We start from the raw sequence: 57,239 nt of genomic DNA on the forward strand, positions 1-57,239 counted from the left end.
GGCGGGGGTCGCGGCGCCCGTGCCGGCGGCGTCGGCCGCGAGGGCGCGCCCCAGGCCGAGGCTGAGCCCGCCGGCGCCGAGCACGAACCGTGGGCGGTGCGTGCCGGCGTCCGCGGCTCGCCCGGCCGACGACGAGCCCACGATGGCGGCCCCGACCAGGTCGAGGTGGGCGTCCGTGAACGCGTCGAGTACCACGGCGGCCGCTGCGGTGGTGGTGCCCGCCGCCTCGATGGCGCTAGCGAGCGCCGTGACCGGATCCGTCGCATGGGGCGCGTGCGCGTTCGCCACGGCGGGTGACCCGGCGCCGGGGGCGACCGGCCCGCCCGACCCGCCCTGCGCCGTCGGGCCGTAACTGCGCCAGTCCACCGCGGCGATCGGCAGGGCCGTCTGCGCGCCGAGGTGGCGCACCAGGTCCGACTCGGTGCTGGGGGTGACCGGGTGCGCGCTCATCGTGGGCTGGCGGTCGAGGCGGAACACCCGGTCGCCGTCGCGGGCGAAGTGGTGCCCGAAGAACGTGTACCGGCCGAAGTCGGGCTGGGCGAACAGCACCGGGACGGCGCGGTCGCCGAAGACCTCGCGACCCAGCTCGAGGACGCGGCCGAGGCTGCCAGTCACGGGGGAGGAGTCCGCCGTCGAACAGGCCTTGTACTGCACGATCGGGGCGCCGCGGCCGGCGAACCAGCGCAGTGCGGGGCCGACCTCGGCGGCGAGCGCCTCAGTGGGCAGGGACCGAGCGACGCCGGCGATCCCGATCACGTCGTGGCCGCCCTCGAGCCGCTCGGCGGCGGCCACGGACGTGGCGAGCACCCCGGTCAGCCCCGCCGCCCGCAGCTGCAGCAGCGCGTCCACCGATCCGGTGAAGTCGTCGCCGTAGAAGCCGAACCTCATCGGGGCGGCCCGAACGCGGCTAGGGCCGCGGAAAGCTCCGGCACCGACTCCGCGCGCCGCTCGAGGGTCTCGCCGGCGAGCGCGGCGGACCACGCCTCGCGCATCGCGCGCACCCCGGCCGCCGAGCCGCCCGGGTGGCCGTGGATGCCGCCTCCGGCGAGGACCAGCAGCCGGTCGGTGCCGACCCGGTCGTACGTGCGGGTGGCCAGGGCGGCGGTCTGTCCCGAGGAGAGCACCGGCACCGCCTCGTACCCGCCGAGCAGCGGGGTGCGGACGGCGGCGATCGAGGCGAGCACCTGCTCGTCGCTCTCGTAGAACTTGTTGCTCAGCCCGTTCGTGTGGACGTGGTCCGACCCGGCCAGGCGGGAGAGCTTCTGGAACACCATGAAGTCGATGCCCAGCTGCGGCGACCGCGAGTAGGCGCCGAACATGGTGCGGTGCCCGTGGATCGGGAGCTCGGAGTGGGCCCGGAGGTACTGCAGGCCGGCCAGACCGACGGTGTTCACGCAGACCATCACGCAGGTGCCACCGGCGGCCTTGACGAGGTCGTGGTTCGCGGCCAGCCGGTCGATGTCGTCGGTGATGTTGAACGCGTACATCGGCATCCGGCCGTTGCGGTCCGCGGCCCGGTGCAGGGCGTCCGTGACCACCCGCACCCGCTCCGCCAGCGGCAGGTGCGTGGCGTTGCCCTGGAGCTCGTCGTCCTTGATGAAGTCGATGCCCGCGTCCGCGAGCTCGGTGACCAGCTCGGCGAGCTGCTGGGCGCTCAGCCCGATGCTCGGCTTGACGATGGTGCCCAGCAGCGGGCCGCGGTCACGACCGGCCAGGCGCACGGTGCCCTCCCAGCCGAAGGCCGGTCCCGGGTACCGCTGGGCGAACGCGGCGGGCAGGTCCAGGTCCACCAGGCGCAGCGCGCCGGCCTCCCGGATCTCGAACAGGTTCCCGGCGACGGCGGCGAGCAGGTTCGGGATCGAGGGCCCGAAGTTGTCCAGGGGGAACTCGATGCTCACCCGCGCCCGCTTCGCCCGGCTCCAGTCCCCGGAGGCGCCCGGCAGCGGTGGGCGCCCGCTCGGCGGCAGTTCCTCGATCCCGACCACCCGGGCCGCGAACCGGCGCTTGAGGTCCTCGGTCTCGCGGGCCACGGCGACGAACGTGCCGCTGGACTGCTCGCTCGCCATCACGGCGGCGGTCCGATCCAGGGGCAGTGCGGTCTCGATCTCGTAGACCGCGGTGACGACGCTCATCCATGCTCCTTCGCGGCCGGCACGTGCCCCGGACTCGGCCTTCGCTCAAGCCTATGCAAGAATGACTGGACGTGCAAGCAGGTCAGCGCGGATCCCAGCCGCCGAGGAGATGTGCCGGGGTGCGGAACGGCGCCGCCTCGTCCGGATCGAGTGTGCGGGCCACGGCCGACCGGCCGTCGACGTCGAGCGGGAGTCCGTCGAGCGTGCGGCTGCCGTGCTCGGCCAGGCGCAGCCGCCTCGTGTCCCATCGCCCGGTCGCGTCCGTGAGGACCCAGCCCTGCGGGGCGATGTGGGCGTCCATGCTGGCGTCGACGAACACCACCTGGCTCGGCGCGAACCGGGACAGCTCGACCCGGCTCAGATAGCAGCTGCCGTCCGGAACCGCTGGCGCCCTGGTCAGCCGGACGTTGACGAACGCCGCTCCCGGGCCGTCGTCGACGTTGCGGATCTGGGTGTAGTAGCCGGGGCCGAGGGCCTTGAGCTCGGTGTCCTCCACGACGATGCCGCCGGTGCCCCAGACGAAGTCCACGTCACCCTCGATGTAACTGTCGACGACGTAGCCGGCGCCCTGCAGGCGCAGCGTGTCCTGATGGCTGAGCAGCGAGACCCGGCGCAGCGTGATCCGCCTCCCGTTGCCGCGGAACGCCTCGGCCTGGCCGCCGCCGGCGGGGGTGCTGTTGTGGATCGTGAGGTTCTCCACGGTCACGTCGTCGGCATCGACCCCGACGACGGCCCGCCAGCAGTTGAACCGGTCGGAGCCCGGCAGCACGCGTTTCGGGCAGCAGCTGATCTCGATCGGCAGCCCGCGCATCGCCGCGTCGCCGTTGAGGCGGTCGTTGTTCGGATAGGTGATCACGGTCCCGTTCCGGTCGCCGCCGCGCAGCGTGAGCCGCGGCTTGGTCGGCGGCACGTAGACGATCTCGCGGTAGGTCCCGGGTGCGATCCTGATCGTGACGTCGCGGTCGTTGCCCTCCGGCACGTGGTCGACGGCCCCCTGCACGGTGCAGAAGTCCTTGCCCCCGCTCGCGTCGACTTCCACCTGCGCCGTCCCGCGAGCGGGCGCCCGCTTGGTGTGCAGCCGCCAGCCGTCCTCGGCGCGGATGCCGCCGTGCCCCTGGACGAACCCGGCGTCCATCGTGACCACGAAGTCCGCGTCCTCCTCGAGGCCGCGGTGCAGGGTGAGGAGCACCTGCGTGCCCTCGGCGACGGCGGGAAGGTAGTGCCACAGGTGCAGCTCGCCGTGGTCGGTGCGGGCCGAGCCGATCGGACGGCGCGCGCCCTCCGGATCGGCGAGGTCGATCGTGTCCACCACCGTGCCGTCCGTGCGGTGCACCTGAAGCCGGCCCCGTCGCCCGAGCGTCACCGGCCGGTCGAAGCTCAGGCGCAGCGGGGTGTCCACGCAGACCCCGGCTCCGCTCGGAGACACCCGGACGCCACCGCAGGTCCGCTCGTCGTCACGAGCGGTGACCTCACGTGGGCTCAGCTCACGATGGCTCATCGTCGCGACGTTCGCGAGGTTCGGGCGACGACGAGCACGGGCACACTATACGCAGTTCGCGCTAGGCTGGCTGCGCAGATCGCGCAAATGGCTGAAGGGGACGGACATGATCGACTTCGACCCGCCGCTCTCGGGCGTCGTCGCCGCACGCTCGGCCGAGGTTCTGAGCCGGGTATCGGAGCCGGTGTTCGCCGACCGGGTCCTGGACGTCACCACGTTCGGGGCGGTCGGTGATGGCGTGAGCGACGCCGCGCCGGCGATCGCCGCGGCGGTGTCGGCCTGTTCGGCGGCCGGCGGTGGCCGCGTGCTCGTGCCGGCCGGGCGGTTCCGTACCGGGGCCGTGCATCTGCTCGACGACGTGGAACTGCACCTGGCGTCCGGGGCGGTGCTGGCGTTCAGCCAGGACCCCGACGACTTCCTGCCGCCGGTCCGGACCCGCTACGAGGGCGTGGACTGCTTCAACTACTCGCCGCTCATCTACGCGATCGGTCGCCGGAACATCGCCGTGACCGGGGACGGCGTGATCGACGGTGGTGCCGACTCCCAGCACTGGTGGAACTGGGTCAAGGCGCCGGCGCCCGAGGAGGGGCCGGCGAAGCAGCGGCTCCTGGCCGCGGCGGCCGCCCGGGTGGCGGTCTCCGACCGGGTCTTCGGCGCGGGGGACAACCTGCGTCCGAACCTGCTCCAGTTCGTCGACTGCCGCAACGTCCTCATCTCCGGGGTCACGTTCCGCCGTTCGCCGATGTGGACCATCCACCCCCTCCGGTGCACCAACGTCACGATCCGCGGCGTCCTGGTGGACAGCCGCGGGCCGAACAACGACGGGTGCAACCCGGAGTCCTCGCGGGACGTGCTGATCGAGGACTGCACGTTCGACACCGGCGACGACTGCATCGCGATCAAGGCGGGCAAGGGCCCGGACGGGTGGCACCCGGGTGAGGCGACGGCGGGCGTGGTGATCCGGGACTGCCGGATGCGGGCCGGGCACGGCGGGATCACGGTGGGCAGCGAGACCAGTGGCGGCGTCTCGGACGTGGTGGCCTATCGCTGCCGGATGTCCAGCCCGGAGCTGGGTCGGGCCCTGCGGATCAAGTCCAACCCCGAGCGCGGCGGCTACATCCGGGACATCCTGTTCGCCGACATCGAGGTCGGCGAGGTCCGCCAGGCCGTGCTCGAGGTCGCCCTGGACTACGGCCGGGTGACCGCGGGGCCGCACCCACCGGACGTCCGGGGCATCGAGGTGCTCCGGGTCAGCGCGGAGTCCGCCGGGTGCGCGGTGCGGCTGATCGGGCTGCCGGATGCTCCGATCCGCCGGCTACGCCTGCGGGACTGCTCGTTCGGACGGCTCGCCGGGCCGGACGTCGTGCGCCACGTGGTCGACTCCGACCTCGGCCCCGGCCGCGGTGAACCGGAGCAGTTGCCACAGCGGTAGCGCGATCACCCAGGACGGGTTCCAGGTGTTGCTGTGCCCACGGTCCTGCCAGTTCGTGACGAAGAACGCCTCGGCCTGCTCGCCGACCACGTCGAAGCCCCACTCGCCGGGGGTGGTGCACACCCCCTGCCCCATCGTGGCCATGATGGTGCGGGCCCACCGCTGCAGCCAGGCGTCGCCGGTCAGCCGGCCCAGGCGCCACAGATCGAAACTGGGGAAGAAGACGTCGAGGTGGTGGTTCTGCACGCTGACGCCGGGCCAGCCGATCGCGTTGAAGCCGGCCTCCCGCAGCGGTGCGCCACGATCGAACCGTGGGTTCCAGTGGTAGACCCAGGTCAGCAGCCACTCGGCCACCACTCGAGCACGCTCCAGGTACGTCCCGTCACCGGTCTGGTCGTAGAGCGTCATCAGGAGTTCGAAGTAGCTCATGCCGCCCTCCTTGTCCTCGCAGGCGGCGTCGAGGGTGGAGTGCGCGAACGGCCGGTCGAACGTCGCGGCGTGCAGCTCGTGGTAGCCGTCGGCCAGGGTGATCGCCCGGCCGAGCAGGTCCGGGCGCGCGCACACCTCGGCCGCCCTGGCCACCGCCCGGACCGCCGGGATCCCCGCCGACCAGGCCGGATCCGTGACCGGGTGGCCGTCGGCGGTCCAGCCGATCGGCACCAGCCCCGACGGCGCCGTCGCCGTCGTGATGAACTCGGCGGCCTCCTGCAGCGCCGTCGACCAGGCGGGCGGCACCGGTACCTGTCGGTCGCGCAGCAGGGTGATCAGGTCGGCCAGGTCGCAGATGGTCTCACCGTGCGCCCGGGCGGACACAAGCTCACGTCCCCGGCGACGCAGCCCCTGCCAGCGCCGGTCGTCGTGGACGTAGGAGTTGTAGCGCAGTCCCGGCACCGAGGTGCCCGACCCGCCCAGGTAGAACTCGCTGGCGGCACGTGCCCGCGCGACCCGGTCCGGCTCGCTGTTCTCGAGGCCGACCCAGGCGTCGCACCACGCCAGCCGCAGGCACTGCCCGGTCCAGCCGTAGAGGAAGTCGACGGCCGCGCGCCCGGGCCGCGCACGTGGCTCACCCCAGGCGGGGAACTTGAGGTACCCGGTCACCGGGCCGTCAGTGAAGGCACGGGCATCGAGCGCGGCGACCCGCAGGTCGAGGTGCCGGCGATCGTCGAGTGGTCCGGCGAACTCGCGCTCGCCGCCGTCGAACAGGTCCCGGCCGAGGCGCACCAGCTCGCGGAACCCCTGACCGGGGGCGGCCCGGCCGCGGGCGAGCAGGAACCGCTGGCGCACTGAGCCCCCCGGCGGCAGATCGCGATAGCCGTCGGCGGTCGCCGCGGTGCGGGCCTTGTGCACATACGTGACGTCCGGTTCGCCGTCGAACAGCGTGACACCGCTGAGCCCGAGCGCGCGGGTGCCGTCGACGGTGTCGCTGGCGACAGCGCCGAGTGAGCCGTACCGCACCCGCCCGCTCGCGTCCTCGTCCGGATCCGGCAGCGAGACCAGCGTCAGGGTCGCGCCCTGCGCGTCCTGCAGACAGACCGCCGGCACCGGCAGACGGTGCACCTCGGTGACGAACCCGCCCCGGCCCACGTGCGGAACCACCCGGTCGGGATCGGCCGACGGGTTGTCGTGATAGATCACCTGGGGCATCGTCACCCGGGCGGTCCCGGGTCCCGGTACCCGCAGCCCGACCACCACGTCGGCGATGAGGTCCCCGGTGTCGTTGCTCCAGGTCAGCTCGAGCGCGAGCCCCCGCTCGTCCAGCCGGGCGACGACCACGACCCGCACCGGTCCCACCAACCCCGACACCCGGACGATGTCATCGCCGGGGGACGGCTCGGCGCCGGTCAGCCCGGGGGTGCGCTCACGCCACGGCCGGCCCGTCGAGACGACCAGCATCTCGCTGAGCAGGTCCGGCCACGACGGGAGTTCGTGGGCCACGGCGTCCGGTGCTCCGATGACGAACCGGGCCAGGTCGAGCCCGGTCAGCACCGGCTCGCCCCGGCCGCCGGCGAGGCCATCACACCGCGTCCTCGGTGGTGTCCAGCGCCAGTCCGTCGTCCAGGTCCCCGGCGATCCAGTCGGGGTCCAGCCGGACGTGCTTGATCGTCTTGCGCAGGTAGGAGAAGGCGACGTTGAGGGTGCCGTCGGACGCCTGGATCATGGCCGGGTAGGAGTAGCCCACCGGGGCGTCCTTGTACTCGAGATCGGCCACCTGGAGGTTGCGCCGTCGCGGCCAGGTCCGCCCACCGTCCTCGGAGAGCGCGAGCGTGAGCGGTGTGCGGACCGCCTTCTTCCGCCAGCCGTCACCGGACGGCACGAACCGGAACTGGTCGCGCTCCATGGTCGCGTCGTTGAACACCGCGGCGAGTCGGCCGTCGGCCAGGGCGAGGTGCTGCAGCGCGGAGTTGTTGTTCGGGAGGGCCGTGCGGACCGGCGGCGTCCACGTGCGACCGAGGTCGGCGGACTCCGAGGCGTAGGCCCGGTCGGCGGCACGGGAGCGGAACAGGCCGAGGAGGCTGCCGTCGGCCCGGGGGGCGATGCTCATCTGGACCCGGTGCCGGCTCCCTGGCACCTCGACCACCTCCCAGGTGTGTCCCTCGTCGGTGCTGCGGGCGACCACGCTGTACTCGCCGTCGGCGTCGACCTGGTAGGCCGGCAGCAGCCAGGTTCCGTCGGCCAGGAAGAGCGGTGGGTTGCGCAGGAAGAAGCCGGGTCCGGCGAACAGCGTCCGCGGCTCGGACCAGCTCTGCCCGTCGTCGTCGGAGGTGCGCAGCAGGACGTGGGCGTCGGTGCGGTCGTGGGGCGTGTTGGAGGTGTGCAGCAGCCAGATCCGTCCACCCGGTGCGCGGAACAGGACCGGGTTCTGCTCGGACCGGTCCGGGTCCGCGGCGATCAGGCGCGGTCGGGACCACTCGGTGGCGCCGGCGGGCAGCCGGGCGAGCACCACGTTGGTCTCACGGTCGCCCTCCTGCGGGCCGTTGAACCAGGCGCAGAGCAGGTCGCCCCCGGTCGTCTCGGTCAGCGTCGCGGCGTGGCTGTCCACGGGGTGCACCACAGGCAGGAAAGCCTCGGTCAGCTGCGGGTCGGCGGCGGACGGCGTGAGTCGCCCGGTCAGTCGCGGGTCCATGTCGGCGTCCTTCGGGTGATCAGTGGGCGGGGACGGTTCGGCGGCGGTCCTCATGCCACACCGAGCTCCTCGATCCCACGCAGGCCCAGCTCCTCGCTGAAGTGGCACGCCACCCGCCGCCCGGGCGAGACCTCACGCAGCGCCGGCACGCTGGTCGCGCACAGCTCCTGCGCGTAGGCGCACCGCGTGCGGAACGGGCAGCCCGAAGGGACGTCGGAGGGGTCGGCCACCTCGCCCTGGAGCACGATCCGTTCGCGACGCTTGGCGGCGTTCGGGTCGGGGTTGGGAACCGCGGACAGCAGGGCCTCGGTGTAGGGGTGCTGGGGCCGGCGGTACAGGTCGGCGGTCGGACCGGTCTCCACCACGTGACCCACGTACATCACCACGACCTCGTCGGCCATGTACTCGACCATGCCGAGGTCGTGGGAGATGAACAGGTAGGTCAGGTCCTCGTCCGCCTGGAGATCCTTCATCAGGTTGAGGATCTGCGCGCGGACGGAGACGTCGAGGGCGCTCACCGCCTCGTCGGCGACCACCAGCCGCGGGTCCAGGGCCAGGGCACGGGCCAGCCCCACCCGCTGCCGCTCGCCACCGCTGAACGCGTTCGGGTACCGGCGCAGGTACTCGGGTCGCAGGCCCACCCGGGCCAGCAGCGCGGCCACCCGGTCCTCGACCTCCGACTCCTTGACGACCTTGTTCACCCGCAGCGGCTCGCCGACGATGTCCGCCAGCGTCATCCGCGGGTTCAGCGAGGAGAACGGGTCCTGGAAGACCATCCGGATGTCCTGGCGGTACGGCTTCAGCTGGCGTTCGGTGAGCGGTGCCAGGTCGACGACCTCGCCGTCCGTCCTCCGGTACAGGATCTCGCCGGAGGTGGGCTCCTGGGCGCGGAGGATGCAGCGGCCCAGGGTGCTCTTGCCGCATCCGGACTCACCGACCAGCCCCACGGTCTGACCCTGCCTGATCTGCAGGTCGACGTGGTCCACCGCCTTGACCTGACCGACCGTGCGACCCCACAGCCCCTTCGTGATCGGGAAGTACTTGCTCAGTTGCCGGGTCTCGAGAAGCACGTCGGAGGTGTCCGTCCGGACGACCTCACTGTCGACGACGTCGGTGTCCTGGCTCATTTGTCCTCCTCGTACAGCACGCAGCGAACCTCGTGGCCCTGGTCGTCGCGGATCAACGGTGGTGGCGCGGTGTCGCACCGGCCCGGCTGGAACGAGTCGCAACGGTCGTGGAACGGGCAGCCGCTGGGACGGGCGAACGGGTGGGGCACCATGCCGCGCACGGGCGCGAGCCGGATGTCCCTGCCCTGCCCCAGCTTCGGGATCGAGCGCAGCAGTGCCCGGGTGTACGGGTGCCGGGGACTGCGGAAGATCTCGGCGAGATCGCCGCGCTCGACCACGTTGCCCAGGTACATCACGGCCACCGAGTCGGCGAGCTGGGCGGCCACCCCGAGGTCATGGGTGATCAGCATGATCGCCATGCCGCGCTCGTCACGAAGGGAGGCCAGCAGTTCCAGGATCTGCGCCTGGGTGGTCACGTCGAGGGCGGTCGTCGGTTCGTCGGCGATGAGGAGTTCAGGGTCGCAGGACAGGGCCATCGCGATCATCACGCGCTGGCGCATGCCCCCGCTGAGTTCGAACGGGTAGGCGTCCACCCGCTTCTCGGGTGCGGCGATCCCCACCCGGCGCAGCAGGTCGATCGCTCTCTCCCGGGCGACGTCCTTGGGCATCGGCGCGTGGAGCTGGATCGCCTCGGTGATCTGGTCGCCCACCCGGTGCACGGCGGACAGGGACGTCATCGGCTCCTGGAACACCATGGCGATGCGCTTGCCGCGGACCGCCCGGATGATCGCCGGGTCGGCACCGATCAGGCCGACCATGCCCTCCGGAGCGACGGTCGTCTCGGCGGGCGTCTCGCGGCGCCGCCGCCGGCGGCGGGACCGCCCTCGCGCACGTTCGACCTCGGTCGAGGCCGGGCGGGGCACCCACACCTGACCGCCGACGATGCGGCCGGGGCGATCCACCAACTGCAGGATCGAGCGGGCCATCACGCTCTTGCCGCAGCCGGACTCGCCGACCACGGCCAGGGTCTCGCCGCGACGGATCGTCAGGTCGACGCCGTCGACGGCCGTGACGACGCCGTCCTCGAGCTGGAACTCGGTGCGCAGACCGGTCAGCTGGAGCACCGGCGGTGCGTCGGGATCCAGCCGGCGGCTGGTGGTCTGGTCACTTGTAGGGGTCTGCAGCATCACGCAATCCATCTCCGACGAAGTTCATGGCCAGCACAGTGATGAAGATCGCCAGGCCCGGAAGCAGGAGCCACGGCGCCGTCTCGATCGTTCGGATGTTCTGGGCGTCCTGGAGGAGCACACCCCAGCTGACCGCAGGTGCTTGGAGGCCGAGCCCGAGGAAGCTCAGGGAGGTCTCGGCGAGGATCATCCCGGGGACGGCCATGGTGAGTGACGCGATCACGTGGCTGGAGAACGACGGCACCATGTGGCGGAAGATGATCCGGGGTCTGCTGCACCCATCGAGGGTCGCGGCGGTGATGAAGTCCTCGGTCCGTAGCGAGAGGAACTTCCCTCTGACCTGTCTGGCCATGCCGGTCCAGCCGATCACCGACAAGATGGCGGTGATCGCGAAGTATCGTGCGAGTGGACCCCAGGACGCGGGTATCGCCGCCGAGAGGGCGAGCCACAGCGGCAGCGTGGGGATCGCCATCAGGAACTCGATGATCCGCTGGATCAGGGTGTCCGGCTTCCCGCCGTAGTAGCCCGAGATGCCGCCGAGGGCGATGCCGAGCACCAGGCTGATCGCGACTCCGACCAGCCCGATCGACAGCGACACCCGCGACCCGTAGAGGATCCGGCTCAGCGAGTCCCGCCCGGCCCGGTCCGCACCCCAGAGGTAGAACGGTCGGTCGGGGTCCTCGGGGCCGATGAGGTGGACGTCCATCGGGAAGAGGCCCCACATCTCGTAGGGCTCGCCGCTGACGAAGAACCCGACCGGGATGTAGCTGTCGGTGTCGATCTCGAACTCGTTGGCGAACGTCTCCGGGTTCTGCGTCACGGTGAAGTCGTGGACGTAGAGGCCGAGGCCCTCGCTGGGGTGGTAGATGTGCAGCGCCTGTGGTGGCGCGTAGGCGTAGTCGGGGTCCTGGGCCGTGGCGGTCGAGGGTGCCAGGACCTCCGCGAAGGCCATGATCAGGTAGATGGCCAGGACCACCCAGAGCGCGACGAAGGCGACCTTGTGCCGACGGAAGCGTCGCCAGACCAGTCGCCACTGCGACGCGGTGCCGCCCTGAGCCAGCGCGGCCCGGGCGAGTTCGGGTGTCGGGCCGGACTCGTCGTCGCCCCCGGGAGACGGGAGGGGAATCTCCATCCCCTCCTGGCTCATGGTGGCGCCCTCGAGCTCCAGCTCCGACGCGTCCCAGACGTCCGTGGACGTGCCCGAGGCGCCGGTGTCCCGACGTTCTGTCCTCTCCGTCATGTTCAGCTCTCCTGGTAGCGGCGTCGGATTCGGGGGTCCCACCAGGCGAGCGCGAGGTCGCTCAGGAGGGTTCCCACCACGGTCAGGGCACTGAGGATCAGGATGAAGCTGCCGACCAGGTACATGTCCTGGCTGAGTACGCCGCCGAACAGCAGCGGTCCTGTGGTGGGGAGGCTGAGGACGATCGAGATGATCGTCTCGCCGCTGATGAGTCCGGGAAGGAGCCAGCCGACCGTGCTGAAGAAGGGGCTCAGCGACATCCGGACCGGGTACTTGACCAGGAGCTTCCACTCGGAGAGGCCCTTGGCGCGGGCCGTGATGACGTACGGCTTGTAGAGCTCGTCGAGGAGGTTCGCGCGGGTGACCCGGATCAGGCCCGCGGTGCCGGAGATGCCGATGATCAGGATCGGAAGCCAGAGGTGGGAGGCGAGGTCGAGGACCTTGCCGAGATTCCACGCGGCATCGACATACTCCGGCGAGAACAGACCACCGGCGCTCTGGTCGAAGTATCTGACGCCGAGCCAGAGGAAGACGAGTGCCAGGAGGAACTCCGGGATCGCCATGCCGACGAAGCCGAAGAACGTCGCGATGTAGTCGCCGGGGGAGTACTGCTTGACGGCGGAGTAGATGCCCACCGGGAAGGCGACGGCCCAGACGAACAACAGGGTGCTGACCGAAAGGAAGAACGACAGCGCCACGCGATCCCAGATCAACGTCGAGACCGGCCGGTTGTACGCGAACGACTGGCCGAAGTCGCCGTGGAAGACGATGTTGCTGATCCAGTTCCAGTACTGCACGAGGAACGGGTCGTCGAGGCCGTAGCGAACCCGCAGAGCGGCCATCTGCTCGGGGGTGATGACCTGGCCGCGGGACTCCGCCTGCGCCACCAGCGTGGACACGTAGTCGCCGGGCGGCAGTTGAATGATCCAGAAGGTCACGAACGAGATCGCGACCAGCGTGATCACCATCAGGCCGATGCGCCTGAGTGTGTACTTACCCATACCGAGCTCCCCTTCAGTCCGTCTGGTCGCCGTCGGAGCGGGCTCGTCCGGCCGTGACGGTGGGTCCGGCCCCGCTGGGGGCGGGTCGTGGCGGTCGAGGCGATCCCGTCGTCGGGAGGGTCGGTGGTCGCGTGTCGTTGCGGCCGGACGGACAGCGCTTCATCGGGCTCCTTGCATATCTACCCACACGCTCGTGAACATGCGGCTTCGGTGATGCTAACCGGTCATCGGGGCGATGCGCAACGCCTGGAGGCGACAAAATCGTCAAACGGCATGTTGATGGCATCCGCCAGGAGACTCGTGTTCCGCGCGAAATGCTCGTCGCCACGGCCGCGTCGATGACCAGCATGGCATACCGCTGGCATGACGGTTGCGGGAACCTTGGCGGGGTCCCGCAGGCGCCCCTTCCAGCGGGTCAGCCGGTCCGGGTCCGGCGCCGGCGATCGTCAGGCGTCGACGGGCATCCAGATCCGCATGGCCTGCCGGTCCCGGTTCGCCCACTGGAAGTAGGGGACCGCCACGGCGCGGACCGGCCGGGTGGACCAGGAGCGCGCACCGGAGTAGTAGGGCAGACCCTCGGTGGGTGCGTCGACGAGCTGCCGTGCGGGGACGCTCAGCGTGGTGGTGCGGCCGACGCCGGGCAGGTCGGTATGGCTGTCGGCCGTGATCGCCTGGAGGTCGGGAACGAGCTGGAGCCGTTCGACGTCGACGTCGCTGTCCTGGTCGACCTGCTCGAAGCAGTACACCAGCGGACCCCGCTCCAGGGCGAGGCAGCCGCGCAGCGCATCGATGCGCGGGTGGGGGCTGGTGAGGCGGGGGGGCATGTCGAACCCGAGCCGGATCTCGTCGCCCGGTCGCCAGACGCGACGGATCCGGAGGTAGCCGGAGTGGTTCGTCGTCTCCACCGGTGCACCGTTCAGGCGGATCTCAGGATCGGCGGTCCAGGACGGGACGCGCAGGGACAGGGTCCACTCGGCGTCCGGCGTCGCTTCCACCCGCACGCTCGTGCCGCCGTCCCAGGGCAACGTGGTGGCCACCGCCAGGTCCACGTCGCCGGCGCGCAGGCCGGCGCCCAGGACGGCGTCGGCGTACTGGTGCACGGTGATGCCGTCGGGGTCGGAGGAGCCGAGGTAGTGCTGCAGCGATGCCATCAGCCTGGTCACGTTCGGCGGGCAGCAGGCCGACCAGAACCATCCGTCCCGCCAGCGTGGGTCGCCGATCGCCATGGCGTGGTCGGAGCGACGTTGCAGCGGATTCCCCTTGAAGAACTCGAGTCCGTCGAGCGAGACGGAGGCGGCGAACACGTTGTAGAGCGTGCGCTCGATCAGGTCGGCGTACCGTGCCTCGCCGGTGGCCAGCAGCAGCCGCCAGCTCCAGTGCACGCTGGCGACGGCCGCGCAGGTCTCGTTGTAGGACTGGTCCGGCGGCAGTTCGTACCCCTCCCCGAAGGCCTCCTTCAGCTGCCGTGACCCGTGGCCGCCGGTGAGCGCGGTGCGCGTGGCCACCATGTCCTCCCACCGGGCGACCGAGGCGTCCAGGAGCGAGCGGTCACCGGTCTCCAGGTAGACGTCGACGATCCCGGCCTCGAGATACATCGCACGGACGGCGTGGCCGGTCAGCACCGGCGCCTCCCGCACCCCGAACGCGTCCTGCTGGTAGAGCGGGCCGACGGCGTGCCGGCCGACCATGCCCTGCCCGCGGTCGTCGAGCAGTCGCTGCGCCAGCTCCAGGTACTCCGGTACCCCGAGGCAGCGGTACAGCTCCACGAGTGCCGTCTCCACGCCCGGGTGACCGTCCAGTTTCGGGAGCCGCTCGGTGAGGAAGACCTGGACGAGGTGGTCCGCCAGCCGGCGGGCGACCGGGACGAGGCGGTCGTCGCCGGTGCGGGCCAGCGCGGCCACCGCCTGGAACAGGTGTCCGGCGGTGTAGAGCTCGTGGCTGTTGTTGAGGTCCTGGTACCGCGCCTGCGGCCCGCGGACCTGGTAGGTGGAGTTCAGATAGCCGTCCTCGGCCTGGGCGGACGCGATCAGCCCCGATGCCGTGGTGACGAACTCCTCGAGCTCGGCGTCGTCGCCGCCGTCGACGAGTTCGTACGCGACCGTCTCGAGCATCTTGTAGACGTCCGAGTCCATGTAGACCGGCCCCTGGTGGTCGGCGTCGAGCGCCTCACCGGCGGCCAGCCGCAGGTTGGTGAAGTTGCCGGCCTCGTCGAGCTTGCCGATGCCGAGCGGGATGCTGGCCGAGCGGTTGACCTGCTGCCAGTGCCGCCACAGCCCGCCGGTGAGGGCGGCGCTGCGGACCGGCCGCTGCACGGCCACCGCCTGCGGCGTCGGGACGATCGGTCCGCGGGCGGACGTCGTGGTGTTGATGGTCGTCATCATGGCTCCTCGGGGTGGGGATCAGGATCGGCGGTCCAACTCGTGGGCGAGCATGGCGACCGCGTAGTCCGAGACCTTGTGCTCGCCGTGGGTGGGGTCGTCGATGACCTCCCAGTCCCCGCCCAGGGCGCCGGCGCGGTCGCGTACGGGCTGGGCGTAGCTGCGGTGACCGACCCCGGGGAAGCAGGACGGGTCGAACCGGTTCAGGATCTGCAGCTGACGTCGACCGGCGCCGGCCGCGCCGAGGAGGTAGAGGTCGAGATAGCCGGCGATGTCGTACAGGCCGGGAAGGCTCTCCCGTCGCTGCTCCCAGTCGCCGAAGTTCGGGTGTTCGGCCGGATGGGGGCGCAGATAGAACGGCCACGTCCCGGCCACCTGGATGCTCAGCGTGACCCGGGGATCGATGGCCGCGTGCAGCACCGTGGTCCACGCGCCGCCCGAGAAACCGAAGGTCACGACGTCGGTCAGCGGCGCCGCCCGCGCGACGTGGTTGAGCAGCGCGAGCACGGGCTCGAGGAAGAACGTGGCGGTGCAGAAGTCCGGGCGTTCGTAGGCGCCGAACCGCTCGTGGCTGGCCGGGTCGGCCGGTGGCGGGGCGTCGGACGTGGGCAGGTCCATCACCGGTGCGTTCCACCCCTGCAGCGGCATGTCGACCGCCGCCACCCGGTAGCCGCGGTCGAGGAGCGTCTGCATCGCCGCGAGCCGCGGCCGGTGGTAGACGGGCTTGCCGGCGTTCCCGTGACCGGCGAGGAAGAAGCCCAGCCGGCCCGGCTCGGGGCGGCGCGGGTGGACCAGATAACTGGTCGACGCCAGCCCGTGCGACATCGATGACGTGGCCCGGTCCACGCCGCCGTGGTCGAGCGGGTCCAGGTCGGCGATGGTGACGCCGGAGTTGATCGAGGGGGTGGCCGAGGGCAGGCCGGCTCCCTTCCACAGGTGGTCGATCAACCGTCGACGGCGGTCGGCCACGTCCTCGGTCGAGCGGACGGTGAGCAGTCGGTCGACATCGACCCCGACGGCCTCCGCGGGCATCGTTCGCCAGCCCGGGCCGCGGCTCGCCTCGATCGTGGCGTCCACCACCGGACGTGGCCGGGTCGCGGTCACCGGGCGAAGCCACCGCCCACGGTGGGCTGCGGGCGGGACAGGAAGACGATCGTCTGGTCACGGACCCGGAGGATGTGTGACTCGAGGGCCGCGCGGGCGCCGGGTCCGTCGCCGGCGTCGAGTGCCTCGACGATCTCGCGGTGCTCGACCACGGCGGCGTCCAGCCGGTCCCGGTTCATCGGCGCCTCCATCCCGGCGCGGGTGACGTGGATGCTCAGGTGCAGGTCGTCGTGCAGGGCGAGCAGCTTCGGGAAGCCGGACATCTCCACGAGCGTGCGGTGGAAGCGGCTGTCGTTCTCGCGGAAGGCGATGTACTGCGCCGGATCCTGGAGCGCGGCTTCGGCGAGCCGGCCCGCCTCGGCCACCAGATCGTGCAGGATCTGCGGGGCGGCCGGCCCCTCCTGCTCGGTGTACCGGCGCAGGCTGTGCGACTCGATCATCACGCGGAGCTCGAACAACTCGTACAAGGAGGAGAGTGAGGGGACGGCCACGGTGAAACCCGCGGTGGCGTCGTAGGCGAGCAGGCCGCGTTCGTGCAGCCGGCCGACCGCGCTGCGCACCGGTGTGCGGCTCATCCCGAGTTTCCGGGCGAACTCCCGGATCGGGACCGTCTGCCCCGGCTGCGGGTGCTCCTCGGTCAGCCAGGTGACCAGCGCGTCGTGCGCGCGGTTCTCCAGGGTCTTCTCGCTGACCTGCTCCGGGGGTCGCGTCCCTGCCATCGACGTTGCCACGTAGATCCTCCCATCCGCACCGCGGAGCGATGCGCTCGAGCCCGCTGCTCGTTGCGGTCCGCCCATGGTATGCCATTTGCGCCGTCCGTTCGGGCTCGTTCCTGCCGCGAGGGTCCTCGATCGCGGCCGACGGCATGGTCCGGCCTTGACAACATGCAGGTCGTCCCCGAAGGATGACGTACATGCCACTGGCATTCACACCTTCCGAAGAAGCGTCCCCCCACCGACTGCACGGCGTGCTCCCGCCGGTCGTGCTCCCGATGACCCCGGACGGCGAGGTCGACTCGGCCTCGTTGGAGTCACACGTCAACCACCTGGTGGTCGCCGGTGTGCACGGGCTCTGGGCGAACGGCACCACCGGCGAGTTCTACTCCCTGGACGGGGAGGGCCGCGCCGAGGTGGTGCGGCTGTGCGTCAAGGCCGCCGCGGGACGGGTGCCGGTGGTGGCACACGTGGGTGACACCTCCACGAGTCTCGCGGTGCGGCATGCCCGCGAGGCGCTCGCCGCCGGGGCCGCGTTGGTCTCGGTCCTGCCGCCCTATTTCGTGGGATTCGGTCAGGACGAGCTGAAGGCCCACTATCGGGCCCTGGCGCACGCGATCGACGGCCCGGTCGTGGCCTACCACCTGCCCCAGTTCATCCCGGCCACCCTCTCGATCGGCTCGATCGTCGAGCTCGTCGCCGAGGGGGTGCTGTGCGGTGCGAAGGACAGCAGTTCGGACATGGTGTGGCTGCGTCGGCTGCAGCGCCGTCTGCGGGAGGCCGGCACCCCGCTTCCCTGCCTCACCGGTGGGTCCTCCGTCGCCGATCTCGGCTACCTGCTCGGCGCCGTCGGTTCGGTCGCCTCGACCGGCAACCTCACCCCACGCCACCTGGTGCGCCAGTACGCGGCGGCGCGAGCCGGCGACTGGGACCTGGTCCTGGCCCTCCAGGACCAGAGCGAGGAACTGATCGAACTGCTGGCTCCCCCGGGGACCGTCGCGGCACCGGGACTGACCACGACCGTGTACAAGTACCTGCTCAGCGCCCTCGGCCGGATCGAGTCCGAGCACAGCGCGGCACCCCAGTCCCAACTGACGGCTCAGGATCGCCGGCACCTGGACGAACGCGTGCTGCCAGTCATCGACCGCCTGGAGGGTCCCGGCGACCGCGCCTGAACCGGCTCCAGTCAACTGGCATACCATCCCCGATGAAGAGGAGAACAATGATGTTGCCAAGCACCACACCGCAATCCCCCGCCCGGGACCGCCTCTGGTCGTCGGTGGTCAGTCGCCGTTCGGTCCTCCTGACCGGCGGTGGTCTGGCGGCCACCACCGCGCTGGCCGGCTGTTCCTTCTTCGACACCGACCCCGCCCAGAGTGGCGGCAACGGTGCGAGTGGCCCCAAGGGCAAGGAGGCGCCCTCGCTGGCGGCCCAGGTCGAGGCCGGAGAACTCCCACCGGTCGAGGAGCGGCTGCCGAGCACGCCCCTGGTGGTCGAGCCGCTGAACCAGGTCGGTCAGTACGGCGGGACCTGGCGCTCGGCGATGATCACCGAGGAGGACCGGACCTGGCTGGAACAGTCCATCGGGTACGAGCCGCTCGTGCGATGGATCCCGGGATGGACCGACCAGCCGGGGACCAGCGAGATCATCGCGAACCTGTGCGAGAGCTACGAGGAGCTCGACGAGGGTCGGGTCTTCCAGTTCACGCTGCGCGAGGGGATGCGGTGGTCGGACGGTGAGCCGCTCACCGACGAGGACTTCAGGTTCGCCTACGAGGACGTGAACGTCTACCCGGCCCTGCACCCCGGTGGCCTCTACTCGCTCTGGACGAACGTGAACGACCCCGAGAAGCCCGGCACGTTCGAGAGCGACGGCACCGTGATCCGGTACGTCTTCGACGACCCCAAGCCGGGATTCCTCGAGGAACTGGCCTCCGGCACCATGATGGTGCTGCCCCGGCACTACTTCGAGCAGTTCCACGAGAAGTACAACGAGGAGATCGCCGACCTGGTCGCCGAGGCGAGCCTGGACGACTGGGTGCAGCTGTGGGAGTCCAGGCTCGAGCCGTTCTCGAACGTGGACGCGCCGAGCCTGCACCCGTGGCGGCTGACCGCGGCGCTGGGCGACGGCAGCTACGTCACGGCCGAACGCAACCCGTACTACTGGAAGGTCGACCCGGACGGCAGCCAGCTGCCCTACATCGACGAGATCCGCTGCGAGATCCTGCAGGACATCGAGGTCGAGCTGCTGAAGATCACCAATGGTGAGCTGGACATGCAGATGCGCAACTTCGACACGATCCGGAACCTCCCGGTGGTCTCGGAGAACCAGGAGAGTGGCGACTACCGGATGTTCAGTGTCTCGCCGCAGGGCCCGAACGCGATGGTCATGGGCTTCAACCAGACCCTCGAGGACGAGCGGAAGCGGAAGATCTACTCGAACAAGGACTTCCGGGTCGGTCTCTCCCACGCGATCAACCGGCAGCGGATCATCGACACCATCTACGCCGGCCAGACGATGCCCTGGCAGTGCGCTCCGGTCGAGGGGCATCCCGCCTACGACGAGGAGTTCGGCACCCAGTTCACCGAGTACTCGGTGGACCTGGCGAACGAGGCCCTCGACCGGGCCGGCTACACCGAGCGGGACGGCAGCGGCATCCGGCTCGCCGAGGGGGCGCCGATCAGCATGACCGTGCTGGTGCCCTCGTCGATGCCCGACCATCTGGACGCCTTCGAGCTGATCAAGCAGGACTGGGAGGCGGTCGGCGTGGAGGCCAACGTCACCCCGTTGGCCGAGACGCTCTATTGGGAGCGCGTGGAAGCGAACCAGGCCGAGGTGTCCACGTGGACCGCCGGCGGGTTCGAGATCCGCGCGACCCAGGGGTCGAACCACTACTTCGTGCCCTCGAACCCGCGGGGCTCGTCCCGCTACGGCCACACCTGGGCGCTCTGGTACCGGGGGGAGTCCGACGTCGAGCCACCCGCGGTGATCCAGGAGCAACTCGCTCTGTTCGACGAGATGCGGAGCACGTACGACGCGGACGACGCGGTCGAGCTGGCCCGGCAGGTCCTGGAGATCGCGAAGGACCAGTTCTTCTACATCGGAATCTGCACCCAGCCGGACGGCTACGGGATCGTGCGGAACAACCTGGAGACCAACGTGCCGGACGAGATCCCGGGTGACGTCGGATTCCAGCCGCCTGGCCCGACCAACCCGGAGCAGTACTTCTTCACGGCCTGAGCGGTCCGGCTCACGGAGCCGGAACTGCCCGGTCATGCCCGACGGCGTCACGCGGCTCGATCCGCGCGGCGCCGTCGGCGTCGGTACCGGTGGGCGCCCGGCCGCGGGCGGTCGGCCGAACGGTCCGGCCGCCCGCGGCCCGGCGAGGGTCGGCATGTGCCGGCATGTGCCGGCATGTGCCGGCATGGCGGTCAGGCGGGACGGCTCGGTGCGTGACCGGCCAGCGCCGCCGCCTGCCGTAGTGCTTCGGCCATGCTGGCCGTGGTGACCCGGCCGGTACCGGCGATATCGAACGCGGTGCCGTGGTCCACCGACGTCCGGATCACCGGCAGGCCCACCGTGATGTTCACGCCGTCGTCGATGCCGAGCACCTTCACCGGACCGTGGCCCTGGTCGTGGTACATGGCCACGATGAGGTCGAAGTCGCCGCGGCCGGCCAGGAAGAACGCCGTGTCGGCCGGCAGCGGCCCATGCACGTCGTGGCCCAGGGCGACCAGTTCGTCGATGGCCGGCTGGATCTTCTCGGCCTCCTCCCCGTAGCCGAACAACCCGTCCTCGCCGGCGTGCGGATTGATCGCGCACACCCCGACGCGGGGTCGGGTCAGACCGGCGCGTTCGAGCGCCTCGATGCCGCGCTCGACCGTCCGGCGCACCAACGGCGGATCGATCCGAGCGATCGCATCGATGAGGCCCAGGTGCGTCGTCACGTGGATGACCCGGAGCCGCGGGGTGCTCAGCATCATGGACACCTCGGGCACCCCGGTCAGGTGCGCGAGGAGTTCGGTGTGCCCGGGGAAGCGGTGGCCGGCGGCGTGCAGCGCGGCCTTGTTCAGCGGCGCGGTCGCGATGGCCGCCACGTCCTGGCTCACGGCGTAGCCGGCGGCCCGCTCGACGTAGGCGTACGCCGCATCACCGGCGATCGGGCTGACCTGGCCGAACGGAAGGTCCTCGGGCAGTTCGCCCACCTGGATCACGTCGACACGGGTCGTCGTGGGGTCGGCTTCGGCCGGCCGGTCGATCTCGTGCATGGTGGCCGGCACTCGCATGAGCGTCGCCGCCCGGGTCATTCGTGGCAGGTCGCCGATCAGCACGGGCCGGCACGCCGCGAGCACCTCCGGGTCGGTCAGGGCGGCGGCACAGACCTCGGGCCCGACGCCCGCCGGATCTCCCATCGTCACGGCGACGACGGGACGGGAGGGCGCGCGATCGGTGGGCTCCACGGTGGGTTCCTTCTCTGGTTCTGGGATCGGGATCGGGGTCGGGTGGTCGGGGTGGTCGGGGTGGTCAGGACCTGGCACGCGCCGAGGTGGCCCCGAGCAGGTCGAGGAGGTCGAGCAGGAGACGGGGCTCGCCGTAGCTGCCGGGTTTGGTCCAGACCGTGCGGCCGTCCGGCGCGCACAGGCGGGCGACCGCGGCGACGGTGGAGGGAAGGGTCCGGAGGTCGCGCAGGCCGAGCCGGTCCAGGACCAGCCGGGCGGTGTGGCCGCCGCTGAGCAGCAGGGCGACATCGGGCGCGGCACCGGCCAGCGTGGCCGCACAGGCGGCGGCCAAGGAGTCCATGCTCGCTCGATCCCGGGGCGCGGACGCCGCGGCGGTCGGGAGGGTGAGCGCGACGTGTCCTCCCCGCGCGAGCGTGGACCGAGCCCGGTGCACGGCCGAGTCGCGGCCGCCGCCGTCGGCCGGCACTGCGATCCGGATGGCCCGGTGCCGGGCCTCGAGGGCGTCGAACTGGGCGTGGCTGACCGGCTCGGTGGTGCCGAGCACGGCGAGGAGCGTGCGCACGGCGGCCGGCGCCCTCGTTCCGACCGCGTGCGTGGCCGTGCCGTCGCCCGGTGCGGCCGGGTCCGGGGTGCGCAGCAGGCCGGCGAGGAACGGTGCCGATCCGGCGAACGTCGCGTGCGGGATCCCGACGCAGGCGAGAGCGAGTCGCTCCAGGTCCGCCGGGGTTGCGACGTCCGCGGTGATCAGGAGCGGGCCGTCGGCCCGGGCAAGGGCGGGGAGCCGGCGGTAGTCGGCTCGGCCGAGGTGTCGGTGCGGCAGACCGGAGCCGAGCCGGGCGAGGTCGACCGACTCGGTGGAGCCGTCGACGTGCCACCCGTCCACGGTCACACGCCCGAGCCCTGGGTTGGCGGGGCACAGCACGACCGGACGCCCGGACCCCAGCAGCGCGTCGAGGTAGACCCGGACCGGGCCGCGCAGCCTCGAGTCCAGCTTCACGAACACGGTCGCGGTCGGATCGACCCCGGCCGCCAGTGCGGTCATGGCATGGAGCACGTCGGCGTCCGCGTCGTGGCGCAGGTCGAGATCCCAGACGGTGTCGACGTCCCCGGCCGTGCCGTTCGCTCCGTCGGTGTCGCCGGTCCTGACCGTCCCGACTGTGCCCGGCCCGGGCCGGCCGAGGCGAACGCGCACGTCCCGACCGCTCCAGTCCTGCCAGAGTCGTGCGAACTCCGCCGCGCCGGTGAGATCGTCGGCCCAGACGTGTGCGGGCCTCACGCCTCGGCCCGCTGTGCCACGGGCCGGATGACGACGTCCCGGCCGGTCCGGCGGAACGCGTCCAGGAACTCGGGATCCGCGCCGTCGTCGGTGACCAGCGTCCACGGTTCGTCGATCCGGGCCCAACTGTGGAACGGTGCGTGCCCGAGCTTCGCCGAGTGCGCGAGGACGTAGATCCGACGGGACCGGCGAGCCATCAGCTCCTTGAGGCGGGTCTGGTCCGGCTCCGCCTCGCAGAGGGACCCGTCGGCGCCGACCCCGTCGGTGCCGAGGAACAGCCGATCGAAGGTGAGCCGTTCCAGCGCCAGTTCCGTCAGCGGCCCGACGAACGCCGCCGAGAGGTCCCTGAGCCGGCCGCCGAGGCAGGTCAGCGCGAGCTCCGGTCGGGTCCGCAGCAGGCTGATCACCGGGACGCTCGCGGTGGTCACGGCGAGGCCCTCCAGGGCGGGCAGGCGGCGAGCCAGCAGGGCGACGGTGGAGCCGGCATCGAGCAGGATCGACTCGCCCGGACGGACCTGCTCCGCCGCCCAGCCGGCGATGGCGGCCTTGGCGTCGAAACTCTCGTGCTCGCGCTGGAGCAACGACGTCTCCACGTGCTCGCCGGGCGCGATGGCGCCGCCGTAGGTCCGGGCCAGCTGGCCGGACCGGCTCAGTTGCGCGAGGTCGCGGCGGATCGTGGAGGCGGTCACCCCGAACCGGGCCGCGAGGTCATCCACGCTCGCCAGACCCATCTCTGAGGCGCGCGCGACGATCTCGCCGCGGCGACGCTCCGCCTTGCTCACCATCATCATCGCCCTCCCGTCCGTCCTCCCATGCTACCCACGAGCGGCGCGTTTCGTGCTACGTTGACTGCGCGTTCTGCGCAATACATTCCCCCGAGGGAGAGCTGATGAACGACCTGAGGACCGAGTCGGGGCCGGTGCCGGTGCGCCTGATCCTGGGCACGATGTCGTTCGGGGACACCGTCGACGAGCCAACGGCCGCCCGGATCATCGAGACCGCGATCGAGGCCGGGATCGGCGAACTGGACACCGCGAACACCTACGCGGGCGGTGCGAGCGAGCAGATCGTCGGCCGGGCCCTGCGAGCCAATCCCGCCGACGGCGTGGTCGTCTCCTCCAAGGTCGGCATGCAGCCGCCCCGGGACGGCGCCGGGCCACTCGCCCACGAGGCGGTCGTGGCCGCAGCACGCACCAGCGTCGAGCGGCTGGGCCGGCCGCTGGACACGTTGTACCTGCACCAGCCGGACCGCAGCACCTCGCTGACGGAGACCATCGGTGGCGTGTCCGAGGTGCTCGAACTCGGGCTGGCCAGGCGCTTCGGCCTCTCGAACCACTCCGCGTGGGAGACGGTCGAGGTACAGGAACTGTGCCGCCGGCAGCGGGCCCCGGAGCCGCGGCGCGCACAGCAGCTCTACAACGCGCTCGCGCGGCGCCTCGAGGTCGAGTTCCTTCCCTTCGCGGTGGCTCGCGGCGTGGAGACGGTCATCTACAACCCGCTGGCCGGAGGGCTGCTCACCGGGCGCCACACGATCGCCGAGGAGCCGGGGCAGGGGCGGTTCGGATCCTCCGCCGTGGCGCAGATGTACCGCCGCCGGTACTGGACCCCGGAGCAGTTCCAGGCGCTCGATGCGCTCCGTGAGATCGCCGACAGCGCCGCGATCGGCCTCACCGAGCTCTCCCTGCGGTGGCTGCTCGGGGTGGGCGGGGTGGAGGCGATCCTCGTCGGGGGATCCTCCCCGGGCCAGATCCGCGCCAACGTCGCGGCGCTCGGCCACGGGCCGCTCGAGGCGGAACTGCGGCTGCGCGTCGACGCCGCCACCGCGCCGCTCCTGGCGAGCGCGCCGCACTACGCGCGCTGACCGCGCCGACTCGGGGTAGAAGTCACCTGCCGGAGCCTCAGTTCGGTCTCACCCGGCGCGTGGCTTGCCCATGGTTTCGAGATCGAGGTCACCAGTGAACCTGATGGGGGATGCGGCCGCGGCATCGACGGCGCCCGTCCCGAGCCTGACCTCGATCGCAGCCCACCCGCCGTCGGTGAGTTCAATGATCGCGTCGACTTCGCGGCCGTTGGAGTCGCGGAAGTGTGTCACTCGACCGCTGCTTGCCTGTGCGTACACCCGGAGATCGCGGATGGCGAGGGACTCGAACAGGAATCCGAGGGTGTTGAGGTCTTCCCTCAGCGAGTCGGGGGTGGCGTCCAGTGCCGCTGCCGCCAGCGACGGATCGGCCAAGTGCCGTTTGGGCGCCTTGCGCCGGCGCGCCGAGGAGCGGAGCGACGCCGACCACGCGGGTTGGTCCTCCGTGATCATCAGCCGCTCGAGAGCGCCGAGGTGCCCCATGGTCGTCTCGCGGGTCGTGGTGAGGTCGCTGCCCGCAACATCTCTGGTCAGTGCGGTGACGGAGACTCGGACGCCACGTTCCGAGCGAGCGAACGCAGCAATCGCCGGACCTTGACAGGGTCGCGGCTGTATCCAGCCACGCGTGAGAGGTCCGCGTCCACGAGCAGGTCGAGGTAGTCGGTTGCGTACGTGCGTGCGTCCTCAATGGGGAGTCCGATCGACATCGGCCATCCGCCGCGGACGATGAGTTCTGCGATCCGGTGTCCGGTCGTCTGCGACTGCGGGGCGCGGGAGACGCCGCCCCCGAGCACGTCGCGAAGGCTGACCGCGCCCGTCGAGTCACCGGACTCCCACAGCGACATCGTCCGTATTCGCATCCGTGAGACCCGTCCCGCTCCAGTGTGTCGACGCGCATCGTCGCGAGGCACCGAGGAGCCAGTCAGGATGAACTGGCCGGGTCTACCACGTGCGTCGACCCGGCGACGTAGGTGATTCCACGTGTTCGGTTGTTCCTGCCACTCATCGAGGAGTCGGGGCGGGTCGCCTTCCAGGAGCAACGAGGGGTCGACCGCGATCGCTGCCTCTTCATATCCACAATCTGCAGGCAGATCAGCCGACAGTGTGCAACATCGCGAGCCGACACCGTGCAGACGGAACTGCGTGCCCAGACCGGCGCCATCGTGACCCGGTCGGTGGTCTCTGGTCGAGGCGTCGGTAGGCTCGAGGGCGTCACACCGACCTGAACGGAGGGTGCGCCGGTGGCCGTCACCATGAGCGACGTCGCGAAACTTGCCGGCGTCTCGGTGAAGACCGTCTCGAACGTGGTCAACGACTACCCCTACATCCGCGAGGGCACCCGGGCCCGCGTGCTGGACTCGATCCAGAAGCTCGGCTACCAGCTCAACACCACCGCCCGCGGGCTGCGCACCGGGCGTACCGGTCTGATCGGACTCGCGGTGCCCGAGCTCAAGCTCCCGTACTTCGCCGAGCTCGCAGACTCCGTGATCGCCGAGGCCGAGCAGGTGGGGCTCACCGTGCTGATCGAGCAGACGAACAGCGACCGGGAACGCGAGATCGCCGTGCTGCGAGACCCGCGCCGCCGGCTCGTGGACGGTCTGATCTTCTCCCCTCTGGCCCTGGGCCAGGACGACCGGCACCTGCTCGAGGTCGACTTTCCCCTCGTCGTTCTCGGGGAACGGATCTTCGCCGCGGCGGCCGATCACGTCACGATGCAGAACGTGGACGCCGCGCGCGCCGCTACCGAGCACCTGCTCGGCCTGGGCCGGCGCCGGATCGCGATGGTGGGTGGACACCGGGGGGAACGGATCGGGTCCGCGGCGCTGCGGGAGGCCGGCTATGCCGAGGCGCTCGAGGCCGCCGGGATCGGCGTGGACCCCGGCCTGATCGGGGAGTCCGGCCTGTGGCACCGCGAGACCGGGGCAGCCGCGATCGCGACGATGCTCGACTCCGGCACCGTCCCCGACGCCGTCTTCGCGCTCAACGACGCGCTCGCCATCGGCGTACTGCGCGAGCTCCTCTCCCGCGGGATCCGGGTGCCACAGGACGTCGCCGTGATCGGCTTCGACGACGTCGAGGACGCCCGCTTCGCCTATCCGAGTCTCAGTTCGGTCTCACCCGGGCGGGCACAGATCGCCCGCTCCGCCGTCGGTCTGCTGCACCGCCGGATCGTCGAGCGGACCGCTCCGGCCGAACACGAGACCATCACGGCCGAGTTCGAGGTGGTGCCCCGGGAGTCGACCCTCGGGTTGCCGGCCCGGCCGGCCTGACGTCCTCAGCCGGCGGCCAGTGCGGCCACCTCCTCGGCGGTCAGCGCCGTGGTGTGCAGTTCGAGCTCGTCCACCGCGCCCGCGAACGGGGTGTCCCACCAGTTCACCCCGAGCGCGAAGGCGCCCGACGTGGTGGTGAACACGTCCGGGAACCCGGTGCCGGCGAACGCCTCGACGCCGTCCACGTAGACGGTCAGCGCGCCGTCGTCCACGGTCAGGGCCAGGTGGGTCCACTCGCCGACCGGGATCTGCTGACCGGCGGACGCGTCGTACCAGGCGTTGCCTGACCAGACCATGGTGTCCCCGCCCACGCCGTCGTGCCCCTGCGGCAGCAGGCTCACCCAGCTGTTCGGGTCCCGGGCGCCGAAGAACGCCGTCGTGTAGGGGGTGAGGGCGTCCGGCCGCAGCCACAGGCTCACCGAGTACGTCGGCCCGATGATCAGCCCGTCCGGGAGCCGTACGCCGGCGGTGCCGTCGAGTTGCAACGCCTGCCCGCTGACGCCCTCGGTGTAGCCGACGGCGCCACCGGTGGTGTCGATGCGGGTGCCGGTGGGCTGCCCGTCGGCGACGCGGCCCTGCGCCTCGGCGAGGTCGCCGTCGAAGTCGTAACGCGCCACCAGGCCGCCGACCACCTTCTCGGAGACGACGACGGCGAACGTCGCCGTCGCGGTCAGCTCGCCCTGGGCCAGGGTCGCCGTGAGCGTGACGTGAGCATCGCCGTCGCCGGGTTCGGGCCGGACCACCTCCCCGCTGGCGGAGACCACGGCCTCCTCGGAGCTGGCCCACTCGATGGTGACGCCGCGGGTGCCGACGGTGGGCAGGTCCAGGTCGGCGATGACGCCGGAGGTGTCGCCGAGATCCAGATCGGCGAGCACGGCGTCGAGCGCCTGCTGATCGGTCAGCGGGGCGAGCCGGCTTCCCCAGAGTGACACTCCGCCGTCGGAGGAGACGGTGAAGGTGACCACCCAGGAAGCCGACTGCGGCTCCCACTGGCGCACGAACACGCCCATGTACTCCTCGCCGTCGATGGTCAGGCGGGCCCGGTCGCGCCCCTGCAGCAGGTGCCAGCGGCCCTCGACGGCGCCGCTGATCTCGCCGTTGCGGTGCAGCTCGATGGTGCTCGCCTCATGGAGGTCGGCGGAGATCTCCTTGCCGTGGTCGATGAACGCGTACTCGCCGACCACGTCCGGGCGGCGCAGGATGTCGTCCTCGCCGTCCGGTGCGTAGCGGTACGGCGCCACCACCGGCCAGCCATGTTCGTTCATGAACATCTGGTGGGTGCGGAGCTGGTGGAACTCACCCTGACCGGGGAAGCGGGTGTGGAAGATGAGGAACTGCTCGCGGGTCTGCGGGTCGTAGTAGGTCGTGTTGTGCCCGGGCGAGACGTACCCGACGCCGGGCTCCTCGCCCGGGTCGCCGACCGCGTGGCCGAACAGGTGACTCCCCATCAGCTTGACGCCGAACGGCTCGATCGAGGCGTCGTCGAACAGCGGTAGGGCCGGGTCCGAGCGCACCTCGGACATCGGATTGCCCTCGGCGTCGACGTAGGGACCGTCCGGGTCCGCCGACCGTGCCACGCGCATGTTGTAGCCGCCGTCCGAACCGAGACCGCCGAAGGACGTGAACAGGTAGTAGTACGCCGTCTCGGGGTTGTACATGATCGTCGGCCCCTCGATCCGGCTGTGGTTGCCGCCCATCAGGTGCTCGCCGTAGCCCTGGCCGGGCACCGGCAGCCCGCTCTCGCGGTCCATCTCGAGGATGAAGATGCCGCCCGAGTACGAGCCGTAGACCATCCAGAGGTTGCCCTCGGCGTCGAAGAACGTGTCCGGGTCCACCACGTTCGGGTGCACGCGCGCGTCGTAGATCGTGCCGTCCTCGCTCGGCTCGTCCCACATGCCCGAGCGCAGGATGATGCCCAGGTCCTCGTAGGGTCCGTCGACCGAGTCGGCGACGGCGACGCCCATGGCCGAGCGCGGCGAGTCGCCCTTGCAGGCGTTGTAGTACATGTAGAAGCGGCCGTCCTCGAGTTGGATCACGTCCGCCGCCCAGAGCGTGTCCGTCTGGGCCCACTCGAACGTCTCGGCGAGCTCGGCGCGCACGTCCTCGAACAGCGGATTGTCCGCGTTCGCGCCGTCGGCGACCAGTTCCCAGTTCATCAGGTCGTCGGAGCGGGCGGCGGCCAGGTGCGAGCCGAACACCCAGAACTCCCCGTCGGCCGTCACCAGCGACGGGTCGTGCACCGAGGCGTCGGTGAACTCCGGTGGCTCGGTGGGTGCCGGCGCCGGTGGACGGGCCGCCGCTGCGGCCGGGACCAGCGCGACGAGAGCGGCGCAGATCAGGGCGAGGAGGGGACGGACGGACATGGCGCTCCCGGTGTTCAACGCTGGACTCAGGGTTCGGTGCTCTGGCCGTCGGCGACCGGTCCGACCGGCCGGGCGATGCCGGCCACGACACCGACAACGTCACGCTAGCCCGCCTTCTACATCGATGTAAAGAGGCGACGACCGTAACTGCCGCCGTCAACCTGCTCCTGTTCGCAGCGACGACGGACGTGACGCAGACCTCGCAACCACACGACGGCGCCAGCGACCCCGGGTGAACTCGGCCTGCGCGCCCGCGCCGGGTACTGAGGCCGGAGGCTCAGGCAGGCCGTCCCGCCGTCGTTGCTGCCCCGCGCTGTGGCGTGCGCCGGATGCCCCGGCGCAGTGGGTCGAACTGCGTCATCACGGCCGGGGTCGCCTCGCCGGTGATCTGATCGGCGAGCAGGCGTCCGGTGAGCGGGCCGAGGGCGATGCCCCACATCCCGTGCCCGCCGGCGACGTACACCCGCGGGGAGCGGGTGCGGCCGACGAGGGGCAACCCGTCTGCGGTGCACGGCCGGGAGCCGACCCACTCCTCGGAGCGCACCTCCCAGTCGATGCCGGTGAGCATCGGCCGGGCAGCTTCGACGATCGCCGTGATCCGGCGATCGTCCCGGGTTGCGTCCGGGCGGCGGAACTCCATCATCCCGGCCACTCGGAACCGGCCCTGCAACGGCGTGCAGGCGACCCTCTGCACGGGAAGGTAGACGGGGCGCTCCGGCAGCCGGTCCGGGCGGACCGTGAAGCTGTAGCCACGGCCGGCCTGCACGATCGCGCGCACTCCGAACGGTCGGGCGAGGGAGTTCAGGCGGGCGCCGGAGGCGATCACGACGGCGTCGACCGAGTGGGAGGAGCCGTTGCGGTCGAGTACGTGCACACCCGTGCGGCCATCGTCGAGGATCGCGTCGACGTCGAACCCGGAGATGATCGCGCCGCCGCGGGCTCGGACCGAGTCGGCGAGCGAGTGCACGAACCTTGGCGGGTCGATGAACCGCTGCCCTTCGATTGTGATCGCGGCGCCAACGCCCTCGCCGAGTACCGGCTCGACGGCCCGTGCCTGGTCCCCGGTCAGGAACGCGTGATCGATCGGGGCGCCGTGCTCGCCGGCGTAGCGGAACTCCTTCGCGATGACCCGGGTGTCCGCCTCGGAGGCGAAGGCCGCCAGGAACGGCTCTGCGGTGCGGATCGGCTCCGCCACACCGCCGTCGGACAGTTCGTCGTAGGAGCCCAGGGCGAGCTTGTTCAGTTCGGCGAACACGGCCATCGACGACTCCCAGCGCTTCCTGGTGCAGTGCGCGGCGAAGGTGATCAGGAACTGAAGCAGCCGGGGGTCGGCCGACGGCGGCACGTACACCGGTGAGGCCGGGTCGAAGACCGCGCGAATGCCGTATCGAAGGAGGGCGGGCTCCGGGAGCGGCAGGGTCAGCGCGGGAGCGAGCCAACCGGCGTTGCCCCAGGAGGCGTCCGCGGCCACACCGATCCGGTCGACCACGGTCACGCCGACGCCGTGCCGCTGCAGGTGCCAGGCCGTGGAGAGCCCGACGGCGCCCGCTCCGACGACAACGATGTGCTCCGGTCGTGTGCTGGTCACGGTCGCCGACCGCCTCTCGAGTGGGTGGGTCGGAGTCCACCGTGACGCAACCAGGGCGGCCCGCGGGATAGCCGGGCGGCCAGCGTTCTGGGCTGCTGGCGGTGCGATCGCACAGGTGGTCGGGATGGTCCGGGACTCAGTCCGAGGGCGGTGGTCCGAGGGTCGCCAGGGCGAGTTGCAGCATTAGGACGAGCCGGGTGTCGGTGTCGGTCAGATCGACGCCGCACCTGTCGACGGCGCGGCGGAGCCGGTTCCGCAGCGTGTTCGGGTGGACGTGCAACTCGGCGGCCGCCGCTGCGACGTCGCCGCCATGCGCGAGATGGGCCCGCGCGGTCGTGACGAGTTCGCTGCCGTTGGTCCGGTCGTGCTCCAGGAGCCGGGCCAGCGGTGTGATCTCCGCGACGTCGCCCAGGAGACCCTCGGTCTGGAGTGCGACGATGTCGGCGAGCACGTCGTCGATGGGGGCCACCACGCCGGGCGTCCGTCGGCGGCGGAGTACCCGCAGCGCGCGGACCGCGTCCTGGTGCGAGTGGTGGGCCTCGCCGGGGGAGGCCACCCGGCGGCCGATGGCGATGACCACGTGGTCCCGGACCCGTGCCGTGGTGGCGAACATGCTGAGGACCCGGGCGACCGCCTCGTCCGGGCCGGCGAGCACGGTGCAGACGGTGGCGTCCAGTTCTGCGGTCAGTGCCCGCACACCCCGTGCCTCGAGGTGGATCGCAAGCGCCCCGGCGAGGCCCGCGGGCAGATCCGAGCCGGTGCTCGGCGCGGCCAGGGCGACCGTGACCGGGCCCGCCAGGCCCAGTTCGACGGCAACCTCGAAGGCCTCCGGGCCGCCGTCGAGGATGGCGCGAACCTGCCGCGACCGCAATCGGCCGTGCCGGTCGCTCCGGGCTCGATGGGCCAGGATCAGCCGGGCCACCTGAGGGACGGCGGCCATGAGCGTTTGCCCCTCAGCCTCGCCGAGTCGTTCCGATCGTGCCGCCCAGATCGACCCGATGAGGGTGCCTTCGTCGCTGTGCACGGCGACCACCGCCCGGGTGACGCTGCCCTCACCGAGGTCGGCGTAAACCACCCCGGACTCGCGCCGGAGACGGTCGAACACGCCGGCCTCGGTGAGGATCGTCCGGTATCGACCGGGCACCTGACGGGCGAGGATCGTGTCGACCCGGATGTCGTCGACGGATTGGGCGTCGGCGGAGTACGCGAGGACCGTGGAGCGCTCGTCCTCGATGGTCACAGGCGCGTCGATGGACCCGGCGAGCGACTCGGCGGCCTCGAACAGGTCGTCTCCGAGGGTCTCCATGACGAGACTCTAGGGCCTTCGCACGCCCCACCGGTGACGAAGGACGAGAACCGCACGGACGCGTCAACCGCAGTTCCGGTACCCTTCCAGACAGATTGTCGACAATAGATCGAGGTCGGCGTGGATTCCGGCCGACGCCCTGTCGGACGACGAAGGGAGCGTGGACGTGACGGACCTGGTGGCGCTGAGGCGCCAGTTGCACCGTCGTCCGGAACTCGGCTTCATGGAGATCGAAACGGCCGTCGCGGTGATCGTTGAGATCGGTGCCGTCGCCGACGAGGTGACCTTCGGTGCCTCGGTTTGCGACCTGACCGGTGTCGCCGGCCTGCCCGCTCCGGCCGACCTCGCGTCCGCACGGGCACGGGCCTTCGCCCGTGGCGTCGCGCCCGGCCTGGTGGAGGAACTCGGTCACGGGGCGACCGGCATCGTGGCCACGGTCAAGGGCGACCGGCCGGGGCAGGTCACGGCGCTCCGATTCGACATGGACGCACTGCCGGTGCACGAGGCGGATGGCGGCGAGCATCGGCCGACTCGGGTGGGCTTCGCCTCGGAGATCCCCGGCCTCATGCACGCCTGCGGGCACGACGGACATGTTGCCGTCGGTGTCGAACTGGTTCGGCGACTGGCCGCGGATCGGGACTTCGCGGGCGAGGTCCGCGCGGTGTTCCAGCCTGCTGAGGAGGGGGTCCGCGGAGCCCACGCCATGGTCGCGGCGGGAGCCGTCGACGGTGTCGACGTGATGCTCGGGATGCATCTGGGGATCGGGCTGCCCGTGGGTACGGTGGCGGCGGCCGCCGCCGGCGTCCTCGCCACCGAGAAGTGGCGGATCGTCCTCACCGGCCGTGCGGCGCACGCCGCCCTCGCGCCCGCCGAGGGGCGCAACGCGCTCCTGGGCGCCGCAGCCGCCGTGACCGCGCTGCATGCCCTGCCCCCGGAGGCAGGCGTGGTGACTCGGGTCAACGTGGGCCGACTCGTGGCTGGCACGGCCGCGAACGTCGTGCCCGAGAGTGCGATCCTCGAGTGCGAGGTACGTGCCGACGACGACGGCGCGCTCAGGCGGCTCGCGGATAGTGCCCGGCACATCGTGGCCGGTGCGGCAGCCATGTATGAGCTCGAGGTGGCTTTCGAGGTCACCGGAACCTCCGCCGTCGCAGTCTGCGACACGGACGTGACCGAGGCGATGGCTCGGGCCGCTGCCAGGGTGCCGGGCATCGAGCATGCCCTTGCCGCAGCCACCATGACGGCCTCCGACGACGTCACCCTGATGATGTCCCACGTGCAGGGGAACGGCGGACGGGCCACCTTGACCGTCGTCGGGGCCTCAAGCCCCGCACCGCACCACCACCCCCGGTTCGACGTGGACGAGCGGGCGCTTCCGCTCGCGGTCGCGTGGCTCGAGGCCGCTATCCGCACGGGATTCAGGGTTCCCCCAGTTGTGACGTCACAGGTACGATCCTGATATGTCAGGCCCGGTAGACACATGGCTCATCTGAGCGCGACGAGTGCGACCGTCGAGGCCTACGCGCGCCTCAAGAACATGATCCTGACGAACGAGCTCTCCCCCGGCGTGGAGTTGCGTGAGGGGGGCCTCGCCGACGCGACCGGCTACGGCCGGACTCCGGTCCGGGAGGCCCTGCAGCGGCTGGTCCACGAGGGGTTCGTCGAGGTGCGCCCACGGCAGGGGTACCGGGTCCGCCAGCTCTCCGTTGCCGGGGTCCGGGACCTGTTCGAGATGCGCCTCATCCTCGAGCCGGCTGCCGTCCAGCTCGCCATCGAGCGTGCCACGGACGCGGAGCTGGCCACCCTCAGTGCACTTGCACACGCGACCTATGGCGTCGACCGGCCGAGCTACGAGCAGTTCCTAATCGACAATCGTGAGATCCATGTACGGATCGCCGAGGTGTCCGGCAACGCCCGGCTCGCGGACTCGCTGCGGATCCTCCTCGAGGAGATGCAGCGGCTCTACTTCGTCACGCTGGGCTCGCGCGCCGCCGTCGGTGAGCAGTTGCACGAGCACCACGACCTGTTCGACGCGATGGTCGAGCGGGCCGCCGCCACGGCACGGGGCCTGGTGGTCGACCAGATCGAGTCGAGTCGGCGGCAGGTCATCGACGCACTGCTGGGGGGTGCGGCGGGCTTGTCCCCGGGAGTCGACCAACTGATCCTGTTCGGTTCGAGTCGTTGACTGAGCGCCCCGCGCGGAACGATTGTTGACAATTTCGAGCTCATTGTCGACAATCGGGAGCACGTGTCGGCGGCCCATGGCCCGAGGGTAGGAGACCCGGATGTCACCCACGTCGAAGCCGGGGACCACCCCGGAGCGCTCCGCGGCGGGTGGGCGATGACCTCGGCCCGTGTCGCTGCCATCCCGGGCGACGGGATCGGGACCGAGGTGATGGACTCGGCTAAGGCGGTCCTCGCCCGCCTGCTCCCGCTGACGGGCGACAACATCGCCTGGACGGACCTGGACTGGTCCTGTGAGCGCTACCTCACGGAGGGCGCACTGATGCCCGACGACGGCCTGGGCCTCCTACGGGAGCACGACGCGGTCCTGCTCGGTGCGGTCGGCTGGCCCGGCGTACCGGACCACGTCTCGCTGTGGGGCTTACTGATTCCGATCCGGCGCATGTTCCAGCAGTACGTGAACCTGCGCCCGGTACGCGTCATGGAAGGTGTGCCGTCACCGCTGCGGCCCGACCTGGCGGAGGGCGTCGACCTGCTCATCGTGCGCGAGAACTCTGAGGGGGAGTACTCCGAGATCGGCGGGCGGTTCGGAGCCGGCACTCCGGTCGAGTCGGCGTTCCAGCAGAGCGTGTTCACGCGCACCGGCGTCGAGCGCATCGCTCGCTTCGCCGCGGAGCGGGCCGAGCGGCGTCGTGGACGGATCGTCGCCGCGACGAAGTCCAACGGGATCATCCACACCATGCCGTTCTGGGACGAGGTGGTGGCCGAGACGACGGCGCACTACAGCGTCGAGACGACCTTCGAGCACATCGATGCGCTTGCGGCCAAGCTCGTGCTCCACCCGGCCCGCTACGACGTGGTGCTCGGCAGCAATCTCTTCGGTGACATCCTCAGTGATCTGGCCGCCGGAGTCTGCGGGAGCATCGGAATCGCACCGTCGGCCAACGTCGACCCCACCGGCACCTACCCGTCCATGTTCGAGCCGGTGCACGGATCCGCACCGGACATCGCCGGCCGTGGGATCGCCAACCCCGTGGGCATGCTCTGGTCCACCGTGATGATGCTCGAGCATCTCGGCGCGGCGCGGGCCGCCGGCCTCCTGATGGAGGCCATCGCGGAGACCCTGCGGGACCCGGCTACCCGGACCGCAGACATCGGCGGCACCGCCGACACCGCCGCGGTGACCGACGCGGTGATATCGCACGTGACCCGGAGTGCCGCATGAGCAACGACGCGGAGGTCGCCGTCGTCGGCCTCGGCACGGTCGGGAGCATGGCGCTATGGCGACTGGCCGAACGGGGCGTGCCGGTGCACGGCTATGAACGGTTCGGTATCGCCAACACCCGCGGCGCCTCCGGTGGGCAGACGCGCAGGTTCGCGGCCGCGAGCCAGTCCGAGCCCTTCAAGACCCCACTGGCTCTCGCTGCGCTCGAGCTGTGGCGTGCGCTCGAGGAGACGACTGGGCAGTCTCTGCTTACGCTCACCGGCGGGATGATCCTCGGCCCCCGCGACACCCCGGCCCTGGTCAACGCCATCCGGTCCATGCAGGACAACGCCCTCCCGCATGAGGTTCTGGACGCCGACGAACTGCACGCCAGGTTCCCCGAGCACCTCATCCGAGCCGGCGACACCGCGCTCGTAGACGGGTCGACCGGGTTCCTCCGCCCCGAGCGCAGCATCCTGAGTGCCGTCGGCGCGGCTCGCGCGCGTGGCGCGAAGGTGCACGACCACACCAGGGTCCTCGCGGTCGAACCGGACGGCGATCGCGTCTGCGTGCGCACGGCGGACGGCGTCCGACGATACGGCCGCGTGGTGGTGGCCCCCGGCGCCTGGGCACCGCAACTGCTCGGCGATCTGGGGCCCGAGATCACACCGCGACGGCTGACTCAGGCCTGGTACCTGCCGAGGGACGTCACCCGGTACCGCGCCGACGTCTTCGGGGTGTTCGAGCGGGTCGGCGACGTCCGGGCCTACGGCTTCCCCTCCGTGGACGGCGCGACCGTGAAGGTCGGTGTCTGGACGCGTCCGCACCCGGTGGTCGAGGATCTCGAGCGACTCGACCAGTGGGTCGCGCAGGCCTGGATCGACGAGATCCGGGAGGTCATCGCCACCTACCTGCCCGGCCTTCATCCGGACCCGACCAACCTCTCGACCCACATCGAGGGGTACAGCCCGGACCAGCTTCCAGTGGTGGGGCCGTCACCGATCTCGGAGCGCGTGCTGATCGGCGCCGGCTTCTCCGGCGGCGGATTCAAGTTCGCTCCCGTGATGGGCGAGATACTCGCCGATTATGCCCTCACCGGTGCCACGACGAGGGATCTCAGGTTCCTGCGTCCGGACCGGTTCGCCTCAGCGGAGCCCAGGGCATGAGACAAACGGAGAGGGTGACCTGGTGACCGGCCCGGAGTCCACCCCGTCGGCCACCGATCGGGTGGCGCTGGTCACCGGCGGCAACCGCGGCATCGGGTTCGAGATCGCCCGGCAGCTCGGGGCCGCGGGGCTCCGGGTCGCTTTGGGCTGCCGCCGGCCCGCCGATGCCGCCGACCGGGTAACAGCCCTGCGGGACGCCGGCACGGAGGCCACCGCCGTCGAACTCGACGTGATCGCGCCGGGTAGCCCTGGACGAGCCGTCGCCACCGTCATGGAGGTCTACGGCCGTCTGGACGTGCTCGTGAACAACGCCGGGATCGCGATCGACGCATGGCCGAGCCACCGCCCGTCCGAGCCCGACCTGGACCGGGTCCGCACCACCATCGAGACGAACCTGTTCGGGGCCTGGGCGTGTGTGGGGGCGGCGGTACCGGCGATGCGCGCGAATCGCTACGGCCGGATCGTCAACCTCTCGAGCACGATGGCCTCCATCGAGCTGACCGACGATCCGAGGTCCCCGGCCTACCGGGTCTCCAAGTCCGCCCTGAACATGCTCACGGTGGTCGTCGCCGAGGATCTGCGGGCGGACGGCATCCTCGTCAACGCGGCCTCGCCCGGCTACACCCGCTCCGACATGAGTCCGAAGGCGACGCGACCGGTCGAGGACGGGGCGGACACGCCCGTGTGGCTGGCGACCCTTCCGAACGACGGCCCGACCGGCGGGTTCTTCTACGAGCGCGAGCCGCTGCCGTGGTGAGGGTTCCGGACGGTATCGAGACCCCGAGCCTGTTCATCGACCTCGATCGGGTCGAAGCCAACATTGCGCGGATGCAGGCGACGATCTCGGCCCGCGGGGTGAACGTCCGACCCCACGTGAAGACGCACAAGTCCGTGCGGATCGGCCGGATGCAGATCGAGGCCGGGGCCTACGGGATCACGGCTGCCAGCGTGGGTGAGGCCGAGGTGTTCGCCGGGGCCGGCTTCGACGACATCCTGATCGCGTTCCCGGTCTGGGCCGACGCACCGCGAGCGGCCCGGATCCGTGCCCTGCACGAGCGCACCACGCTCTCGATCGGCGTCGACTCCGAGGAGGCCGCGTCCCAGCTCGCGGCCGCGGTGCGCGGGGCGGCCCACCCGCTCGACGTGTTCATCGAGCTGGACTGCGGTGCGCGCCGCTCGGGGATCCCGGCCGAGTCGGCGGGTGACCTCGCGGTCGCGTGCGCCCGGCTCGGTCTGAACGTCCGAGGAGTGTTCGCCTATGCGGGCCACGGTAGCCGGTCGCGAGAGGCCCGCCTGAGCGCCTCGGAAGACGAGGTGGCAGCGGTGCGGATCGCGACCGAGCGGATCGCTGCCCGCGGCCTGGACATCGAGGTCCTCAGCGCGGGCACCACGCCGACCGCCGGACTTTCAGCCCGCGCCCCCGTCACCGAGGTACGGCCGGGGGAGTACGTGTTCGGGGACGTCAACAACGTGCTCCTCGGAAGCTGCTCCCTCGACGACGTCGCGCTGCACCTCGCCGGCACGGTCGTCAGCACGGCGGTGCCCGGTCAGGTGGTGCTGGATGTCGGGTCCAAGGCCCTCGGCCGCGAGGGATCGCCCGAGCGTGGCTACGGCTGGGTGCCGGGGGTACCGGGCAGCTTCCTGCGGCTGCTCAACGAACACCACGCGTTCCTGACCGTGCCGCCCGAGGTGCCCCGCCCCGCCGTCGGGGATGTCCTGGCGATCGTGCCGAACCACGTCTGCCCGCCGGTGAACCTATTCGATGAGTACGCGGTCGTCCGGGCCGGGGTGGTCGTCGACACCTGGCCCGTGGACGCCCGCGGTCACCTCACCTGAGTCCGGTCACAAGGGCGCGCATACACGCCAGCAGGCCCGGGCCGTCCGCGGTGAGCATCCGGGCGTGGATCGGCTCCGACCCGCGGCCGCAGCAGTCGAGGAACTTCCGGCGCCGCTGCTCGTCGGAAAAAGGATCGTCGACGTTGCCGCGGGGGAGGACTCGGACGTGCTCCAGGGTCCGGCCGTCGCGCAGGTGGACCCGGACGTGATGGGGCGGCCGGTCCGCCGAGAACCCGGGCGGGAGATCGGAGTCGTCCCAGGCGCACAGGATGACCTCGATCTGTTCGGGCTCGCGGACCTCGGTCCGGTACTCCTGCACCCGTGCCTCGGTGAAGTCCGCGAGCGCGAGCGTCGACCGACGCAGGAAGGTCCGCACGCAGTACTCCATCGAGAACCGAGCCTCGAGGGCGTTGCTCGGCTCGCGGTATGGCAGACTCCCGAGCCCGGCAGGTCCGATCGTCGCCTCGACACCGGTGACCTCGCTCGCGGTGAATCCGGTCGCCTCCACCAGGTCGGCGATCGCGTCCAGGACGAGGTGCGTCGACCCGCAGCTCGGGTACTGCTTGGGGAGTACGCCCGGTCGTTCCACGGCCAAGGTATCGGTGAGCCATTCGGAGCCGTCCGTCCCGTCCCCGCGGCCGGTCAGCGCCACGAACCCCTGCGGACCCTCCAGAGCGCGTGGGTGAGCGGAGACGCCGGCGACGGCGAGCAGGCCCGCCTCCACTGCTCCCCTGGCGGCAAGGCCGGCGTGCAGCGCCTTCATCGGCGTGCCGAACTGGGCCTTCGTGCCACCGGCGAAACTTACGGCGATCCCCAGAGCACGCCCGACGGCGTCGGCGGACCCGTCACAGAGGTGGGCCACCGCGGCCGCGGTGCCGATACAGCCGACAGTGGAGGTGCCGTGCCAACCCCAGACGTAGTGCCCGTAGCCCACCAGCGCCCCGACGTACGCCTGAGCCTGCAGACCCACGACGTAGGACTCGAGGAGGCGGTCCGCCCTGCCCGGCTCTGCCTCGGCCACGGCCAGCAGGGCGGGGACCAGGACAGCCGACGCGTGGCTCATCCCGGGGGTGAAGTTGTCGTCGAAGTCCGCCGCGTGGGCGGCTGTGGCGTTCACGGAGGCCGCGGCCGCCGGAGGCCCGGACGCGCCGGTCACCATCGTGCTCGGACCGGTGGCACCGGGCGAGGTCAGCACCTGTTCGGCCGACCGGGTACTGGCGTCGTCGGCCCCGAGGACCAGGCAGGCGACGGTGTCGATGATCGCATCCCGGGCAAGCCGCTCCTGCGCAGCCGTCAGGCGTGGCTGGAGCGCAGCCCACGTGCCGAACGCCTCGGCAGGCGTGCCCGTCATCGCGGGTCTTCGTCGATCGGGTTCAGGCGTAGAGACCGGGCACCGACAGGTACTTGAGTTCCTGGTACTCGAGCAGACCCTCGGGTCCCCCTTCGCGGCCGAGACCGGACTGCTTGATGCCGCCGAAGGGTGCTGCGACGTTCGAGATCAGGCCGCGGTTGATGCCGACCATCCCGGACTCGAGGCTGCCCGCCACCCGCCGGGCGCGGTCGACGTCCTGCGTCATCACGTACGCGGCCAACCCGTGCTCGGTGTCGTTCGCGATGCGCACGGCGGCGTCCTCGTCGGTGAATCGGTGGATCGAGACGACCGGGCCGAAGACCTCCTCGGACATGATCGCCGCGTCCAGCGGGACGTGATCGAGCACGATGGGGGCGAAATAGGTGCCTTGGGGGTCATCGGGCATGGGGGCCTGATCGATGACGACGGCGCCGCGCGCCACCGCATCATCGACGAGCCGGGTGGCCTTGGCGACCGCACGATCGTCGATGAGGGGGCCGAGGTCGACTCCATCGTCGAGTCCGGGGCCGACGCGCACGGCCGCCATCCGCTCACCGATCCGGCGGGCGAAGTCGTCGGCGATGCCGTCCTGGACCAGGAACCGGTTGGCCGCCACGCAGGACTGGCCGCCCAGGCGCATCTTGGCGATCATCGCCTGGTCGATGGTCACGTCGAGATCCGCGTCGTCGAAGACCAGGAACGGGGCGTTGCCGCCGAGTTCCATCGAGGTGCGCAGGACGCGGCGGCCGGCCTGTTCCAGGAGGAGCCTGCCCACCGGGGTGGACCCCGTGAACGAGAGCTTGCGCAGCCGGGGGTCCTCGATCAGCCGGGAGCAGACCCCGGCGGCATCTGTCGTGGTGAAGACGTTGACCACCCCGGCCGGGGCGCCGGCCTCCCGGACGATCGCGGCGAACGCGAGCGTGACCAGCGGAGTCAGGTCTGCGGGCTTGACCACGACGGTGCATCCGGCAGCGATCGCGGGGGAGACCTTGCGGGCCACCATCGCGAGCGGCACGTTCCAGGGGGTGATCAACAGGCACGGCCCGACGGGCTCGGTCACTGTGATGAAGTGGGACTGGCCGTCCGGTGCTGGAGTGCTGCGACCGCCGGGGCGGACGGCCTCCTCGGCGAACCAGCGGACGAAGTCCGCCGCGTAGTCGACCTCGCCGCGGGCCTCGGTCAGCGTCTTGCCGACCTCGAGGGTGATCAGTGTGGCAAGCACCTCGCGCCGCTCCCGCATGAGTTCGAAGGCTCGGCGCAGGACGTCGGCGCGCCGGCGCGGGGCCGATCGGGCCCAGGACGGCCCGGCCGCCACCGCGGCGTCCAGCGCCGCCAGCCCGTCATCGATGCCGCAGTCGGCGACCTGCGCGAGCGCAGCGCCCGTCGCCGGATCGGTGACGGTGAAGGTGCGGCCGGATGCTGGCTCGCGCCAGGATCCGGCGAGGTAGCCGGAGGGCACCGCGCTCAGCGCGGCCGACATGGCCGAGTCGTCCCGGCCCGGGGCGGTGGCGATGCTGGACATGTCAACCGATCCTTTCGATCGAGACGAGATGCTCACCGATGTCGGCGATCGCCGTCGTGAGTTCGTGCGCCGTTACCACGAACGGTGGGCAGACGTGCAGGGTGTTGTTCGTGATCAGGCGGGTCAGCACTCCGGAGTCGCGGACCGCACGCACGACCTCGCCGCCGTCCAACTCGGGCACCAGCTGGATGCCCGCCATCAGACCGACGGACCGGACGTCTGCGACGAGTGGCGAGGTCGCCAGGTCATTCAGCGCGGTCTCCAGGACCGGTTCGAGTTCGCGCACCCGCTGCAGGAGCTGCTCCTCCTCGAGGATGTCGAGGTTCGCCATGGCGACGGCGCAGACGGTGGCGTGACCCGAATACGTGAGCCCGTGCCGGAACATCGGTGCGTCGTCGCCCAGGAAGAACGGCTCCGCGAGGTGCGGAGCGATCGCGACGGCCCCGAGCGGGAGATAGCCCGAGGTGACCCCCTTCGCCATCGTGATCATGTCCGGCTCGATGCCCCAGCGCTCGCAGGCGAACATCGCGCCGGTGCGGCCGAATCCGGTGATGACCTCATCGGCGACGAGCAGGATCTTGTGGCGGCGGGTCAGTTCCCGCAGGCCCTGAAGATAGCCGGTCGAGGGTGGGAAGACGCCGCCGGTGCCGACCACGGGCTCGACCACGAGGGCGGCGATGTTCTCGGGACCGATCTCGAGAATGATCCGTTCGGTCTCGGTCAGGTCGTCCCGGGGGACGCGAGCGGTCTCGGGGATGAGCGAGTCGGAGCCGTAGCCGTCCCGGTTGAACCCGAGGCCGGCGATCGACGTGCCGAAGCCGTGCAGCCCGTGGTAGCCGGTGTCCCGGCTGAGGATGACGGTCCTCGCCGGCTCGCCGACGGTCTGCCAGTACCGGCGCGCGAGCTTGCAGGCGGTGTCGATGGAGTCGGAGCCCCCGGAGGTGAAGAAGATGGTCGCGGACTCGATCGGGACCAGGTCCGAGAGGCGGTCTGCCAGGTCGAGCGCGGGGCGCGTCGCGTGTGCGCCGAAGAGGTGGTACGTCTCGAGCGTGGACATCTGTTCGGCTGCGACGTGGGCGAGGCGCTCGCGACCGTGTCCGATGTTCGCGTGCCACAGACCGGCGGGGAGGTCCAGCAGGCGTTGGCCGTCCTCGGTGGTGACCCAGGCGCCGTCGCCCGATGCGATGACGAGTCGGTCGCGCGAGGCGCTCGGCATGTGGGTCTGGGGGTGCCACAGGGTGCCGATCGTGGACATGTTCTCTCCTCGTTCAGGTCGGTGCAGGCAGCGGACGCGTCGCGGTGGGCCCCCGGAGGAACCCACCGCGGCGTCGGCTTCAGGAGACGGGAGTCAGCGCGCTCTCGACGGAGAACTCGTCGATCACTTCGGCGTGGATGTGGAGCATCCGGGCGAGCAGGCCGTTGCCCCGGGTGAATGCCAGGGGGAGCTCGCCACCCGCCGCGACGGCCTTCTTGGTGCCGTCGAAGAACGCCGGGCCCTGGTCCGGGCGGCCGTCGGATTTGTCGTCGGGGTAGAGCGGGTTGATCGTGTTCTCGATCTTGGGCCAGAGGGCCCGGGCCGCCTCCGTGGACTCGAACTCGAGGGCGAGCACGAGCGTGTTGTCGAGGAGTTCACCGGCTGACTCCTGAAGAACGTAACCGCCGAGGTAACCGGGGTGGCCGTCGAGCTCGCGGAGCCAGGAGCCGAGGTAGTGCCGGGCCTCCTCGGCGCGGTTCGGCTCGGCCACGAAGATGAACAGGTCACGGCGCTTCGTCATGAGTTTCCTTCTCTCTCTTGTCCGGTCACGATGCCCTGCAGAGCTGCGGTGGATCGCCGGTGCGGGCCGAATGGGCGGCCCGCACCGGCGGGTCTGGCTAGGCCCGGTCCAGGCCCTTGGCCGCGCGGTAGGCAGCGCGGGCCTCGCTGCTTGCGTGGTGCGCGGTCAGTTCGTGCAGTTCGGGCGGTTCGGCGCCGCCGACCACCGGGTTCAGGTGCACGACCACGCCCTCGGTGTGCGCCACCGAGTGCAGCACCGCGTGCTCGACCTCCTCGGCGACCGCGTGGGCCTCGAGGACGGTCAGGCCCGAGTCGACGCCGATGTTCGCGTCCGCCTCTAGGCGGTGACCGCTCCAGCGGGCACGGACCCGGGTGACGGAGGCGACGCCGGGTACGGACCGGATCGTGGAGGTGATCTTGTCGATGGTCCCGTCGTCCACGCCGTCCATGAGGCGACGCAGCGTGGTCCTCAGCGAACTGACCAGAATCCACAGGATCGCCGCGGCGATGAAGAACCCGATGATGGCATCCGCACGGGCGAAGCCGAGCCAGACCCCGATGACCCCGATGACAACCGCGACCGACGTCAGTCCGTCGGCCCGGGCGTGCTGGCCCTCGGCGATCAGGGCGGCGCTGCCGATCCTCTTGCCGGTGCGGATCCGGTACATCGCGACGAGTTCGTTGCCCGCGGCACCGACCAGACCGGCGGCGAACACCCACCAGAGGTTCGTGAGTTCGCGCGGGTTCAGGAGCGCGTCGACCGACTCCCAGATGATGATCGCGGCGGACACGGCGATGATCAGTGAGATGAACAGGCCGACGAGGTCCTCGGCTCGGCGATAGCCGTAGCTGTACCGCTTGCTCGCGACACGCTGACCGATCCGGAATGCGATCACCAGCGGGATGGTCGTGACCGCGTGGCCGACGTTGTGAAGGGTGTCCGCGAGCAACGCGATCGACCCGGAGATGGCGACGATGACCATCTGCATGATCGCGGTGGCACCCATGCCGGCAAGCCCGATCCAGGCGGCCCGGATGCCCTGCTTGCTCGACTCCTCGGCGGACTGGATCGCCTCGTTGGAGTCATGCGAGTGGGGGACGAGCATGTGCTTGAGCTTCGCCCAGGGACCGGTGCCGTGGTCGTGGTCGTGGTCGTGGTCGTGGTCGTGGTGGTCGTGGTCGCCGTGGTCGTGACCCTTGTACCCACGGTCCGCGTGGCCCGAGTCATGGTGGGAGTGCTCGTGCCCGTGGTTCTCGTGGGTATGCGGGTGATCGTGCGAGTGGTCCCCGTGGGGGTGCTCGTGACCCTTGTGGTCCGCATCGTCGTGCGCGTGGTCCTCGTGCGGATGCGGGTGGTCGTGCCCGGTATCGAGCACGTCGATGGCCTCGGGAGGCGTGTGCCGGCCGGCGGGTGCGTTCTGATTCATTCGAACCGTGTCCTGTCTGCGGTCGAGGGACGGTGCAACTGGAGCGTCGTGATATTTCACGTCGTACGTTACAAGCGGCTGGAAGGGTAGTCAAGTAATTGTCGACAATCATTTCCGGATGGTCTAAATCCCTCGCACGTATGTGGTTCGTGCCTGGTTAGGCAAGGCGAACCTGTCACTGTGTCGACAATATTGCCGCGCTAGGGCGCACCGCCGGTGGTGAGGCTGCGCTTCGGATCGAACCGGGACAATTGCCACGGCGACTGCCCGTGCGCGACGAGATCGGCGATCCATTCGCCGGTGACCGGTGACGACTTGTAACCGGCCCCGGAGAACCCGCAGGCGGCGATGACCTGCGGGCTGTCGGGCAGCCGTCCCACGAACGGGTGCCCGTCCACGGAGTAGCCCTCCGGCTGGGCGGCCACCGCCACAGGCGTCGGGTGCAGGCCCGGGAAGAACCGCGCGATCACTGCGCTGAAGTCGGCCAGGCGTTCGGCCGTGACCTCGGGGTAGCGGCCCTTCATGTCTGCGATCGGGGGGTGTGGATCCGTTGAGATCCCGATCTTGACCGTCGCGCCGTCGATCGTGGGGAACCCGTAGCATTTGACGTCGCCGACGCGCTCGAAAACCGCGAACGCGGGCGCCCGGTACCGCGAGATGTCCCTGGGGGCATACCAGGCTTGCGGGTTCAGGCGGGGGATGATCGTCGGCCGCCGGTAAGGCAGCAGGTGCTCGGCCCACGCGCCCGGTGCGATCACCGCCCACCGGAACCGCAGGCGTTCGTCACCGGTCTCGACGATGACGCCCCGGTCCTCGGGATGGACTGCCGTGACGGGTGTGTACTCGCGGATCACCGCACCGCCACGGCGGGCGGCGTCGGCCGCGGCGAGAATGCCCAGTTCCGGGCGCAGGTACCCCGTCAGCTCGTCCCAGACGCCGAGGTCGCAGTCGCGCACGAGATGCTGAGGAAAGCGTGCCCTGAGTGCGTCCGGCTCGAGCAGGTCGTGGCGGATACCCTCTTCCTCGGCCGTTCGGATCAGCCGGACCAGATCGGGTGTGTCCGCCGGGCCGAGGATGATGCCGCCCGTCCTGACGTACAACTGATGGCCGGAGGTGCGCTCGAGATCGCGCCACAGCGTGCGGCTGTACGTCAGGGTGGGCGTCAGCTCGGGTGCCGCGAGGCTGAACGGGGCGATCCGTCTGGTCTGGCCCGCGGACGCACCCCGGTGGTTCGGCACACCGAACTGCTCGAACGCATGCACGCTCAGGCCCCGCTCGGTCAGGCGCCAAGCGGTCATGCTCCCGACCGCTCCAACCCCGATGACGGCGACGTCGGCCTCGTAGGTCACGGTGAGTTCTCCCTTGATCGGGCTACTGATATCCGGAGATACGCACCGGTTCGGCCGCCGCAGGAGTGCTCGTGGACCTGCTGCGGAACCGTGTCGGGCGAAAGTCGGCCAGATCGGGAGCGTCGGTGCCGTCGACGATCTCCTCCCGTGCCAGTCGCCCGAGCAGTGGGGCGAGGGTCACTCCGCTGTGCGTCGCGATCGTGTAGAGCCGCCGGTCGTCGTCGACGAAGCCGGCTACGGTCAGACGGTCCTCCGGGAGGACGCGCCAGCCCACCACGAGGCTCTCGAGGCGACCTCCGGCCGCGTCGCGAAGGGCTCCCGCCAACTCGGCCAGCAGTTCTCTCGCAACGGTGCCATCGAGCGGAGGAGTCGACGCGGGGTCGGCGTCCGCGTCGAGCCTCGGCGCCTGCAGCAAGATGCGACCGCCACCGTGGGGCCGCAGGTTGAGCGACGGTGTTGTGACAAGCCGGTCGAGGGACACCGCGAGCGGGCTCGTGACGCCCAGGAACCCTACCGGCGAGCTGCCCGGCCCGGTGTACGGCTGCAACGGAATGTGCGCGCCGGCGCTCTTCATCAGTGCCTCGGTCCACCGGCCGACGCAGACGATCGCGCCATCTGCCTCGATCCATTCTCCGTCGGCCAACCTCACGCGGACGCCGCCGGGCCGAGGGTTGACCTCCGTGACCGCGCAGGGATACCGGACCCTCCCGCCGTGCCCGCGGAGGTCGGCGATCATGCGCGCGATCATGGTGAGCGGGTAGCAGTGCCCCTCAGTGGGGAAGTACGTGACGCCCTCCACCCCCTCGGGGAGGATGAGGCCGGGCTCGAGGGCCAGGGCTTCGGTCCGGGTCAGGACCTCGACCGGATAATCCTCGCGTTCGACCTCGGCCCGCACGACCGCGAGCGCCTCGTCCTCGGCGCCCGGATGTGCCCAGCGGAGGTGGCCCCGGCGGCTCCACCACGGGGCGCCGTCGCCCGCGAAGCGGTCGTGCTCCGCCATCGCCATGGCGTTCAGGCGCCGGTAGGCCTCTGGGCGTTTCTGGCTCGAGTTGACCCAGGCGAAGGACGTGCCGCTGGTGCCTGCGCCCGGATGCTGTGCCTCCAAGAGGGTCACCTCCACGCCCGCGGCGGCTAGTTCGCGGGCGGCGGCCGCCCCGAGAACGCCCGCTCCGATCACGATCCAGTGCGGCACGGCGCAACCTCCAGGTCGAACGGTCAGATGATCGGCGCGAACGGGCGGTCGACGCCGTCAGGGGCTGAGGGTCAACTCGCCGAACTCGTAGAACATGGCGTTGGTCGGGCCGTCGGTGTCGTCCACGACCAGCTGGGCGCCCATCGCCGTCCAGAATGGAACGGCGCCGGGGGAATGAAGGAACGTGTGCAGCACGACCTTGTCGTAGTGCCCCTCCGCCTGGGCCCGTTCGAGAACCGCCCGAACGATGGCCTTGGCGATGCCGCGTCGGCGGGCCTCGCGCAGGACGTAGACGCGGACGACCTGCCCCACACGTGGGTTGTCATAGGCCTCGATGAGGTGCCGCGGGCTCGTGTCGCCCTTGAGTTTGCCGCCGCGGATGCCGCCGGTCGCGATGATCCTCCCGGTCGCGTCGTCTACGGCGACCAGCATGAATGGGCCGACCGGCCGCACGTAGGTGTCGACCAGGAAGTCGATGTCGTCGTGGATCGTCGGGTCGTACTCGGACTGGAAGTCCTCCCGCACCGACCGCATCATCACATGGGCCGCGCCCGCGATGTCGTCCTCGGCGTCGGAGACCTCGCGGATCGTGAAATCTGACATTGCAGTTCCTCCCGGTCGGTGTGACGGACATGTCCGCGCGTGATACCGCCAGGTCGCGGGTGGGGTGCCAGATCGACGCGACCTTGCGCCTCGACCGTAGCGAGCGACTTCTCGTCGTGTCAACAGGTTGTCGACAATGTATCGATGCGGGTCGTGAGCCGGCCCGGGCGGCGAGCGTGCGGCCGGCGGGCTGGCGGCGAATGGCGCCAGTACCTCAACGGCTGTTCGCGAGAATGAGAGGAATCTGGCTGATCGCGGACGGACGTCGAAACTCGGAACGACTGCAGATTGTGTGACGCGCTGCTCGCCGGAAGCGTGTCGACGTATCGGACCCGGGTGCCTAACTGTTGACAATTAAGTCCGAGGCTGCCTAGCCTTCTGGCACGCCCTTGGCCGACTGGCCTGAATCGGGCGGGTACTCCGAGAAGCGGGTCTCCCGTCGGCGATGACGGACGAACGACTGGAGAGAGGGAATCCATGGACCTGACCGGCTACACACCGCGGTACATCACGTTCGACTGCTACGGAACTCTGACGAACTTCCAGATGTCCGAGGCCGTACGCCCCCTGGTCGCGGACGTGCTGGATCCCGACGACGTCGCGAGCTTCAACAAGGACTTTCGCGCGTACCGCATCGACGAGGTGCTCGGCGCCTACAAGCCGTACAGGCAGGTACTGAGGGACTCCTGGCAGCGAGTCTGCAACCGGTGGAAGATCCAGTTCAGGGCCGACGACGTCGAAGCGATCATCCAGGCGGTGGGCTCCTGGGGTCCGCACCCCGACGTGCCCGACGCGCTGACGAAGCTCGCCGAGGCATACCCGCTGGTCATCCTCTCCAACGCGGAGGACAAGATGCTCGAGAACAACGTGGCGCAGCTCGGCGTCGACTTCCACCGGGTATTCACGGCTGAACAGGTCGGCGCCTACAAGCCCCGCTACGCGGGTTTCGAGTACATGCTCGATCAGCTCGACTGCGGCCGTCACGAGATCCTGCACGTGACCTCGCACATCTGGTACGACATCATCCCGTGCCACGAGCTGCGGATCACGAACAAGGTGTACGTCAACCGCGGATACGACCCGTCCACGCCGTTCTACGAGTATGCCGAGACCACCGACCTCGCCGGCCTTCCACCGCTGCTCGGTCTCTGACCGGCTCACTGACGGAAAGGGTCGGTCGATGAAGCTGACCTCCTACTGGCTAGACACCGCCACCCCGGCCGGCGACTTCCGGCGCAGCGAACTCCCAAAGCGGGTGGACGTCGCGGTGGTCGGGGCCGGCCTGACCGGGCTCTCGACAGCACTGCACCTGGCACGCGACGGTGCGTCCGTCGCACTTCTCGAGGCGAGGACGGTCGGCTGGGGCGCATCCGGTCGCAACGGGGGCATGGCCACCACTGGCCTCGCGGTCGGGTACGGGACCGCGGCGCGTCGTTACGGTCGCCCGCGAGCGGCCGCCATGTTCGCGGCGTACAACGACGCCATCGACACCGTCGAGAAACTGGTCGCCGATGAGGGGATCGACTGCAACTTCGAGCGGGTCGGGAAGCTGACGTTGGCAGCGAAGACGTCCCATTACGAGGGGTTCGGACGCACCGCTGAGATGCTCGCCGAGGATGTCGGTCAGGAGCTGATGCTGGTCCCGGCGTCGGAACTGCGCAAAGAGATCGGCAGCGACTTCTACCGCGGTGGCATGGTGGATCCACTCGGTGCGGGCGTCCATGTCGGCAAGCTGGTCGCCGGGCTGGCGCGGGCGGGTTCTCGTGCCGGCGTCTCGATCCATGAGGCGTGTGAGGTGTACGAACTTCGGCGCCTCAACGGGCGGCGGTACGACGTGCTGACGTCGCGTGGCACGATCAGGGCCGACCGGGTCGTCGTCGGCACGAGCGGATATTCCGGCCGGATGCTTCCTTGGCTGCAGCGACGGCTGGTGCCCATTGGCAGCTTCGTCCTCGTCACCGAGCCCCTGGCCGATGAGGTTGTCGACGGTCTGCTGCCGCAGCGCCGGGTCGCCGCGGATACCAACCGCGTGTGCCTGTACTTCAGGCTCACACCGGACAAGCGCTTGTTGTTCGGCGGCCGGGCGCGATTCTCGGCCAGCGACAGGGACGCTGACCTCACGAGCGGTCGGATCCTGCATCGCCAGCTCCTGCAGGTCTTTCCGCAGCTGACGAACACGCGGATCGACTACTGCTGGGGGGGGCTGGTGGACATGTCCCTGGACCAGATGGTGCATGCCGGCGAGCGTGATGGGGTCCTCTACTCCGTCGGATACAGCGGCCACGGAGTCCAGATGGCGACGCACATGGGCAAGGTGATGGCGCAGATGGCGAACGGTGTCGGTTCGGCGAACCCGTGGCGTGACCTCAGGTTCCCGCCGGTTCCGGGGTATTTCGGTACCCCGTGGTTCCTGCCGCCGGCCGGGGTTCTCTTCAAGTTCCTCGACAGAGTGAGTTGATACGTACGAGTGTGATCACGGTGCCCGACTACAGACGAGGAGACGGACATGCTCTACCTCTTGCGACGCGTCGTCGTCCTGTTGACGACGCTGCTGCTTGTTTCGTTCCTCGTGTTCATGCTTCCGTACCTGACGCCGGGAGACCCGGCACGAAAGATCCTTCGGGCCAGGACCGGCGATCTCGACCTCGATCCCGAGACGGTCGAGCGATTGCGCATCGAGTACGGCCTCGACCTCCCGATCATGCAGCAGTACTGGAACTGGCTGAAGGACGCGCTCGGGGGCGACATCGGTATCTCCTATACCAGCGGGCGTCCGGTCGCCGGGATGCTCGGATCGGCATTGGCGAACACAGCGACGCTCGCGATCTCGGCTCTGCTGTTCGCGCTGGTGGTCGCACTGATCCTCGGGACGATCGCAGCCGTCAAGCGGGGTAAGCCGGCGGACAGCGTGATCACCACGATCACACAGGGTTTCGTGGCGATCCCCGAGTACTGGATGGGGCCGCTCCTGGTCCTCGTGTTCGCACTGAACATGGGGGTGCTTCCATCGGCAGGCTGGAAAGGGCCGCTTTGGATGATCCTGCCGTGCCTGACCCTCGCGCTGCGACCGATGAGCTACTTCACCCAGGTCACCAGAGCCTCGATGGTGGACGTCCTCGAATCGCCGCACATCACGGCAGCCCGAAGCAGGGGGCTGAGTTTTGGCGAGACCATGCTCAAACATGGCGTTCGGAACGCCCTGCTGCCGGTCGTGACGCTGTTCTCGGTCTGGCTTGCCGGACTGCTCGGTGGTTCGGTGGTGGTCGAGGTCATCTTCGCCATCCCCGGGATGGGCCGGATGCTCTACCAGGCGATTACGAACGGTGACGTACCGATCATCCAGGCGAGCGTGGTGTGCGTGGTCGGTCTCACGGTCATCATCACGACCGCCACGGACGCGTTGTACCGACTGATCAACCCGACCGTGAGGACGAGCCATGGCACTCGTTGACAATCCCGCCTCGGAGGCACTGGACGGCACCGCTCGCGTCATCCCGATGCGTGGTTCCGCCGCGGTCCGCGGGTGGGAGCACCTGCGGACCTGGCCGACCAGCCTCCGCGTCGGCGTCGCACTGTTCCTGACGATCGCCGTGCTGCTCGTGCTCACGCCGTGGATCGCGCCCTACGACCCCGCCGCCCAGGATCTGGAGAACCGCCTCGCCGCGGGCTCACCTGCGCATCTCCTCGGCACCGACCATCTCGGTCGCGACGTGCTCTCCCGGCTGCTCTGGGGCGGGCGGTACTCGGTCTCCATCGCCGCCGTCACCTTGGTCCTGTGCTCGGTGTTCGGCACGGTGCTCGGGCTGCTGTGCGCCCGGATCGGGGGCGCATTCGACGAGCTCGTCATGCGACTGACGGATGTCGCACTCGCCTTTCCCGAGATGGTAATCGCGATGTTCCTGGTCGCGATCCTTGGACCGAGCTACGGCACGCTCATCCTCGCCCTGGTGCTGACGGGCTGGACCCCGTTCGCCCGCCTCGCCCGAGGACTGGCCCTCGAGATCAACTCGCGGGACTTCGTGGAGGCGGCGGAGGCTCTTGGCATGTCGCGTCGGTTCATCGTCTTCCGGCACCTGCTGCCGAACGCGCTGAGCCCGTTGCTCGCACACGCCGCCCTTCGGTTCGGACACAAGCTCATTGCGGTCGGCGCGCTGTCCTATCTCGGACTTGGCGTCCAGCCGCCGGACTCGGACTGGGGTTCGATGCTCGCCGACGGCCAGCCCTACATGACCCGCCTCGCCGGCCTCGTGGTCTACCCAGGCCTCGCGATCTTCATCACCGCGCTCGCCGTGACGCTCATCGGGCAGGGGATCAACACCCGTAGGAACAGGCAGGGATGAGGGCATCATGAGTGACTCGATCACGGCAAAGGGGAGAACCATGGCAGCAAAGGAAAGTGGCACGCCGAAGGTGCGCAAGCGCACGTTGTCTTCCGTCGTCACATCACAGATGCGCCAGCGGATCGTCGATGGGACCTTTCCGCCAGGCTCGCAACTGAACGAGGTCGAGCTGGCCCGACGCTTCGCCACGAGTCGCGGCCCGGTCCGGGAGGGCATGCAACGGCTGGTCCAGGAAGGCTTGCTCGTCAGCGAGCCGCATCGGGGCATGTTCGTGCCGCTCCTGGACGAGAGTGACATCGCGGACCTCTACTACGCACGGGCAGCCGTGGAGCGGGCAGCGATGCTCCGGCTGGTGGACCAGGGCGTGACCGCTGCGACCGTGGCCAATCTCGAGCAGGCGCTTGGTGAGATGGCGGCCGCGATCGAACGGGAGGATTGGGGCGCCGTGGCCACCTCCGACCTCCGCTTCCACGAGCTCATCGTGGATGCCTCGGGAAGTCCGCGACTGAGCAGGATGTACGCCGCCCTCGCGGGCGAGAGCAGGCTCGCCATCAACATCTTGGTCGGCAGCTACGACGGTCGGACTGACTACCTCGAGGAGCACGCCAAGATCTTCGAGCTCCTCGTGGCCGGGAATCGCTCCGGACTCCTCGGGGAACTCAGCCGGCACCTGCAGACCGGGCAGGACACCGCGACCAAGAACAGCCGGGGTGCTGTCGCGGACTCCGCCGCAGCAGTTCGAGACACGACGACCTGAGACACCACTGCATCGGAGGAGCCATGCCCGATCAACTCGAGATCGACAACCTCACCGTCTCGTTCGGTGCCGAGGGTGCGCCACCGGTCCTGGACGGAGTCTCGCTCGGTGTCGCGAAGGGCGAGGTGCTGGCGATCGTCGGCGAGTCGGGCTCCGGCAAGAGCATGACCGCTATGTCGGTCATGAAGCTGCTACCGCGCGGCGCCAGGATGAAGGCGGGCGGGATCCGATTCGATGGCGTTGACATCCTCGGCGCGGACGAGCGAACGATGAACCGGATCCGGGGCGACCGGGTCAGCATGCTCTTCCAGCAGCCGAAACGGATGCTCGATCCGACGGCGACGGTCGGTCGTCAGGTGGCCGAACCCCTGCGGCGATACGCGGGACTGAGTCGGCACAAGGCGGCCGATCGAGTCATCGAACTCCTATCCGACGTGGGCATCGCCGAGCCGGAACGTCGAGCGAAGGCGTACGCCCACCAACTCTCCGGCGGGATCGCCCAGCGGGTCATGATCGCGATGGCCCTGGCCGGTGAGCCCGAGTTGCTGATCGCCGACGAGCCGACGACGGCACTGGACGTCACGGTCGAGGTGCAGGTGCTCCGGCTGATCGCGACCAAGCGCGCGGAGCTCGGGATGTCGGTTCTGTTCATCTCGCACGACCTCGGTGTGGTCTCCTCGCTCGCGGACCGGATCGCGGTGATGTACGCCGGCCGGATCGTCGAGGTCGGCACCACGGACCAGATCCTCCGGCAGCCACAGCACCCGTACACCCGGTCGCTCATCAAGTGCGCGACCCTCGCCCGGGAGCTCGACGGCTCGCTGTTCGTCATCCCCGGCGACGTGAGCTCGGCGCGGTCGATCACCAAGGGATGCCGGTTCATGCCGCGATGCCCCGTGGTCGAGGAGGCGCACCTGCACGACTCCTGTGACGCCGAGGAGCCGCCACTGTCCGGCTGCGCGAACGGCCAGGTCAGCCGGTGCTGGGCCACCATCGAGACACGGAGGTCGGCGTGAGCACGCAAGTGGTCGGACAACGGACGGCCGCCGAGTCCGGGCACCACGACATGGTGGTCCTCGACAACGTCGTCAAGTACTTCACGTTGTCCCGGACATCCCTGTTCCACGCCCCCGATGCCGTCCACTCGGTCGACGGTGTTTCCCTTCGGATCGAGGCGGGTGGGGTGCTCGGCCTGGTCGGTGAGTCCGGATCGGGCAAGAGCACCCTCGCGCGCGTGATCCTGACCCTGCTACGGAGTACCTCGGGCACTGTGACCATCGACGGCGTCGATGTCACCAACCTCTCCCAGGGGGCGATGCGCCGTGTCCGTCGCACGGCCCAGATGGTTTTCCAGGATCCGCACGCCGCGATGGATCCACGCATGACGATCGGCGAGAGCATGACGTCGGTGCTGACCCAGCACGGCGTGGGAACGCGTGCCGAGCGCCGGGACCGAGTCTCGCTGGCGCTGAGTGAGGTCGGTCTCGACGACAGTTACATCGACCGCTACCCCGGGGAGTGCTCGGGTGGCCAACTGCAGCGCGTCGGGATCGCTCGAGCGCTCCTGCTCGACCCGAAGGTGCTGATCTGTGACGAGCCGACCTCGGCCCTGGACGCCTCGGTCCAGGCACGCGTCCTGAACCTCCTCGACCGGATCAAGGACGAGCGTGAACTCACGATGATCATGATCTCCCATGACCTGCGTGTGGTTCGCCATGTCGCGGACCGGGTCGCGGTCATGTACCTCGGGCAGATCGTGGAGGTTGCCGACCGCGAGAAGCTCTTCACCGGGGCCAGCCACCCCTACACGATCGCTCTGCTCGCGGCAGGCCTGGAGTCGGGACGGCGGCACGAGGCCACGGTGGTCGCAGCCGGTGAGCCACCGTCGCCGATCCATCCGCCGGCCGGTTGCCGGTTCAACACCCGCTGCCCGCTCGCAACCGACCGGTGCCGGGAGGAGATGCCGGAGCTCCGCGAAGTCGGAGCCGACCACGAGGTGCGCTGCCACCGGTGGGAAGAGGCTCGCGGGTTGCTGTGCGCCGACGAGACGGCACCATGACCACGGCTCCCGTCCTGGTGCCGAGGCGCCAGGTCTGGACCCCGCCGGGCGGCGCCTTCTGGGCCGGTGTGTGGCAGCCGGTCGGACGGCCGCTGGAGGTGCGTGATCCGGAGGACGGTGCGCTGGTCGGTGTGGTGACGGACTCAACCGCTGCCGACGTCGCCGTCGCCGTGGATCACCTAGCCGCCCGCTGGGACCGGGTCGCCTGGCCGTTGTGGGCGCGACGTGCCGCTCTCGAGGAGACCGCCACCCGACTGACCGACCTCACGGAGACCTTCGTGAACCTGATCTCCACGGAGGGATGCAAGACGATCGCGGAGGCGCGCACGGAGGTGGCGCGCGCCGTCGAGACCCTGCATACGTCCGCCCGCGCCACGGCTGAGCTCGAAGGCGCGACCGTGCCCTTCCAGGACACCCGCCGCGGAGCGGGCTGGACAGGCTGGTACTCCAGGGAGCCGGTCGGTCTGGTCGCGGCGATCACACCGTTCAACGACCCGCTGAACCTCGTCGCGCACAAGCTCGGCCCGGCTCTGATCGCGGGCAACGGTGTGATACTCAAGCCGGCGCAGAGCACGCCGTTGACCGCTCTGGCGCTCGTGCAGATCCTCGTTGAGTCCGGCGTGCCTGGCGAGCGGCTTGCGGTGCTGGCTGGTCACCAGGCAGGTCCCGCGCTGGTGGCCGACCCGCGCATCGACGTCGTCTCGTTCACCGGCGGACCGGCAACCGCCGATCGGATCGCCGCCGGTGGCCGGGCCCGGCGCCTACTCATGGAACTCGGTGGCAACAACGCGCTGATCGCCTGTGCCGATGCTGACCCGGCGCGCGTCGCCGACGCGATCGTCGGCGGGGCGTTCGGCACCGCGGGCCAGAGCTGCCTATCAGTGCAGCGTGCGTTCGTCGCGGACGCCATCTTCCCGGAAGTTCTCGAGCGGGTCGTCTCCGGCGCCCGGCGCGTCGTTGCCGGCAGCAAGAGGGATCCACACTCGGACATCGGACCGCTGATCACGACGGCGGAAGCGGTGCGAGTCCAGGCGTGGGTCGTGGAGGCTGTAGCGGGCGGGGCCGTGGTCCGTACCGGTGGGACCCGATCCGGGGCGTTCGTGACGCCCACCGTGCTCACGGACGTTCCGGTCGACGCGAGGATTCGTCGCGAGGAGGTGTTTGGCCCGATCGTCATGCTCGAGCCGTTCGACACCCTCGCTGACGCGATCGATTCGGCCAACGCTGTCGACACCGGGCTGCAGGCGGGGGTCTTCACGCGAGATATCGACACCGCGTTGACCGTCGCGCGGCGCCTGCGGGTGGGCGCGGTGATGATCAATGAGAGCTCGGACTTCCGCATCGACGCGATGCCGTTCGGCGGTTTCAAGCGGTCCGGCATCGGCCGGGAGGGCATCGCCGAGATGATCCGCGAACTGACCGAACCGAAGATCGTTGCAATCCGGGCGCCCGCGCCCGATCAGGAGAGTTGAGGAATACCTGGTGGACACCCATGGCGGGCACGATCACGGTCCCGCGGATCACGATGATGACGAGCATGGCCGGGTGGGAGCCGGCCGGTCGAAACATGGCCATGGTCACGGGCACAACCACAGCCACGGGATGACCGCCACCGGGCGCCACCGCAAGCGTCTGATCGCCGTCCTGTGCATCACGGGATCGGTCATGGTCGCCCAGGCGGTCGGGGCCTGGATCTCCGGCTCGCTCGCGCTGCTCGCCGACGCAGGGCACATGCTGACGGACTCGGCGGGCCTGGCGATCGCCCTGGTTGCGGCGTCGCTGGCCATGCGGCCGGCCACCGACGCGCGTACGTATGGCTGGCAGCGGGCCGAGGTGCTCGCGGCGCTCGCGAACGCGACGATTCTGTGTGCGGTAGGCGTCCTGGTCATCCGCGAAGCCTTCCTCCGCTGGAACACCGAACCCGAGATTCAGGGCGGCCTCATGCTCTGGGTCGCAGTCGGCGGGGCCGTCGCGAACGCCGTCTCGTTGATCATCCTGCTGCGAGCGAGCGGCGAGTCCCTGAACATGCGCGGGGCCTACCTCGAGGTTCTCGGCGACCTGCTCGGCTCGATCGCCGTCATCGTCGCGGCCATCGTGATCCTGACGACAGGGTGGCTGCGCGCCGATGCGTTGGCCTCGTTCGCGATCGGGGTCCTGATCCTGCCCAGGGCGGTGTCACTGCTGCGGGACGTCGCCAGGGTCCTGATGGAGGCGACGCCGCAGGGAGTCGATCTCAGTGAGGTCAGGTCGCACATGGAGGCCCTGCCCGGCGTCGAGGAGGTGCACGATCTGCACGTCTGGACGATCACGTCGGGCGTCCCGGTGCTTTCGGCGCACGTGGTCCTCGACAGCGCCGAGGTAGATCGCGAGCTCGAGTGTGCGGCCCTGGACAGTCTGGCGGACTGCCTCCGCGGCCACTTCGACGTGGACCACTGCACGTTCCAGATCGAGCCGCAGGGGCACGCCCACCATGAGCA

The 57,239-nt window shown here is 70.3% G+C and carries 48 protein-coding genes (1 of these 48 running past the window's edge); 20 read left to right on the plus strand and 28 right to left on the minus strand.

Features of this window, described 5'->3' with window-relative positions; genetic code table 11:
• From EXU48_RS22550 to EXU48_RS22560, 3 genes are all read right to left on the minus strand, one after another.
• The coding region (locus tag EXU48_RS22550) for a four-carbon acid sugar kinase family protein (protein ID WP_133109957.1) at positions 1-888 on the minus strand (888 nt) is incomplete at its 3' end.
• A complete protein-coding gene (locus tag EXU48_RS22555; protein WP_133109958.1) occupies positions 885-2,132 on the minus strand; it encodes a RuBisCO large subunit C-terminal-like domain-containing protein in 1,248 nt (415 codons plus the stop codon). The genes EXU48_RS22555 and EXU48_RS22550, both read right to left, overlap by 4 nt.
• 82 nt (positions 2,133-2,214) lie before the next feature.
• On the minus strand, positions 2,215-3,630 hold the full coding sequence (locus EXU48_RS22560; RefSeq protein WP_133109959.1) for a pectinesterase family protein: 1,416 nt from the start codon (positions 3,628-3,630) through the stop codon (positions 2,215-2,217).
• A 106-nt stretch (positions 3,631-3,736) separates the two neighbouring features.
• Here EXU48_RS22560 and EXU48_RS22565 point away from each other — a divergent pair, with 106 nt between their 5' ends.
• Positions 3,737-5,062: a glycoside hydrolase family 28 protein gene (locus tag EXU48_RS22565; RefSeq protein ID WP_133109960.1), complete on the plus strand. Its 1,326-nt coding sequence runs from the start codon at positions 3,737-3,739 to the stop codon at positions 5,060-5,062.
• Here the strand turns inward: EXU48_RS22565 and EXU48_RS22570 are convergent.
• The 9 genes from EXU48_RS22570 to EXU48_RS22610 all read right to left on the minus strand — a co-directional run bounded on the left by EXU48_RS22570 (position 4,946) and on the right by EXU48_RS22610 (position 16,894).
• A complete protein-coding gene (locus EXU48_RS22570; protein ID WP_133109961.1) occupies positions 4,946-7,048 on the minus strand; it encodes an AGE family epimerase/isomerase in 2,103 nt (700 codons plus the stop codon). The two genes, EXU48_RS22565 and EXU48_RS22570, sit on opposite strands and share 117 nt — an antisense overlap.
• Positions 7,049-7,076: 28 nt before the next feature.
• The gene (locus EXU48_RS22575) at positions 7,077-8,240 is read right to left on the minus strand and encodes a sialidase family protein (protein ID WP_207947871.1); all 1,164 of its coding nucleotides are present in this window, start codon (positions 8,238-8,240) and stop codon (positions 7,077-7,079) included.
• Positions 8,237-9,313, minus strand: coding sequence for an ABC transporter ATP-binding protein (locus EXU48_RS22580; protein WP_133109962.1), 1,077 nt, complete (start codon positions 9,311-9,313; stop codon positions 8,237-8,239). Before EXU48_RS22580 ends, EXU48_RS22575 begins: the two co-directional genes overlap by 4 nt.
• Positions 9,310-10,440: an ABC transporter ATP-binding protein gene (locus EXU48_RS22585; RefSeq protein ID WP_133109963.1), complete on the minus strand. Its 1,131-nt coding sequence runs from the start codon at positions 10,438-10,440 to the stop codon at positions 9,310-9,312. The genes EXU48_RS22580 and EXU48_RS22585 overlap by 4 nt, the downstream gene beginning before the upstream one ends.
• Positions 10,418-11,680 (minus strand): ABC transporter permease, encoded by a 1,263-nt coding sequence (locus tag EXU48_RS22590; RefSeq protein ID WP_207947872.1) that lies wholly within the window; start codon positions 11,678-11,680, stop codon positions 10,418-10,420. Before EXU48_RS22590 ends, EXU48_RS22585 begins: the two co-directional genes overlap by 23 nt.
• A 2-nt stretch (positions 11,681-11,682) precedes the next feature.
• On the minus strand, positions 11,683-12,681 hold the full coding sequence (locus EXU48_RS22595; protein ID WP_133109964.1) for an ABC transporter permease: 999 nt from the start codon (positions 12,679-12,681) through the stop codon (positions 11,683-11,685).
• A 446-nt stretch (positions 12,682-13,127) separates the two neighbouring features.
• Positions 13,128-15,059 (minus strand): glycoside hydrolase family 127 protein, encoded by a 1,932-nt coding sequence (locus EXU48_RS22600; protein ID WP_133109965.1) that lies wholly within the window; start codon positions 15,057-15,059, stop codon positions 13,128-13,130.
• 21 nt (positions 15,060-15,080) lie between these two features.
• Positions 15,081-16,163: a hypothetical protein gene (locus tag EXU48_RS22605; protein WP_133109966.1), complete on the minus strand. Its 1,083-nt coding sequence runs from the start codon at positions 16,161-16,163 to the stop codon at positions 15,081-15,083.
• On the minus strand, positions 16,160-16,894 hold the full coding sequence (locus tag EXU48_RS22610; RefSeq protein ID WP_165962951.1) for a GntR family transcriptional regulator: 735 nt from the start codon (positions 16,892-16,894) through the stop codon (positions 16,160-16,162). The genes EXU48_RS22605 and EXU48_RS22610 overlap by 4 nt, the downstream gene beginning before the upstream one ends.
• 182 nt (positions 16,895-17,076) lie before the next feature.
• Between EXU48_RS22610 and EXU48_RS22615 the strand changes: the two genes are divergently transcribed.
• Both EXU48_RS22615 and EXU48_RS22620 read left to right on the plus strand, forming a co-directional pair.
• The gene (locus EXU48_RS22615; RefSeq protein WP_165962952.1) at positions 17,077-18,051 is read left to right on the plus strand and encodes a dihydrodipicolinate synthase family protein; all 975 of its coding nucleotides are present in this window, start codon (positions 17,077-17,079) and stop codon (positions 18,049-18,051) included.
• A gap of 50 nt (positions 18,052-18,101) precedes the next feature.
• Positions 18,102-20,117 (plus strand): ABC transporter substrate-binding protein, encoded by a 2,016-nt coding sequence (locus EXU48_RS22620; RefSeq protein ID WP_165962953.1) that lies wholly within the window; start codon positions 18,102-18,104, stop codon positions 20,115-20,117.
• A 191-nt stretch (positions 20,118-20,308) separates the two neighbouring features.
• Here the strand turns inward: EXU48_RS22620 and pdxA are convergent, their stop codons facing one another.
• The 3 genes from pdxA to EXU48_RS22635 form a co-directional block, all read right to left on the minus strand.
• Positions 20,309-21,337, minus strand: a complete 1,029-nt coding sequence (gene pdxA, locus EXU48_RS22625) for a 4-hydroxythreonine-4-phosphate dehydrogenase PdxA (protein WP_235857218.1) — start codon at positions 21,335-21,337, stop codon at positions 20,309-20,311.
• 64 nt (positions 21,338-21,401) lie between these two features.
• Positions 21,402-22,613 carry a four-carbon acid sugar kinase family protein gene (locus EXU48_RS22630; protein WP_165962954.1) on the minus strand — a complete coding sequence of 404 codons (1,212 nt, stop codon included), beginning with the start codon at positions 22,611-22,613 and terminating at the stop codon, positions 21,402-21,404.
• Positions 22,610-23,404, minus strand: a complete 795-nt coding sequence (locus EXU48_RS22635; protein WP_328591668.1) for a DeoR/GlpR family DNA-binding transcription regulator — start codon at positions 23,402-23,404, stop codon at positions 22,610-22,612. Before EXU48_RS22635 ends, EXU48_RS22630 begins: the two co-directional genes overlap by 4 nt.
• A 98-nt stretch (positions 23,405-23,502) precedes the next feature.
• On the opposite strand from EXU48_RS22635, the gene EXU48_RS22640 reads away from it, so the two are divergent.
• Positions 23,503-24,474, plus strand: a complete 972-nt coding sequence (locus tag EXU48_RS22640; RefSeq protein WP_133109971.1) for an aldo/keto reductase — start codon at positions 23,503-23,505, stop codon at positions 24,472-24,474.
• A gap of 48 nt (positions 24,475-24,522) precedes the next feature.
• On the opposite strand, the gene EXU48_RS22645 is transcribed toward EXU48_RS22640, so the two are convergent.
• Positions 24,523-25,086, minus strand: coding sequence for a DUF4143 domain-containing protein (locus EXU48_RS22645; protein WP_407938773.1), 564 nt, complete (start codon positions 25,084-25,086; stop codon positions 24,523-24,525).
• Positions 25,002-25,316 carry an ATP-binding protein gene (locus EXU48_RS25540; protein ID WP_133109973.1) on the minus strand — a complete coding sequence of 105 codons (315 nt, stop codon included), beginning with the start codon at positions 25,314-25,316 and terminating at the stop codon, positions 25,002-25,004. The genes EXU48_RS22645 and EXU48_RS25540 overlap by 85 nt, the downstream gene beginning before the upstream one ends.
• A gap of 396 nt (positions 25,317-25,712) precedes the next feature.
• On the opposite strand from EXU48_RS25540, the gene EXU48_RS22655 reads away from it, so the two are divergent.
• Positions 25,713-26,741 (plus strand): LacI family DNA-binding transcriptional regulator, encoded by a 1,029-nt coding sequence (locus tag EXU48_RS22655; RefSeq protein WP_235857219.1) that lies wholly within the window; start codon positions 25,713-25,715, stop codon positions 26,739-26,741.
• Positions 26,742-26,746: 5 nt separating this feature from the next.
• On the opposite strand, the gene EXU48_RS22660 is transcribed toward EXU48_RS22655, so the two are convergent.
• The 3 genes from EXU48_RS22660 to EXU48_RS22670 form a co-directional block, all read right to left on the minus strand.
• Complete coding sequence (locus EXU48_RS22660) at positions 26,747-29,104, minus strand: LamG-like jellyroll fold domain-containing protein (RefSeq protein WP_133109974.1); 2,358 nt, start codon at positions 29,102-29,104, stop codon at positions 26,747-26,749.
• Positions 29,105-29,381: 277 nt separating this feature from the next.
• A complete protein-coding gene (locus EXU48_RS22665) occupies positions 29,382-30,692 on the minus strand; it encodes an NAD(P)/FAD-dependent oxidoreductase (RefSeq protein ID WP_133109975.1) in 1,311 nt (436 codons plus the stop codon).
• A 136-nt stretch (positions 30,693-30,828) separates the two neighbouring features.
• On the minus strand, positions 30,829-31,998 hold the full coding sequence (locus EXU48_RS22670) for a PucR family transcriptional regulator (protein ID WP_133109976.1): 1,170 nt from the start codon (positions 31,996-31,998) through the stop codon (positions 30,829-30,831).
• Between the two features lie 166 nt (positions 31,999-32,164).
• Between EXU48_RS22670 and EXU48_RS22675 the strand changes: the two genes are divergently transcribed.
• The 6 genes from EXU48_RS22675 (at position 32,165) to EXU48_RS22700 (ending at position 38,388) form a co-directional block, all read left to right on the plus strand.
• Positions 32,165-33,457: an amidohydrolase gene (locus tag EXU48_RS22675; protein ID WP_133109977.1), complete on the plus strand. Its 1,293-nt coding sequence runs from the start codon at positions 32,165-32,167 to the stop codon at positions 33,455-33,457.
• 21 nt (positions 33,458-33,478) lie between these two features.
• Positions 33,479-34,183, plus strand: a complete 705-nt coding sequence (locus EXU48_RS22680; RefSeq protein ID WP_133109978.1) for a GntR family transcriptional regulator — start codon at positions 33,479-33,481, stop codon at positions 34,181-34,183.
• Positions 34,184-34,339: 156 nt separating this feature from the next.
• Positions 34,340-35,407 carry a tartrate dehydrogenase gene (locus EXU48_RS22685; protein WP_133109979.1) on the plus strand — a complete coding sequence of 356 codons (1,068 nt, stop codon included), beginning with the start codon at positions 34,340-34,342 and terminating at the stop codon, positions 35,405-35,407.
• Positions 35,404-36,552, plus strand: a complete 1,149-nt coding sequence (gene solA, locus EXU48_RS22690; protein ID WP_133109980.1) for an N-methyl-L-tryptophan oxidase — start codon at positions 35,404-35,406, stop codon at positions 36,550-36,552. The genes EXU48_RS22685 and solA overlap by 4 nt, the downstream gene beginning before the upstream one ends.
• A 22-nt stretch (positions 36,553-36,574) precedes the next feature.
• Positions 36,575-37,309, plus strand: a complete 735-nt coding sequence (locus EXU48_RS22695; RefSeq protein ID WP_207947873.1) for an SDR family oxidoreductase — start codon at positions 36,575-36,577, stop codon at positions 37,307-37,309.
• Entirely contained in the window at positions 37,306-38,388 is a 1,083-nt protein-coding gene (locus EXU48_RS22700; RefSeq protein ID WP_235857220.1) for an alanine racemase, read from the plus strand. The genes EXU48_RS22695 and EXU48_RS22700 overlap by 4 nt, the downstream gene beginning before the upstream one ends.
• On the opposite strand, the gene EXU48_RS22705 is transcribed toward EXU48_RS22700, so the two are convergent.
• The 8 genes from EXU48_RS22705 to EXU48_RS22740 form a co-directional block, all read right to left on the minus strand.
• Complete coding sequence (locus EXU48_RS22705) at positions 38,381-39,739, minus strand: MmgE/PrpD family protein (RefSeq protein WP_133109982.1); 1,359 nt, start codon at positions 39,737-39,739, stop codon at positions 38,381-38,383. The two genes, EXU48_RS22700 and EXU48_RS22705, sit on opposite strands and share 8 nt — an antisense overlap.
• A 22-nt stretch (positions 39,740-39,761) precedes the next feature.
• Positions 39,762-41,261, minus strand: a complete 1,500-nt coding sequence (locus EXU48_RS22710; RefSeq protein ID WP_235857221.1) for an NAD-dependent succinate-semialdehyde dehydrogenase — start codon at positions 41,259-41,261, stop codon at positions 39,762-39,764.
• A 1-nt stretch (position 41,262) separates the two neighbouring features.
• Positions 41,263-42,516 carry an aminotransferase family protein gene (locus tag EXU48_RS22715; RefSeq protein WP_133109983.1) on the minus strand — a complete coding sequence of 418 codons (1,254 nt, stop codon included), beginning with the start codon at positions 42,514-42,516 and terminating at the stop codon, positions 41,263-41,265.
• A 79-nt stretch (positions 42,517-42,595) separates the two neighbouring features.
• Entirely contained in the window at positions 42,596-43,036 is a 441-nt protein-coding gene (locus EXU48_RS22720; protein ID WP_133109984.1) for a hypothetical protein, read from the minus strand.
• A 97-nt stretch (positions 43,037-43,133) separates the two neighbouring features.
• Complete coding sequence (locus tag EXU48_RS22725; protein ID WP_133109985.1) at positions 43,134-44,462, minus strand: cation diffusion facilitator family transporter; 1,329 nt, start codon at positions 44,460-44,462, stop codon at positions 43,134-43,136.
• 200 nt (positions 44,463-44,662) lie between these two features.
• Positions 44,663-45,811, minus strand: a complete 1,149-nt coding sequence (locus EXU48_RS22730) for an FAD-dependent oxidoreductase (RefSeq protein ID WP_133109986.1) — start codon at positions 45,809-45,811, stop codon at positions 44,663-44,665.
• Positions 45,812-45,833: 22 nt separating this feature from the next.
• Entirely contained in the window at positions 45,834-47,003 is a 1,170-nt protein-coding gene (locus tag EXU48_RS22735; RefSeq protein ID WP_207947874.1) for an NAD(P)/FAD-dependent oxidoreductase, read from the minus strand.
• A 57-nt stretch (positions 47,004-47,060) separates the two neighbouring features.
• Positions 47,061-47,606 carry a GNAT family N-acetyltransferase gene (locus EXU48_RS22740; RefSeq protein ID WP_133109987.1) on the minus strand — a complete coding sequence of 182 codons (546 nt, stop codon included), beginning with the start codon at positions 47,604-47,606 and terminating at the stop codon, positions 47,061-47,063.
• Positions 47,607-48,083: 477 nt separating this feature from the next.
• Between EXU48_RS22740 and EXU48_RS22745 the strand changes: the two genes are divergently transcribed.
• The 9 genes from EXU48_RS22745 to EXU48_RS22785 form a co-directional block, all read left to right on the plus strand.
• Entirely contained in the window at positions 48,084-48,758 is a 675-nt protein-coding gene (locus EXU48_RS22745; RefSeq protein WP_133109988.1) for a haloacid dehalogenase type II, read from the plus strand.
• A gap of 28 nt (positions 48,759-48,786) precedes the next feature.
• Complete coding sequence (locus tag EXU48_RS22750; protein WP_133109989.1) at positions 48,787-50,064, plus strand: NAD(P)/FAD-dependent oxidoreductase; 1,278 nt, start codon at positions 48,787-48,789, stop codon at positions 50,062-50,064.
• A 48-nt stretch (positions 50,065-50,112) separates the two neighbouring features.
• Positions 50,113-51,057 (plus strand): ABC transporter permease, encoded by a 945-nt coding sequence (locus tag EXU48_RS22755; protein ID WP_133109990.1) that lies wholly within the window; start codon positions 50,113-50,115, stop codon positions 51,055-51,057.
• Entirely contained in the window at positions 51,044-51,946 is a 903-nt protein-coding gene (locus EXU48_RS22760; protein ID WP_133109991.1) for an ABC transporter permease, read from the plus strand. The genes EXU48_RS22755 and EXU48_RS22760 overlap by 14 nt, the downstream gene beginning before the upstream one ends.
• Before the next feature lie 40 nt (positions 51,947-51,986).
• Positions 51,987-52,703 carry a GntR family transcriptional regulator gene (locus EXU48_RS22765; RefSeq protein WP_133109992.1) on the plus strand — a complete coding sequence of 239 codons (717 nt, stop codon included), beginning with the start codon at positions 51,987-51,989 and terminating at the stop codon, positions 52,701-52,703.
• Positions 52,704-52,726: 23 nt separating this feature from the next.
• Complete coding sequence (locus tag EXU48_RS22770) at positions 52,727-53,719, plus strand: ABC transporter ATP-binding protein (protein WP_133109993.1); 993 nt, start codon at positions 52,727-52,729, stop codon at positions 53,717-53,719.
• Complete coding sequence (locus EXU48_RS22775) at positions 53,716-54,762, plus strand: ABC transporter ATP-binding protein (protein WP_207947875.1); 1,047 nt, start codon at positions 53,716-53,718, stop codon at positions 54,760-54,762. Before EXU48_RS22770 ends, EXU48_RS22775 begins: the two co-directional genes overlap by 4 nt.
• Positions 54,759-56,234, plus strand: a complete 1,476-nt coding sequence (locus EXU48_RS22780; protein WP_133109994.1) for an aldehyde dehydrogenase family protein — start codon at positions 54,759-54,761, stop codon at positions 56,232-56,234. Before EXU48_RS22775 ends, EXU48_RS22780 begins: the two co-directional genes overlap by 4 nt.
• Positions 56,235-56,364: 130 nt before the next feature.
• Positions 56,365-57,239: the 5' portion of a cation diffusion facilitator family transporter gene (locus EXU48_RS22785; RefSeq protein WP_133109995.1), read on the plus strand. It continues 16 nt past the right edge of the window; the window shows 875 of its 891 coding nt (coding positions 1-875); it begins with the start codon at positions 56,365-56,367; its stop codon lies off the right edge, out of view.

The organism is Occultella glacieicola, assembly GCF_004353825.1.
Lineage (GTDB): Bacteria > Actinomycetota > Actinomycetes > Actinomycetales > Beutenbergiaceae > Occultella > Occultella glacieicola.

Bases quoted from the DNA above. Each gene is read 5' to 3' on its own strand.
- EXU48_RS22555 (WP_133109958.1), bottom strand. From the start codon at position 2,132: ATGAGCGTCGTCACCGCGGTCTACGAGATCGAGACCGCACTGCCCCTG.
- EXU48_RS22560 (WP_133109959.1), bottom strand. From the start codon at position 3,630: ATGAGCCATCGTGAGCTGAGCCCACGTGAGGTCACCGCTCGTGACGAC.
- EXU48_RS22565 (WP_133109960.1), top strand. From the start codon at position 3,737: ATGATCGACTTCGACCCGCCGCTCTCGGGCGTCGTCGCCGCACGCTCG.
- EXU48_RS22575 (WP_207947871.1), bottom strand. From the start codon at position 8,240: ATGAGGACCGCCGCCGAACCGTCCCCGCCCACTGATCACCCGAAGGAC.
- EXU48_RS22580 (WP_133109962.1), bottom strand. From the start codon at position 9,313: ATGAGCCAGGACACCGACGTCGTCGACAGTGAGGTCGTCCGGACGGAC.
- EXU48_RS22585 (WP_133109963.1), bottom strand. From the start codon at position 10,440: ATGCTGCAGACCCCTACAAGTGACCAGACCACCAGCCGCCGGCTGGAT.
- EXU48_RS22590 (WP_207947872.1), bottom strand. From the start codon at position 11,680: ATGACGGAGAGGACAGAACGTCGGGACACCGGCGCCTCGGGCACGTCC.
- EXU48_RS22595 (WP_133109964.1), bottom strand. From the start codon at position 12,681: ATGGGTAAGTACACACTCAGGCGCATCGGCCTGATGGTGATCACGCTG.
- EXU48_RS22600 (WP_133109965.1), bottom strand. From the start codon at position 15,059: ATGACGACCATCAACACCACGACGTCCGCCCGCGGACCGATCGTCCCG.
- EXU48_RS22615 (WP_165962952.1), top strand. From the start codon at position 17,077: ATGCCACTGGCATTCACACCTTCCGAAGAAGCGTCCCCCCACCGACTG.
- EXU48_RS22620 (WP_165962953.1), top strand. From the start codon at position 18,102: ATGTTGCCAAGCACCACACCGCAATCCCCCGCCCGGGACCGCCTCTGG.
- EXU48_RS22635 (WP_328591668.1), bottom strand. From the start codon at position 23,404: ATGATGATGGTGAGCAAGGCGGAGCGTCGCCGCGGCGAGATCGTCGCG.
- EXU48_RS22640 (WP_133109971.1), top strand. From the start codon at position 23,503: ATGAACGACCTGAGGACCGAGTCGGGGCCGGTGCCGGTGCGCCTGATC.
- EXU48_RS25540 (WP_133109973.1), bottom strand. From the start codon at position 25,316: ATGTCGCTGTGGGAGTCCGGTGACTCGACGGGCGCGGTCAGCCTTCGC.
- EXU48_RS22660 (WP_133109974.1), bottom strand. From the start codon at position 29,104: ATGTCCGTCCGTCCCCTCCTCGCCCTGATCTGCGCCGCTCTCGTCGCG.
- EXU48_RS22670 (WP_133109976.1), bottom strand. From the start codon at position 31,998: ATGGAGACCCTCGGAGACGACCTGTTCGAGGCCGCCGAGTCGCTCGCC.
- EXU48_RS22680 (WP_133109978.1), top strand. From the start codon at position 33,479: ATGGCTCATCTGAGCGCGACGAGTGCGACCGTCGAGGCCTACGCGCGC.
- EXU48_RS22685 (WP_133109979.1), top strand. From the start codon at position 34,340: ATGACCTCGGCCCGTGTCGCTGCCATCCCGGGCGACGGGATCGGGACC.
- solA (WP_133109980.1), top strand. From the start codon at position 35,404: ATGAGCAACGACGCGGAGGTCGCCGTCGTCGGCCTCGGCACGGTCGGG.
- EXU48_RS22705 (WP_133109982.1), bottom strand. From the start codon at position 39,739: ATGACGGGCACGCCTGCCGAGGCGTTCGGCACGTGGGCTGCGCTCCAG.
- EXU48_RS22710 (WP_235857221.1), bottom strand. From the start codon at position 41,261: ATGTCCAGCATCGCCACCGCCCCGGGCCGGGACGACTCGGCCATGTCG.
- EXU48_RS22715 (WP_133109983.1), bottom strand. From the start codon at position 42,516: ATGTCCACGATCGGCACCCTGTGGCACCCCCAGACCCACATGCCGAGC.
- EXU48_RS22720 (WP_133109984.1), bottom strand. From the start codon at position 43,036: ATGACGAAGCGCCGTGACCTGTTCATCTTCGTGGCCGAGCCGAACCGC.
- EXU48_RS22725 (WP_133109985.1), bottom strand. From the start codon at position 44,462: ATGAATCAGAACGCACCCGCCGGCCGGCACACGCCTCCCGAGGCCATC.
- EXU48_RS22740 (WP_133109987.1), bottom strand. From the start codon at position 47,606: ATGTCAGATTTCACGATCCGCGAGGTCTCCGACGCCGAGGACGACATC.
- EXU48_RS22745 (WP_133109988.1), top strand. From the start codon at position 48,084: ATGGACCTGACCGGCTACACACCGCGGTACATCACGTTCGACTGCTAC.
- EXU48_RS22750 (WP_133109989.1), top strand. From the start codon at position 48,787: ATGAAGCTGACCTCCTACTGGCTAGACACCGCCACCCCGGCCGGCGAC.
- EXU48_RS22755 (WP_133109990.1), top strand. From the start codon at position 50,113: ATGCTCTACCTCTTGCGACGCGTCGTCGTCCTGTTGACGACGCTGCTG.
- EXU48_RS22760 (WP_133109991.1), top strand. From the start codon at position 51,044: ATGGCACTCGTTGACAATCCCGCCTCGGAGGCACTGGACGGCACCGCT.
- EXU48_RS22765 (WP_133109992.1), top strand. From the start codon at position 51,987: ATGGCAGCAAAGGAAAGTGGCACGCCGAAGGTGCGCAAGCGCACGTTG.
- EXU48_RS22770 (WP_133109993.1), top strand. From the start codon at position 52,727: ATGCCCGATCAACTCGAGATCGACAACCTCACCGTCTCGTTCGGTGCC.
- EXU48_RS22780 (WP_133109994.1), top strand. From the start codon at position 54,759: ATGACCACGGCTCCCGTCCTGGTGCCGAGGCGCCAGGTCTGGACCCCG.